Here is a 46,936-nt window from a genome sequence, read left to right as displayed (position 1 = left end):
GACATCAATAGAGACTCCGTTAGTAGCGGCGAGCGAACGCGGACCAGCCGAGCCTGATGAGTGAGAAGAACATGTTGGGAAACATGGCCATAGCGGGTGACAGCCCCGTATTCTAAGCTCTGAGGGACGTATTAAGTAGGGCGGGACACGTGAAATCCTGTTCGAAGATCGGAGGACCACCTCCGAAGGCTAAGTACTCCTTACTGACCGATAGCGAACCAGTACCGTGAGGGAAAGGTGAAAAGCACCCCGGCGAGGGGAGTGAAACAGTACCTGAAACCGAACGCCTACAATCAGTTGGAGGCCCCTTGAGGGCTGACAGCGTACCTTTTGTATAATGGGTCATCGACTTGGTCTCACGAGCAAGCTTAAACCGTTAGGTGTAGGCGCAGCGAAAGCGAGTCTTAATAGGGCGCATGAGTTCGTGGGATCAGACCCGAAACCGAGTGATCTAGGCATGGCCAGGTTGAAGGTGCGGTAACACGCACTGGAGGACCGAACCCACATCCGTTGAAAAGGATCGGGATGAGCTGTGCCTAGGGGTGAAAGGCCAATCAAACTCGGAGATAGCTGGTTCTCTGCGAAATCTATTTAGGTAGAGCGTCATCCGAATACCCCGGGGGGTAGAGCACTGGATGGGTAATGGGGCCCCACAGGCTTACTGATCCTAACCAAACTCCGAATACCCGGGAGTACTGGATGGCAGACACACGGCGGATGCTAACGTCCGTCGTGGAGAGGGAAACAACCCTGACCTCCGGCTAAGGCCCCCAATTCATGGCTAAGTGGGAAAGCAGGTGAGACGTCCAAAACAACCAGGAGGTTGGCTTAGAAGCAGCCATCCTTTAAAGATAGCGTAACAGCTCACTGGTCTAATCAAGATGTCTTGCGGCGAAGATGTAACGGGGCTCAAGCCATGAGCCGAAGCCGAGGATGCACATAGTGCATGGTAGCAGAGCGTAGTGTGACATAGTTCCATGCGTCCTTATCTTCCTCCGGGAAGAATTGGACGCAAGGAGCTTTCGATGAAGCCGGGGCGTGAGCCATCCGGTGGAGAGATCACTAGTGAGAATGATGACATGAGTAGCGACAAAGAGTGTGAGAGACACTCTCGCCGAAAGTCCAAGGGTTCCTGCTTAAAGCTAATCTGAGCAGGGTAAGCCGGCCCCTAAGCCGAGGCCGAAAGGCGTAGGCGATGGGAACCACGTTAATATTCGTGGGCCAGGAGGATGTGACGGATTGTGAAGGTAGTTCATCCTTATCGGATTGAATGGGCTGCTGATCAGTCCCTGGAAATAGCCCTCCATCAGACCGTACCCTAAACCGACACAGGTGGACTGGTAGAGAATACCAAGGCGCTTGAGAGAACGATGTTGAAGGAACTCGGCAAAATACCTCCGTAAGTTCGCGAGAAGGAGGCCCGGGTCCTACGCAAGTGGAATCCGGGGGCACAAACCAGGGGGTGGCGACTGTTTATTAAAAACACAGGGCTCTGCGAAGCCGTAAGGCGACGTATAGGGTCTGACGCCTGCCCGGTGCCTGAAGGTTAAAAGGAGGGGTGAGAGCTCCGAATTGAAGCCCAGGTAAACGGCGGCCGTAACTATAACGGTCCTAAGGTAGCGAAATTCCTTGTCGGGTAAGTTCCGACCTGCACGAATGGCGTAACGACTTCCCCGCTGTCTCCAACATCGACTCAGCGAAATTGAATTGCCTGTCAAGATGCAGGCTTCCCGCGGTTAGACGGAAAGACCCCGTGCACCTTTACTACAGCTTCGCACTGGCATCAGGATTGTGATGTGCAGGATAGGTGGTAGGCATCGAAACCGTGACGCAAGTCGCGGTGGAGCCTCCCTTGAGATACCACCCTTCGCACTCTTGATGTCTAACCGCGGTCCGTTATCCGGATCCGGGACCCTGCGTGGCGGGTAGTTTGACTGGGGCGGTCGCCTCCTAAAGAGTAACGGAGGCGCGCGAAGGTTGGCTCAGAGCGGTCGGAAATCGCTCGTTGAGTGCAATGGCAGAAGCCAGCCTGACTGCGAGACTGACAAGTCGAGCAGAGACGAAAGTCGGCCATAGTGATCCGGTGGTCCCGAGTGGAAGGGCCATCGCTCAACGGATAAAAGGTACGCCGGGGATAACAGGCTGATACTGCCCAAGAGTCCATATCGACGGCAGTGTTTGGCACCTCGATGTCGGCTCATCTCATCCTGGGGCTGGAGCAGGTCCCAAGGGTACGGCTGTTCGCCGTTTAAAGAGGTACGTGAGCTGGGTTTAGAACGTCGTGAGACAGTTCGGTCCCTATCTGCCGTGGGTGTAGGATACTTGAGAGGAGTTGCCCCTAGTACGAGAGGACCGGGGTGAACGAACCACTGGTGGACCTGTTGTTGCGCCAGCAGCAGTGCAGGGTAGCTATGTTCGGACAGGATAACCGCTGAAGGCATCTAAGCGGGAAGCCCCCCTCAAAACAAGGTATCCCTGAGGGCCGTGGAAGACCACCACGCCGATAGGCCGGAGATGTAAGTGCAGCAATGCATTCAGTTGACCGGTACTAATCGCCCGATAGGCTTGATTTGATCCAGTAACAGACAGTGTTACGGAAAACACCAAACAAGCAAACATCCCTTAATACTAACACTTGGACACGTTGATTGTGACCGGCGCCATTGCTTCGCAACAGCGCCGGAGTTGGATTTTTCTCGGTTTGGTGGCAAAAGCGCAAGTGAAACACCCGGTCCCTTCCCGAACCCGGAAGTTAAGCACTGCAGCGCCGATGGTACTTGGGCTCAAGCCCTGGGAGAGTAGGTCACCGCCAAACCTAGTAAAATCCAATATCTCTCAATACGATCTCAAATAAACCCTGACGCGGGATGGAGCAGCCAGGTAGCTCGTCAGGCTCATAACCTGAAGGTCGCAGGTTCAAATCCTGCTCCCGCAACCAACGTTTCCGACCAAGTCTCCGCAAAAAGCGGGGGCTTTCTCGATTCAGGGTTCCCCAAAGCCATCAGACCGGCCAATTCCCCAACAAGTTCAAGCTGATGGCCGCCCGGCGCAGCACCGTCCGGAACCATCCGCACCTCTGAAATCAGAGCCCGCAGCGACGCCGTCGCCTCCCGACGCACTTCCGGTGCATTCAAAGCGCCAGCAAGATCCTCGATCAGCTCCCGGTACCGCGCCGACAGGCTCGGGTGCAGCCGCAGGGCAGGGAGTTCCGGGTTGTCCGCGATGACCGCCTCCAGGCGGGCCTTCTCCCTCTCCAGCTCAGACATCTTGTCCTTCATCGAGGCGGTGTACATGCCGTCCTCGATGGCTGTCAGGATGTTGGCGATCCGGCTCTCCACCTTCTTGAGGGAGCGTTCGGCCTTCTGCCGGTCCTGGCAGGCCCCCACGGCGGCGTCGTTGAACGCCTTGCGGTATTCCTCCGCGAACTGCGCCAGCAGGTCCGGTGCCAGCAGGCGCTGCTTCAGCCCGGAAAGCACCCGCTCTTCCACTTCTGCCCGGCCAATGGTGGCGCGGTTGGTGCAGACCGCAGCGCCCTTGTTGCGGGCACCAGCGCAGCCATAGCGCGTCTTGTTGATCAGCGTGTAGCTGGCGCCGCAGCAGGCGCAGCGCAGGAGGCCTGACAGCAGGTAGGTGGGGCGGCGCGCACGTTCCAGCTTCGGCCGTTCCGTCAGAACACCCGCCGGGTTCATCGCCTGCCGAACTTCCCCCTGACGCGTCTTCACCGCCTGCCAGAGCTGATCATCCAGAATGCGAAGGCCGGGGACATCCTCCGTGATCCAGTCTTCCGGCGGATTGAGGCGGGACAGCCGTTTCCCGCTGTCGGGGTTGGTGCCGTAGGTCAGCCGGTTCCAGACCAGGCGCCCGATGTAGAGCTCATTGTTCAGGATGCCGGTGCCGCGTTTGATGTTCCCGGAAATCGTCGAGGGGTTCCAGGTGCCGGTGCCCTTGCCGCTCTGGGGGGCAGGCACTGCTTCGGCGTTCAGCGCGGCTGCGATTGAGCGAGCGGAAAGACCGTCTGCGTAATCCCCGAAGATCCGTTTGATGACGGCAGCCTCCTCCGGTTCGATCTCCCGGTCGCCGGTGCTGACCGTGCCGTCGGGCAGGATCTCCCGCTTCACCCGGTAGCCGTAGCAAATGCCGCCCGCGGATTTGCCCTTGGCGATGCGCCCCTCCAGCCCGCGCCGTGTCTTCTGGGCCAGGTCCTTGAGGAACATGGCGGACACCAGCCCGCCGACCCCGACCTTCATGTCATCCAGCTCATTCTCCGAAGCCGTGTGAATCTTGACAGCGAAGAAGCTCATGCGCTTCAGCAGGGTTGCGGAATCCGCCATGTCCCGCGAGAGCCGGTTCTGGCTTTCGGCGGCAATAACGTCGATATCGCCGCGTTCGGCTGCCTGGATCAGGCGCTGGTATCCCGGGCGCAGGGCATTGTTGCCGCTGAGCGCGTGATCGGTGAAAACTTCCGTTACCTGCCACCCCTTCTGTTCGCCTATGGCACCGCGCCGATGCTTGGCTGGTTGGTCGACCGCAAGATCGCCCCGCACATCCCCGTCTTCGACAAGTCGGGGCGCAGCGACGGAACCTGGACCCGCGCGGACTTCGAGTGGGATGCCGGGAACAATCAATACATCTGCCCGGAAGGCCACGAACTGAAGCAATTCCGCCGGAACTATTCCGATCCGAACCGAGGGCCGACCAGAAAGGGCGTCGCGAAATACCGGTGCCTAAAGCACACGTGCCAGGCCTGCCCTTCGAAGTCTCGTTGCTGCCCTAACATGGACTTCCGGTCGATCACCCGAGAGGAGCATGAAGACGCGCGGCAAGTCGCTCGCGACATCCACTGCCCGGCAGTGCATGTTTACATGCACGAGAGGGGCGAAGACCGACCAATACATCATCTCAATGAAGCTGCGCAAGAAGGTCGAGATGCTCTTCGCCCACCTCAAGCGTATCCTTGGACTCAGTCGGCTCCGATTACGCGGCCCATGCGGCGCAAACGACGAATTCCTCCTCGCCGCCACCGCCCAAAACCTCCGCAAACTGGCCAAGGTCATTCCCGCACCGCAGCAACCGAAGAAAGCCTGATAAGAAAGGCGCTCACGCTCTTTTCCGGCGCCCATATTCTGCGCCCGCGAACGGGTGTTTTTCCACGGAATCCGGACCTTGCTGCCGTTCGCTGCACCTGCTTGGTTTCCGCTGCGACTGCACGGGTTCCTGGCGGACGGGGGGAAACCGAAAGTTCGCCGCAACAGCAAAACTGATAGCTACGTCTTGCAATACCCGACCTTCAAGGCAGTAAGAACTCGACGCATGTTTGCTTTAGAAGTGAACTGACCGTTTGGGCAAAACAAGCCGGTGTTTCAGGGCAATTTGGCGTTTCCCGGAAGGACTGGCCACCTGTCTGTCACTGTGAGCGGCCCCGCTTGAGTGGTCCAAGTTGAAAGTTAGTGCATGGTTGGCCTTTGGTCTACCGGAACAATGGCCTCTGGAGCCGGTGGGCGGTAGCCCAGAGCACTGTGTGGTCGTCTGGTGTTGTAGTGTTTTCTCCAACTTTCGATGATGATCTGGGCTTCCCGCAGCGAGTAAAAGACCTCACCGTTCAGCAGCTCGTCGCGCATGCGCCCGTTGAAGCTTTCGCAATATCCGTTCTCCCACGGTGACCCGGGTTCGATGAATGCGGTCTTAGCCCCAACTGCTTTGATCCAGCCTCTGACGGCCTCAGCTATGAATTCGGGGCCGTTGTCAGACCTGATGTAAGCAGGCACGCCCCGAAGAATGAACAGGTCGGTCAGAACATCAATGACCTCGGTCGAGTTCAGCTGCCGCCTCACCCGGGTCGCCAAACATTCCCGACTGTGTTCGTCCAGAATATTCAATGTCCTGAACGCTCGNCCATCGTCTGTTCGATGATGCACGAAGTCGTACGACCAGACGTGATTGCGATACTCTGGCCGCAGCCGAACACACGAACCATTGTTGAGCCAGAGCCGCCCTTTCTTGGGCTGTTTCATGGGAACCTTTAGCCCCTCTCGCCGCCATAGACGTTCGACGCGCTTGTCGTTCACCTGCCAGCCTGCGTCTCGCAGCAGAGCGGCAATCCGACGGTAGCCATATCGACCATACTGACGTGTCAGCTCGATCATGTCCTCGACCAGGCGGTCTTCGTCAGCACGCCCAAGTGGCAACCGGCGCTGCGTGGATCGGTGCTGGCCCAGGACGCGGCATACACGGCGTTCGGAAATCTTGATTTGGCTACGCACATGATCGATGCAGGCACGGCGGCGCGAGGGGCTCAGAAGTTTCCCTTTGCGGCCTCTGACAGGATCAGTTTGTCGAGTGTAAGATCTGAAACGGCACGGCGAAGGCGCTCGTTCTCCTTCTGGAGCCGCTTCAGTTCCTTGAGTTGTTCTGTGCCCATTCCGCCGTACTTCTTCTTCCAACGGCAATAGGTTTGTTCCGTCACACTGATCTGCCGAATGGCGTCTATTCGGGGCATGCCTTGCCCCATCAGCACTTCAACCTGCCGTAACTTCACGACAATCTCTTCAGGCTTGGGTCTCTTAATCGCCATCTATGGCCCTCCGCTTTCCTAATCATAGGGGCGGACCACTTCATTGGGGGAGGCTCAGGGTGACGTGGCCCAGCAGGTGCTGGGACAGTCCGCAACGCCAGAAAACCTGGCTGCATTCCGCCGCGAGCTGGGATTGGATCAGCCTGCACATACCCGCTATCTCAGCTGGCTTGGCGGGTTTTTGCAGGGCGATCTGGGAAATTCGCTGATTTCGGGGATCCCGATCAAGGACCTGATCAGCGAGCGGATGTACAACACCTTCTTCCTAGCAGGCTTTGCCGCCTTCATCTCGGTGCCGTTGGCAGTTCTGCTGGGGGTGATTGCTGCGCTTTACCGCGATTCCTTTGTGGACAGGTCGATCAACGTGGCAACACTGACGGCGATTTCGGTGCCGGAGTTCTTTGTCGGCTACATCCTGGTGTGGCTGTTTGCGGTTGAGCTGGGCCTGTTCCCGTCGATTGCCAACCTGTCCGAAGACGCCAGCCTGGGTGACCGAATTTACCGCACTTTCCTGCCGGCGCTGATGCTGACTCTGATCGTGACGGCGCATATGATGCGGATGACGCGGGCCTCGCTGATCAACTTGCTGGCGCTGCCCTTTATCGAAATGGCGCAACTGAAGGGGGCGAGCCAGCGGCGGCTGATCGTCATTCATGCGCTGCCAAACGCGATTGCGCCGATTGTCACGGTGATTGCCATCAACTTGGCATACTGATCGTCGGCGTGGTGATCGTTGAGGTGGTCTTTGTCTATCCGGGCATGGGGCAGCTGCTGGTAGATAGCGTGGCCAAGCGGGACTTCACGATCATGCAGACCGCCTGCCTGCTGTTCGCGGCGACCTATATCCTCTTCAACCTGGCTTCGGATCTGATCTCGATCGCGTCCAACCCGCGCCTGCTGCACAGGAAATAACCATGAACGCGATACTTCATGAGCTGCGCAAGGTGCCTCTGACTGCCAAGTTCGGCTGCGCTGTTGTGCTCTTCTATATCTTCGTGGCGGTGTTCGCGCCGGTGCTGGCACCCTTTGGCGAAAGCGAAGTGGTGGGTTACGAATACGAGTTTTGGTCTGCCGTGAACTGGCTGGGCACCGACAGCCTGGGCCGGGACATGGCGACGCGGATGATCTATGGCGCTCGCAACACCATCGGAATCGCGCTGGTGACCACGATGATCGCCTTTGCCGTGGGCAGTGCCGCGGGCTTCTTTGCGGCGGTGCTGCAGGCCTGGGTCGACCAGGTGCTGTCGCGGGCGGTGGATGTGGTGATCTCGATCCCGACGCTGATCTTCGCGCTGCTGCTGCTGACGATCTTCGGCGCCTCGGTGACCAGCCTCATTGGCGTGATCGCGCTGATCTATGCCACCTTTGTCTACCGGATTGCCCGCGCGGTTGCGATGGGGATTGTGGTGATGGACTACGTCGAGGCGGCGCAGGTCCGGGGCGAAGGCCTGTGGTGGATCATGCGCAAGGAAATCCTGTCCATTGCGGCGCCGCCGCTGGTGGCGGAGTTCGGACTGCGGTTCTGCTTTGTCTTCCTGACGATCTCGGGCCTGTCGTTCCTGGGGCTGGGCATTCAGCCGCCGGCCGCCGACTGGGGCTCGATGGTGCGCGAGAACGCTTCGCTGATTACCTTTGGCGACCTGACACCGCTGATCCCGGCGGCCGCCATTGGACTGCTGACGGTTGCGGTGAACTTCATCGTCGACTGGATGCTGCACAAGGCCAGCGGCCTGAAAACCTGAGGGGCATAAAATGAACGACAAACAAACCCCGCTGCTGACGATGCAGAACCTGCAGATCGAAGGCCTGTCCGAGGACCGCTGGAAGCCGATTGTGAAAGGCGTCGACCTGACCCTAGGCAAGGGTGAGGTGCTGGGGCTGATCGGTGAAAGCGGTGCCGGCAAATCCACTATCGGGCTGGGCGCCATGGGGCATGTGCGCGACGGCTGCCGGTTTTCCGGTGGCACCGTGCATTTCGACGGGATCGAGCTGACCGGCGCCACCCGCGAGACCTGCCGCGACCTGCGCTCGACCAGGATCGCCTATGTGGCGCAATCGGCTGCGGCCAGCTTTAACCCTGCGTTCAAGCTGATCAACCAGCACACCGAGTTTCCGGTGCGGCGCGGGCTGATGCAGCGCGAGGAGGCGCAGAAGGACGCAGTTGATCTCTACCGCCAACTGCAGCTGCCCAACCCCGAGGAAATCGGCTTCCGCTATCCGCACCAGGTGTCCGGCGGGCAGCTGCAGCGGGCGATGACGGCGATGGCGATGGCCTGCCGACCGGACCTGATAATCTTTGACGAGCCGACCACGGCGCTGGATGTGACTACTCAGATTGAGGTTCTGTCGGCCATCCGCAATATCGTGGAGGATTTGGGTACTTCGGCGATCTACATCACCCACGACCTAGCAGTTGTGGCGCAGATGGCGGACCGTATCATGGTGCTGCGCTATGGCGAGGAGATCGAGGCTGCGGATACCGCGACGATGCTGAACGCCCCCAAAGAGGATTACACCAAGTCGCTTTGGGCGGTGCGGTCGTTCAAGGCGGCAGAGAAGGCGCCGGTGGCTGAGGGCCAGATGCCGGTGGTGTCGCTTCGGGATGTGACCGCACAGTATCCCGGCATGGCGCAACCTGTTTTGAACAGCGTGTCGATTGATTTCCATGCCGACCGCACCGTTGCCGTTGTTGGGGAGAGCGGTTCGGGTAAATCGACCACTGCGCGCAGTGTGATGGGGTTGTTGCCGCCTGTGCAGGGAGAGATCCCGCTGAACGGTGCGCCGCTGTCGCTGGATTTCCGCAAACGCAGCAAGCAGGAGCTGCAGGCGGTGCAGATGATCTATCAGATGGCTGATATTGCGCTGAATCCCAAGCAGCAGATCAAGGATATTATCGGCCGCCCGATGACCTATTACCGCAGGCTGAAGGGCAAGCAGCTGACCGAGGAAATCCGCGCCCTGCTTGCCGATATCGAGCTGGAGCCGGATCAGTACATGAACCGGCTGCCGTCCGAGCTATCAGGCGGGCAGAAGCAGCGGATCGGCATTGCCCGGGCGCTGGCGGCCTCGCCCAAGCTGGTGATTTGCGACGAGGTGACCTCGGCACTGGACCAGCTGGTGGCGGAAGGCATTCTGCGGCTGCTGGGCAAACTGCAGAAGGAGCATGATCTGGCCTATATGTTCATCACCCATGACATCTCGACCGTGCGCGCAATCGCAGATGAGGTTGGGGTGATGCAGCAGGGCCGGGTTGTGGAGCAGGGTGCCAAAGAGGCGATCTTCTCGCCGCCGCACGCGCCTTACACCGACCTGCTGCTGTCGTCGGTCCCGGAAATGGACCCGGCCTGGCTGGACCGGGTGCTGGCGGACCGCGCGGCGGCGCGGGGCTGATGCCTCTTGCTTTCCTCAGCCGCAGGACATTGCGGCTGAGGCGCTTATTAAAGATCTTTGAGTGAATGTCCTTCATCAAAGTGTGTAAATAATGGAATTGAGCTAATCTTTTGGTGTTTTTAAGATACCGCCAAGACAAACACCAATGAGGATGCGCAAATGCGGCGAACACGATCTAAACGGGGAGCCAACCCCTCTGCGCCACAGCTGACCCAACCGCCTGCGGGCGGCCGCTTTATGCCGCTGGATGACAGCAAGCTTGCGTATATCACCGACACGGCTTTTGAGATTCTGGACCGGATCGGTGTGTCGCAAGCCCCTGAAGATATTCGCGAACTCGCCTTGGAAAACGGGGCTGTCGCGCGGGCGGACGGGCGGATCACCTTCCCGCGGGCGCTGGTCGAGGACATGATTGCCAAGGCCTGCAAGCGGGTCGAACTGCCGGGTTTCAAACGCGACCGGGGAATCGAAGTCGGAGGCGGCCGGGTGCATATCGGCACCGGTGGTGCGGCTGTGCAGGTGCTGGATGCAGACACCCAGACCTTTCGTGAATCCACGCTGCAGGATCTGTACGGGCTGATGCGCATTGTCGATGCCTGCGACAGCATCCATTACAGCCTGCGCCCGGTTGTGGCCCGCGATCTTGAGGATCCGCTGACGCTGGACATCAACACCGCATTTGCGGCGATGAAGGCGACCTCGAAGCCGATCGGCACCAGCTTCTTTGAGCCGGACAATGTGGCGCCGGTGATCGGAATGTTCGACGAGGCGCTTGGCGGGGAGGGCGCGTTTCGGGCACAGCCGTTCTGCTTTGCCTCGATCTGCCATGTCGTGCCGCCGCTGACCCTGGCTGAGGAAGCCTGCGGCGTGATGCGGGAATGCGTGCGGCTGGGAATGCCTCTGCAGATCTGTTCGGCGGCGCAAGCGGGTGCCACCAGCCCGGCGGCGCTGGCGGGTGCTTTGGCGCAGGGCCTGGCGGAATCGCTGGCCGGCCTAGTGCTGGTCAACATGATGCAGCCGGGCTTCCCCTGCATTCTGGCCTTCCTGCCCTTCATCTCTGACCTGCGCACCGGCGCGATGACCGGCGGCTCGGGCGAGGCGGCGGTGGCCAATGGGGCCGCGGCGCAGCTGCTTTTGAACCTGGGCCTGCCGTCCACCGTTTCGGCGGGTATGACTGACGCCAAGACCGCGGATGCGCAATCGGGCTACGAGAAAGGCTATACCATAGCGCTGGCGGCCCAGGGCGGGGCCGACATGATCAACCTGTCGGTGGGCATGCTGGGCTCGATCATGGCGGCCAGTAAGGAAGCGCTGGTGATCGACAACGACATGTGCGGCGCCATCCTGCGCTCGGTGCGCGGGGTGGAGATGTTCGACAGCGCCATTGACCTCGAAATGATGGAGCAGGTGGTGACCGGCGAGGGCCATTACCTGGGAACCGCGCAGACGCTGGATCTGATGACCAAGGAGTATGTGTACCCCTCCCTCGGAGACCGCCAAAGCGTCAGCGACTGGCTGGAATGCGGTGGCCTCACGGTCTGGGATCGGGCCATTGCCCGGGTTGCCGAAATCGAAGCCATGCCCGCACCGGACCATCTGCCTGCGGCGGCCGAGGCCGCGATCCGCGCTCGCCTTCCCATTCACCTGCCCGAGATTCTGAAAGTATAAGACCATGAAAACTCATGCCAAAGTTGTGATCATCGGCGGCGGCGCCGTTGGCGTCTCGACCCTTTACCACCTGGCCAAGGCGGGCGTGACCGATACGCTCTTGATCGAGAAGAACGAGCTGACCTCGGGCTCGACCTGGCATGCGGCGGGCAATATCCCGACCTATGCCAACAGCTGGGGCGGCATGCGGGCGGGCAACTATGCCTGGCGCCTCTACAAGGACCTGGCGGAGGAGGTGGATTACCCGATCACCTACCGCCACACTGGCGCCTTCTGGCCCGCGCATACGCAAGAGCGGATGGACTTGTTCCAGCACCTGGCGGGGATTTCCAAGGGCCTGGGCTATGACATGGCGATGCTGACGCCCTCCGAAATGGACGACATGCATCCCTATTTCAGCTCAGGCGACAGCATCATCGGCGGCATCTATGACCCCTATGAGGGGGACGTGGACCCCTCGCAGCTGACCCAGGCGCTGGCCAAAGGATCGCGTGATCTGGGAGCGGAAATTGCCCGTTTCACTCAGGTCACCGGCATCAGCCGCCGCCCCTCGGGCGAATGGGAAGTTGTGACCGACAAGGGCAATGTGCTCTGTGACATCGTGATCAACGCCGGCGGCTACTATGGCCGTGTGGTGGGTGAGATGATCGGACAAAAGCTGCCCGTCGTGACGCTGGAGCACCAGTATCTGGTCACCGACAGCCTGCCCGAGCTGGAAGCAAATCCCGAGAACTTCCCGCTCGTCCGCGATCCGGACATCATGTACTATCTGCGCCGCGAGCGGAACGGGTTCTTGCTGGGCTCCTACGGCCACGAAGGCCGCCCGGCCTGGCTGGACGGGATGCCGGACTGCTTTGCCAACCAGCTCTATCCCGACAGCGTCGATGACATTGCCGAGATTCTGGAGGCAGCGTTGGAGCATGTGCCGCTCCTGGGCGAGGCCGGGGTCAGCCGCTTTGTGAACGGGCCGATCCCCTACAGCCCCGATGGCGCGCCGTTGTGCGGCCCGGCGTTCGGCCTGCCGAACTTCTACCATGCCTGCTGCTTCCCGGTGGGGATCACCCATTCGGCGGCGGCGGCAAAGACGCTGACCGAATGGATCACCGAAGGTGAGACCGAATGGGATATGTCGTTCTGGGATCCGCGCCGCTTCGGCGAGGAATGGGCAACCTTTGACTACACGGTGAAACGCTCCAGCGAGCTTTATGAGAACCAATATGCGATCCCCTATCCGCACCGCCTGTGGAAATCGGGGCGTCCGGTGCAGGTGACCCCGCTCTATGACACGCTGAAAGAGAAGGGTGCGGTGTTCGGCCAGGTGGCCGGCTGGGAGCGGGCGTTCTGGTTTGAAACCGATGCGGTCAAGGACGATGGCGAGCTGAGCTTCCATCACGAAGCCTGGCATGATGCGGTGAAAGCCGAATGCGAGGGCGTGCGCGACAATGTGGGCGTGATGGATCACGGCGGCTTTACCCGCTACGAGGTCGAAGGCCCCAAGGCAACCGAGTTCCTGAACCATGTGTTCTGCGGTGCGATGCCCGCGGTGGGGCGGGTCAAGCTCAGTTACATGCTGACGCCCAAGGGCAAGGTCTGGTCCGAGGCCACCATCGTCCGGCTGGCGGAGAACAAATACCTGCTGTGCGGCCCGACCCTGGCGGATCAGCGCGACCACGACTGGATGTCGCAATTCCTGCCGGAAGAGGGCGTAAGCCTCACGCGCGGCTCGGAGTTTGATGCGGCGCTGATGGTGATGGGGTCGAAATCCCGCGCCGTGCTGCAGCCGCTGACTCAGGGCGATCTGTCGAAAGAAGCTGCACCTTGGATGTCCGTGCGCGAGATCACCATCGCCGGTGCAACAGTGATTGCGCTGCGGGTCTCTTATGTGGGCGAGCTGGGCTGGGAGCTGCACATGCGCTCAACCGATCTGGTTGCTGTCTACAGCGCCATCATGGAGCAGGGCGCGGACAAGGGCATAGTGGAGTTCGGCTCTTATGCCCTGAACGCCATGCGTATCGAGAAAGGTTATCACGGCTGGGGTTCGGATTTTGGCATCGAATACACGGCCTTTGATGCGGGCCTTGACCGGTTTGTGAGCAAGAAGAAAGACAGCTTTGTTGGCCGCGATGCCTTCATGGCGCAGGCAGAGCAGGCGAAGGACTACCACTTCACCGCCTTTGTACTGGAAGGCCATGGCGCGGATGCGCTGTCCTCGGACCCGATCTGCCGCGATGGCACGCCGGTGGGCTATGTCAGCTCCGGCGGTACCGGCTTCCGCATCGGCAAGCGCATCGCGCTGGGATATCTGACCGTTGAGGCGCAGTCGGGCGATGTCTTTGACATCGAAGTGCTGGGCCAGCCGGTCAAGGCCACCGTTGCCACGGTGCCGTTCTATGATCCCGAAAACGACCGGCTGCGGGGCTAAGGACATGGCAAAGACTCTTCCTCAGGACGTTCAGGTCGCCATCATCGGCGGCGGTATCGCCGGATGTGCAACGGCCTACCACCTAGCAAAAGCGGGTGGGGCAGTTGCGCTGTTTGAGCGCAAGAAACTGACGAGCGGAACAACCTGGCACGCCGCCGGTCTGGTGTCGGAAACCCAGGGCGTGCCGGTAATGACGGCGCTGGCCAAATACGGCCTCGACCTGATGGAGGCCTTGGAAGACGAAACCGGCCAGAACACTGGCTTCAAGCGCAACGGCTCAATGACTCTGGCGCTGACCGATGCACGGATGGAGGAGTTGCGGCGCAAAGTGGATTACGCCCACGGCTGCGGCATCCGGGCGAAAGAGATCAGCGTGGGCGAGGCGCTGGAGCGCTGGCCGCTGCTCTCCGCCCATGACGCCAGGGGCGCATTCTGGTTCCCGGGAGACGGCTATACCAACCCGATCGACACCACCATGGCGCTGGCCAAAGGCGCGCGGACGAATGGCGCGCAGATCTTTGAGGACACTAAGGTCGAGCGTGTGGTGATCGAGGGCGGCCGTGCCATTGGCGTGGAAACCGCTGAAGGGCTGGTGCGGGCAGAGCATGTGGTCAATGCGACCGGCATGTGGGCGCGCGAGTTCGGACTGTCTCACGGCGTCCAGGTGCCGCTGCACTACACCAACCACTACTATGTGGTGACCGATCCTATCGAAGGCGTCACCGGCGATCTGCCGGTGTTGCGGGTGATGGATGAATACGCCTACTACAAGGAGGACGCAGGCAAGCTGCTGATCGGCTGTTCCGAGCCGAACGCCACGCCCTGGCTGCCGGAGGGCGGCTTGCCGGAGAGCTTTGAGTTCGACGAACTGCCTTGCGACGAGGAGCATCTCTATCCGGTGCTAGAAGCGGCGATGGAGCGGGTTCCGGCGCTGGCGGAGTCGGGCATCCGCAAGTTCTTCAACGGGCCGGAATGCTTTACCCCGGACGCCAAGCACTATCTGGGGCCGATCACCGATGTGAAAGACCTGTGGGTGGCGGCGGGGTTCAACTCGACGGGTATCCAGAACGGGCCGGGCGCGGGCAAGGCGCTGGCGGAATGGATCATGGCCGGGCATATGACCATGGACCTGACCGACGTGGACTCCCGGCGGATTGTGCCGGCGCTGAATGCGCGCAGCTATACGGCAACCAAGGCGGCGGAAACGCTGGGCCATGCCTATGCGATGCACTGGCCCTATCTGCGCAAGACTGAGGCCCGCGGTCTGCGGCGCACGCCTTACTACGGCCACCTGAAGGCGGCCGGCGCCCAGTTCGGCAGTGCCAACGGCTGGGAGCGGCCGCTGTACTATGGCCGCGAGATGACCGACGGGTTTGGGCGCGAGCCGTGGTTTGACGACTGGAAGGCCGAGCATGAGGCTTTGCGCAATGATCTCGGCATGATCGACCTGACCTTTGGCCGGTTCATTGTTGATGGCGCAGCAGCCGCGGCGCAGATGCAGCGCCTGTGCGGTGCCAATATGGCGGTTGAACCGGGCACGCTGGTCTATAACCACATGTTCAACGAACAGGGCGGGATCGAGGCGGATGTCACCGTTGCGCGGCTCTCGGACAGTCGGTTCATGGTGATGGCGTCTGCGGGGGCCGAGCCGCAGACCGAAAGCTGGCTGAAGACCCAGCTGGAGGGCACCGGCGTCAGTGTGGTCAATGTGACCGCCTCCGAGGCAACCCTGGCCGTCATGGGACCGCGCGCGCGGGCGTTCCTGCAAGGTTTGACCGGCGCGGACCTGTCGAATGAGGCTTTCCCGTTCGGCAGTTTCCAGAATCTGCATCTGGGCCATTGTCCGGTGCGGGCGCAGCGGATCACCTATGTGGGCGAGCTGGGCTGGGAGCTGCATGTTCCGGCCGAGTTTGCGCAAGCGGTCTTTGAAGCCGTCATAGCAGCCGAAAATGCCCCGCGGCTTTGCGGCGGCATGGCAGTGGACAGCTGCCGGATCGAGAAGGGCTTCCGCCACTGGGGCCATGACATCGGCCCGCATGACAGCCCAGTTGAAAGCGGTCTGGTCTTTGCTTGCGACCTTGCAACGGAGTTCACAGGCAAGGCGGCGATCAAAGCCAAGCGTGCCGAGGGCACTGCCAGCCGCCTGCTGAGTTTCAAACTGGAGGACCCCGGGGAGCTGATCTTTGGCAAGGAGCCAATTCTGCGCGATGGGGAGATCGTGGGGCGGCTGACTTCGGCGTCCTATGGCTGGACTGTAGGCGGCGCCGTCGGCCTGGGCTATGTGGCCAGGGAAGAGGGAATGACCCTGAAAGATCTGACGGACAGCAGCTATGAGGTGATGGTGAACGGCCGCGCGGTCAAAGCGGTTGCCAGCACCCGCCCGCTTTATGACCCGGCAATGACACGGGTGCGGAACTGACCAGCGCATCGGAAGGGCGGCAAAAGCCGCCCTTTTCAGTTATACAACATGGAACCCTGCATCCGGCAGACTGCACCACTCGGAGAGAAGCTGGGCAACCTGATAGATCGGATCGCCTTCTTCCATATCCTCGGCCCGGATGGCAGCACACCAGGGTACCGAGATGCCGTCCTGTGTCACCCGCGCACCAACGATCCGGCCTTCGTTGAGGGCTGATTGCAAAGCCCAGCTCGACAGGACACTGGTGCCAAGATCGGATGCGACCAGTTCGACGATGGCTTCGGGAAGTTCCACCGTTGCCGCCCATTTCGGGTAACTGTCAGTGGGACGAAACAGGCGGGCAAACTCGCGGTCGGGCTCCGGCACTTTGGTGTAGGTGATGAAGGGTTCTCCGACGATGTCGGTGCCTTCGACATACTCCCGGCCAGAGAGCCGATGGCCAGGGGACATGATATAAAGCAGAGGGTCTTCAAACAGGGGCAGGCTGCGCAGGCCTGCCTGGGCGACCGTGCCTGACATGACCGCGATATCAATGTGGCGGTTTAGCACTCCGTTCAGCGGGTCACTGCTGGCTCCGGCCATGATCTGCAAGTCGATGCCTTCGGTGCGGGATTTCAGGAACTTGATGAACGCGGGCAACCAGCGGTAGTTGCTGTAGGCCTCCACTGACAGCCGCACCACATGCTGGACGTTGGCATTCATGCGGCGCACGTCCTCTTCGGCGCGACTGAGGTCGGAGAGAATGCGTTCCGCTACAACTGCCATGTAGTCCGCGGCGGGAGTTCTTCGGAGTTTCTTATGCATCCGTGTGAACAGTGGCACGTCCAGGCGGCGCTCTGCTTCGCGAAGACGGTGGGACAGAGCAGAAGGGGTGACACCCAGCATCTTGGCCGCATCAGTGATTCTCCCGGTCTGAATAACGGCCTGAATCAGCTGCAGATGGCGCAGGTCGAGGAGTGGTTTCATAGGTTTTAACCTGAATCAATTTCACGAAAGTGAGAAAACTTCGAGATTGAACTTCAGTCAAGATGAATGTGAAATCGCCTCTAAGAATTCCATTGGAGCCAGACATGAACGCCGACGCGAAACGCTCGATCGAGCAGGACAAAGCCCACCACGTGCATCCGCAGTCGAACCTGCGTCAGCATTCCGAGAATGGGCCGACCATGATCACCCACGGCAAGGGTGTGTTTATCTATGACAGCGAAGGGCGCGAGATCATCGATGGTTTCTCGGGCTTGGGCTGCGTAAGCTTGGGCTACCACAACGAGCGCTTGGCCGGCGCCGCCATGCGGCAGATGAACACGCTGCCATTTGCGCCTACCTTCTACAACCGCTCGCATCCCAAGGTGGCGGAGCTGGGTGAGCGGCTAACCGCAATGGCGCCCAATGGGATGACCCGGGCGATGTTTCAGTGCTCGGGCTCGGAAGCGAACGACACCGCGATCAAGCTTTTGTGGTACACCAACACCGCCAAGGGCGAGCCGAACCGCCGCAAGGTGGTTGGCCGGGTGCGCGGCTATCACGGCAATACCATTGCAACCGTGTCGCTGTCCGGCCAGCCGCATATGCACGCCAAATTCGGCCTGCCGCTGCCGGAGTTCAAGCACACCGAACTGCCGAACTACTACCGCTTCCACATCGAAGGCGAAAGTGAGCAGGAATTCTCGGCCCGCATGGCGGCCAAGCTCGAAGAGCTGATCTTGTCGGAAGGCCCGGAAACCATTGCCGCCTTTTTTGCCGAGCCGGCGATCTCGGGAGGAGGTACGCTGATGCCTCCGGAAGGCTACTGGGAGCAAATGCAGGCAGTCCTGCGCAAATACGACATTAAGCTGTTGGCCGACGAGGTGGTCTGCGGCTTCGGGCGTACCGGCAACATGTGGGGATCCGAGACCTGGGGCATGAAGCCCGACATGGTGACCTGCGCCAAGGCGCTGTCGGCGGCCTTCTTCCCGGTCTCAGCCCTGATGTTCAAGGACGATATGTATGCGGACATGATGAAGAACTCCGACGAGGTCGGCGTGTTCGGCCATGGCTATACCTATGCAGGCCATCCGGTCGGTGCGGCAGTGTCGCTCGAGGCGCTGGATATCTACGACGAGATCGACCTGGTCGGCCATGTACGCATGGTGAGCGAGAAGTTCCTGACCAAGTGTCACGCGATGGCGGATCATCCGCTAGTGGCCGAGGTGCGCGGCGTTGGGTTGTTCTGCGGCTTTGAGCTGATGAAGGATGCCAAGGCGCGCGAACCGTTTGATCCGTCCTGGAAAGTCGGCGAGTTGGTGCAGAACTTCGCCCATGATCGCGGGCTGTACCTGCGCGCCATCGGCGACCGGATGAGCTTCATGCCGCCGCTGATCATTAGTGAGGACGAAATCGAGATTGCCACTGAGCGGTTCAAGGGTGCGCTGGACGACGCCTGGACCGTGGTTAAGGCCAAGCTCTGAGACTTTTCTGGTCCGGATCCGCTCTCATCCGGACCCTGCGTCGCTCCGGCTCCCCCCGGAGCGGCGCGCCAGACTTTTCTGAATACCGATCTCGCCAAGGAGAACAGGGATGGCAACTCTTCTAGAACCGAAACTGCCCGGGACTGGGCTGGCCGGAAGCTATATCAACGGGGCCTGGCACTGGCCTGCGAACGGCGGCAAGCTGGTCATCGAGAACCCCTCCCGCCGGACGCAGATCTGCGAGGTCGGGCGCGGCACATCCGCCGAGGTGGATTTGGCCGTCGGCGCAGCTCGGGCCGCTCTGCCTGCGTGGCGCTCCCTGGCTGCGAGCGAGCGGGGCAAGCTGCTCGCGGAACTCGGCCGCCGGCTTGAGGAGAACGCCGAGGAGGTGGCCCGCGTGCTAGCCGCCGAGAGCGGCAACGCGATCAAGACCCAGTCGCGCGGCGAGGCGATGGGGGCTGCGGGCGTGCTGAAGTACTACGGCGGTGTGGCCGTGGAGCAGAAGGGCGAGACCCTGCCGCTGGGCCCAGGCATCCTGAGCTACTCGACCCGCGAACCGCATGGCGTCGTAGGCTCGATCATCCCCTGGAACTCGCCGCTGCAGCTGGGCGCGGTGAAGATCTCGATGGCGCTGGCGACCGGCAATTGCCTGGTGCTGAAACCGGCCGAGGATGCGCCGCTGGCGATCCTGAAGCTGGCCGAGCTGGCCGACGGGCTGTTCCCCCGGGGCGTGTTCAACGTTGTCACCGGCCTGGGCGAGGAGGCAGGGGCGGCGCTGGTGGCGCATCCCGGGGTCGACAAGGTCTCGTTCACCGGCTCGTCCGAGGTCGGCAAGCTGATCGGCAAGGTGACGGCGGAGCGCGTCGCCAACCTGACGCTGGAGCTGGGCGGCAAATCCCCCACCATCGTCTTCCCTGACGCCATCGCCGGAGGCCGGCTGGACAGCTGTGCCCAGCAGGTGGCCAATGCCATGCGTTTTGCCCGCCAGGGCCAGAGCTGCACGGCCGGCTCGCGCCTGTTCGTGCATAAGGACATCTGGGATGAGCTGATGCCGAAGGTGGCGGAGAAATCCGCAGCCCTGAAAGTAGGCGATGCGCTGGACCCGGATGCGGACATGGGCGCGGTGGTCAATGCAGAGCGCTATGGTGAGATCCGCGGCTTTGTGGCTGAAGCCGAGGCGCAGGGCGCTGAGTTCCTGATCGGGGAGACCCCGGCCGAGGATCCGGCGGGCTTCTGCCCCAACCCGACCATCATCACCGGTGTCGATAATACCTGGCGCATCGCGCGGGAAGAAGTCTTCGGCCCTGTCATGGTTGCAATCCCCTTTGAGACCGAAGAAGAAGTCATCGCGATGGCCAATGACACCCATTACGGGCTGGCGGCCTTCCTGTTTACCCATGACGTCAGCCGGATCACCCGCCTGACCCGCGCCATCGATGCGGGTTGGGTCCAGGTGAACCAGGGCGGCGGCCAGATCCCGGGCATGTCCTACGGCGGCACCAAGCAATCGGGCATGGGCAGCGAATACGCAATCGAGGGCGCGCTGGAGGCTTATACCTACCGCAAATGCGTCACCATCAATATCGAGGCGGAGGCATGAGCACCGACCGTTTCGGCAATGCCATCGACCCGGGCGTGGGCTATGCCCGGGGGGGGCTGCTGCAGGGCTCGGCGGATGAGGTGCGGCGGCTGGTCCAGGCGGGCCGGGTCGCGGCGGGCTTCGTTGAACGCGAGGGGATCGAAAAGATCGCCATCTGCACCGGCAATCTGCGGTTCTATCCGGCCTCACCCGAGGACCTGAGCGTCAATTGCGAGGAATGGGTCGGACCGGGCCTCTTTGGTGAGGAACTGCGCCAGGCTGCCATTGCCCATATGGGCGGCGACGGTGATGAGGCGGCGGCGGTGGTCAACCGAACCAGCGCCGGCATCGTGGCCACAGTGCTGGCACATGCTCAGGACCGTCCTGTGCTGTCGCTGGTTCCGGCAGGCGACCGTTCACACGCATCTGTAACCCGCGGGGCCAAACTGGCCGGGGTGCCGGTTGTCGAGGCCTTTGATCTTCCGGAGGTGAAACGCCTGCTAGCAGCGCATCTGCCGCAGCTGATGGTGATCACTACCGTGACCTCGGAGCTGGCGGTGCTGGAGGATGAACTGACCGCCGCCGCAGTCCGCATGGCCAAACGCGCAGGCTGCACCGTGCTACTGGATGAGGCCTATGGCACGCGGTTCCGCCCCGTTCTGCATGGTGGCGCTGCCTCGCTCTCGTTCGGCGCCGATCTGGCTATTACCAATGCCGACAAGGCAGGCCTCTCCGGTCCCCGCGCCGGGATCCTCTGCGGCGATCCGGCGGCGCTGGTGCCGGTGCAGGCCAAGGCCAGCGAGCTGGGCATGGAGGCGCGGGCGCCGGTAGCTGTTGGCGCCATGCGCAGTCTGCAGGGCTTCACCCCCGATCTGCTGATCCAGGAGGCCCAGGACGGCCAGGACCTGGCGGCGGCGCTGGAGGCGGCGCTTGACTCGGAGCGGGTGAGCCGCTCGGCGCTGGGACCGAAGATCGGCGAAGAGGATGCGATGGAGACCCTGCTGGAAATGGCGGGCAAAACCGCCGCCGCGCGGGTCCCGGCTGAGGTCACTGCCGCTGTCGGCATGCTGATGCTGCGCAACAAGGGCATCGTCACGGTCAACACCCATGGCCAGCCCGGTGGCCGCGTATCGATCCGCCTCAAGCCCACTTCCGGTGCGATCGCCCGTGCAGGCGGCGCGGCGGCGGTGGCGGAATGCCTGTTGTCTGCCCTTAAAGAGGTCGCGGCGCATCTGGACGATGCGGCGTGGTTTGAAAACCTGCTGTTCGGAGAGGCTTGATATGGCAAACCAAGACCTGATCACCCGGCTCGACAACCGCCTGGACCAGCTGGTGAACATCGACATGGGCGAGCGCGGCGTCGAGCATCTGTTTGAGGTCGCCCGCGAACTGCAGGGCGGCTCGCTGGTGGGCGCCGCGGCGGATGCGCTGATGGCGGTGCCCGAAGGCGGCACCGTGGTGCTGACCACTGGCTCGGTGTCGCGCGCCTGGATCACGCCTGACCTGGGCGAAAACGACGGCCCCTCCGGAGCGGCAGCGATAGCCCGGGCCCTGGTGCTGGCGCGCAATGCCACCTGCGTGATGCTGTGCGAGGAGACGCTGCTGCCTGCGATCCGCAACACCTGCCAGGCGGCGGGACTGTTTCCGGTGACGCTGGAGCAGGCGGGGGTTGCGCGCGCGGACAAGAGCCTTGCCACCATCGTGATGCTGCCTTATGCCACCGAAAACGAAGCCGGGCAGGCGCAGGCCGTGCAGCTGCTGGACGAGCTGAAACCCGACCTCTTGTTCTCGACCGAGCGGGTCGGGCGCAATGAACACGGCGTCTACCACTCGATGAAGGGCATCGACTACGGCATGGGCCGGGCGCGGGTGGACTTCCTGTTCGACGAGGCTTTGGCCCGCGGCATCCCCGTGGTCGCGGTCGGCGACGGCGGCAATGAGATCGGCATGGGCAAGGTGGTGGACCATGTGAAGGCGCATGTGCCTTACGGCGATACCTGCCAATGCGGCTGCGGCGGCGGCATCGGCGCCGTCACCACCTGCGACGTGCTGGTCACCGCCGCCTGCTCCAACTGGGGCTGCACTGCCATTGCCGCGGCCATGGCCGCCCGCGCAGGCAACGCCAAGCTGCTGCACACCCCCGAACGCGAGGCGCTGCTTCTGGACACCATGGTGGCCAGCGGCCTCATCAACTCCACGCACGGGATCGTCGACGACAGCGTCGACGGCTTCCCCCGGCAAAGCCATCTTGCGGTGGCCGAGCTGTGCCGTACCATCGTGAGCCGCGCGCTCTGATCTCTGACAGGACCCAAGACCATGATCCAGGACAACCCCGCCCTTATCGATGCCATCCGCAGCCGCTTTGCTCATGTGGACAGCTGCCCGTTCCAGGGCGAGCGCATCTTCTTTGAAAACGCAGGCGGCGCGCTGACGCTGAAATCGGTGGCGGAGACCTCGGCCTTCTACGCCGCCATCCCCGACAACCCGGGCCGCATCAATCCGGCGGGCCAATCCACCCAGACCACAATCAACAAGGCCAAAGCAGACCTGGCCGAGTTCATGAACGCCGCGTCCGGCAAGTTCTTTGCCGGCGAAAGCGGCACCGAACTGCTGTTCCGGATGATCCGCACCGCCTGTGTGAACGCCCCCAAAGGCACCAAGGTGATCGGCTCCTCGATCGAGCACCCGGCCACCCGCAGCGCCGCCCGCCGCTGGGCGGAGATTGCCGGGCTGGAGTATGTGAACGTTGCCCACAACAACGAGACCGGCCTGGTCACGGCGGAAGATTACACCGCGCTGATGACCCCGGATGTGGCGGTGGCCACCATCCTGCACGCCTCGCCGGTCACTGGCATGGGCATGGATGCGGCGGCGATCTCGAAGGCGATCCGCGCGGAGGCGCCGGACTGCCTGATCATCGTTGACGGCATCCAGCACGCCGCCCACGGCCAGCTGGATCTGGCGGCTTACGATGTCGACGGCTATGCGGTCTCGCCCTACAAGGTGTTCTCGCGCCACGGCTACGGCATTGCCTGGATCTCGGACAAACTGAGTGCCTTGCCGCATGACATGCTGATCGGCGCGCCCGCCACCGGCTGGGAGTTCGGCACCCGCGATACCGGTTCCTACGCGACTCTTTCGGACGTGGTGGACTATTTCGAATGGCTCGGCGGCGAGGTCTCTTCCGAGACCACCCGCCGCGGCAGGATCGAAGCGGCAGGCCGCGCCATCCATGCCTATGAGACTCATCTGACCAATGCTGCCATCAACGGCACCGGCAACCTGCCCGGCCTGCGCAACATGGCGCATGTCACAATCCTGGCCGGTGCAGACAACCGGGCGCGCGAAGGGCTGGTTTCCATCGTGGTGGACGGCATCGCCTCGGAAGAAGTGGTCGAGATCCTAAACGTCCAAGGCATCCGCACCCACACCCGCAAGGCCGATCACTACTCCGGCAACGTGCTGGATCCGCTGAGGCTGCCGGACTGCATCCGCATCTCCTTCTGCCACTACAACACCGAGGCCGAAATCGCCAAGATGCTGGCCGCAGTGAAAGAACTCGGCAAAGACGGCTGATCCGGGCCGGGAAAACAAACCGCCTGTTTCTGGGTGCCGCCCGGGAGCAGGCGGCAAACCGCAGGAAACCAGCGGCTCACAGGCCGCTCCGATGCACAGGCAGGGCTGAACCGCCCGGCCTGAAACCGTTTGCGCGGCCAGGTTCCGGCACGCCGGAGACGCCCGGCTGCAGACTGTCTGCTTGGCGGCCGCTTCCGCCCGGGCCCGGCGCCGCGCACTGACCCAGGGGGAAACTGGCAATGAACATGCAAAAGACGTCCTGGACCGGAAAACAGGCGCGGACAGCCATGCCAGCGGCCCTTCAGCCGTCCAACAGCCGGAGCCTGAATGTCGGCTTGGTGGTCGGGCCTGGTTTCTCGCAGATCAGCCTAGCCGCGGTCTGCGATATTTTCTCGGCCGTGAACCAGGTGGAGCGGGCGGACCGTATCCGCCTGCACCGGGTGTCGATCACCGGTGCGCCGGTTCCGGCCGCAGGCGGTCTGTTGTTCACATCCGACACGGGTCTTTCTTGCCTGCAGGAGCGGTTGGCGAAGCCGCGTGGGCTGGATGCAGATGTTCATCTGCTGCGGCGAGGCGAAAAACGGCGCGTTTGAAAAGCAGCTTCTGAGCCTGTTCCGCAGCTGCCGCCGGAACAATGTCCGCCTGTTCTCTATCGGCGAGGAAATGAGCCTGCTGGTGAAGGCCGGGATTGCTGGGCGGGCGACACCGCATTGGAGCAGGCTGGCATATTTGCGGGAAAAGTATCCGGACGCGGAGCTGAGCGAGACCCTCTATCATCTGGACGGCCAGATCAGCACCTGTTCGGGCCATGCGGCGACGCTCGACTTCACCGTGACATTCCTCGTTAACACCGTCGGCGCGGACGTGGCCGGCGCGGTGTGCCGCCAGCTGCTGATCGGGTTTCCCCGCGATTCCAGCCAGAGCCAAGTCAAAGTGGATTATCACCGGATCCGGAACGCGCCGCCGCACCTGAAACTGGCGATTGATGCCATGTACGGCAATATCGAGGAACCGCTGGCCCTGCAGGAGATTGCCCGGGCAGCCGGCGTGTCCTTGCGCCAGATCGAGCGGTTGTTTGCCGCGCACCTTTCGGTGTCGCCGGGCCGTTACTACCGGAGAATCCGTTTGGAAGTTGCCAAGCAGATGATCGAGCAGACCGATCTGACGCTATTTGAAATATCAGCGGCTACCGGGTTCGGCAGCGCAAACAACCTGACCAAGGTTTTCAAGGCACAGTTCGGGAAGCTGCCGCGGGAATTCCGCAAGCTGGCGAAGCGCAGCTGAAAGCCCGCTTTCAGCCGCCTTGTGTTTTCGCACCAGTGGCAGGTTGGCGATATTCTTTTGTGGGACCAAACAGCAACGCTCCATCGCGAGATGCCCTGGTCCTATGAGCAGCCACGAACCCTTGTGAGTGTTTGCTGTTCGATGACCGGGAGCGACGGCCTTGAAGCAGCACGCAGGGCGGTTAGCCAGGTGGGCTGAAACGAACAGGGCTTCGAATGGCATAATCCGGACCCAGCGGGACAGGACCGCTCGTTCTCATCTTGCGGCGAACGCCACCGATGCGGGCCGCGGCGCATCGGTGGCGTTCGTGTGCAACCCGGCCCGCGTTGAATAACCTGACAAGGAGGAAGCTGCGGGAGGCTGGGCGGCGTCTATGGGGAAAGTATGCTGCGGGTGATTGCGAGAGCTGGTTCTGAGCGCCAGCCAGGCAGGAAGCGCCGGTTTAGAAAGGTTGTCCAGCGGGGTGTGATCATGCGTTCCGTGTGCCGGCGGAGCCGTTGACCGGGTGATTGCGGGCCAGCCACAGGACCGGGCGTACCGGGGGCGTTCCGGAGCACGAATTGGAACCGGGGCAGTCTTCGCGGCGTGGACGGGCGTTTCGTCATGCGGCCTGCTCCCTGGGTGGCGCGCGGCTCATCGGTTTTTGCCCGCGCCGGAAGATTTCGACGATGCGCATCGGGCCGCCGCAGCAAGGGCACGGCTCGCGCAGGGTGAGCGGTACGGTCTCAGCAGTCTCCTGCGTTTCCTGTTCGGCCGGGGTCTTCACAAGCAAGCCGCGGATGCGGGCGATGGTGGCCTTGCGGGTGGCGCCGGCCAGCAGGCCGTAGTGGCGAATGCGGTGAAAGCCGCCCATTGCCCGGCAGGCGATTTGGCCGCGCCAAATCTGCCGAAAGGGGGCAGGACGTGCAGCAGGAACCGGCGGATGAATTCGCCGGTCTTGAGCCGCATCACCTTCATCCTCCCTCTCGTGACATTGCTGCGCAATGCACTGCCGGGCAGTGGTGCGCCGCGCTTGATCCGGTAACCCTTCCATCGGAACGCCACAGTATCGGCATCGGCGCTGACAAGGCGATGGTTCGAGATCGCCACGCGGTGGGTGTACCGGCTGAGATAGGCGAGGACAGCCTCAGGCCCGCCGAAGGGCGGTTTGGCGTAGACGACCCATTCGGTCTTGCGGAGCGGGGCGAGGCAGGCGGCGAAGGCTGCGGGGTCGGCCAGTCCTTCCAGATCACCGAAGAACTGAAGCTGCCCGGCCTTGTGCAGCGCCGACAGCCCTTCCAGGAAAAGGCGCCGGAACAGCCGGGCCAGGACGCGCACGGGCAGAAGGAAGCCAGGGCGGCAGGCGATCCAGCGTGTAGCGTCAGGTGACAGGCCGCCGTCCCGTTGCCCGGCAGGCGATTGCGCAGCAATCTGCCGGGAGGGGGCACGATCATGTGGACATGCGGGTGGTGGGTCAGCGCCGAACCCCAGGTATGAAGTACAGAGGTCATGCCCACACGGGCGCCAAGATGCCGGGGATCGGCGGCGATAGTCGCCACGGTCTCGGCTGACGCTCGGAACAACAGGCCGTAGACCGCCTTCTTGTTCCAGTAGGCGATCCGTGCGATCTCCGTCGGCAGGGTGAAGACCACGTGGAAATACTCCACCGGCAGCAGGTCATCGGCCCGCGCCGCCATCCAGTCCCGCGCCGCGGGCCCCTGGCACTTCGGGCAGTGCCGGTTCTTGCAGGAATTGTACGCGACGTGCCGGTGGCCGCACTTGGCGCAGGCGGCCACATGCCCGCCGAGCGCCTCGGTCCGGCAGGCTTCGATCGCCGACATCACCCTGAGCTGGGTGAGGCTGACATGCCCGGCATTGGCCCGCCGCCATGCGGGACCATGGGCGCGAAAGATGTCAGCGATTTCAAGCCTCGGGCGGGGCACCGCCCCGGTCCGCTAATCCCGGCTTCGATCCTGCAGCTTGGCCAGCGTCTCGTAGGGGCTCGCCGTGTCACGGATCAGCTTCGTGGCGACATGGTTACAGAGTATCCGAAGTGGCAAGCCCTGTTCAGAGAGCATCAGCCTCCAGCGCTGATTGTATGGGGCAAGAACGATCACATCTTTCCGGCGGACGGTGCCCATCCCTACAAGGCTGATCTAAACGACGTGGAATTCCATCTGCTGGACACAGGCCACTTTGCGCTTGAGGAATATGGCGATGTGATTGCTGCAGAGATGCAGGATTTCCTCGGCCGTATCACCAAATGACCACAGCCAGCTCCGGCGGGACACTCCGCCGGGGCCAAATGGATACTTTCAGCATGTTTGAGAATGTTCTCTGGTTGATAGCAGGCCTGCAGACTGCGGGCATAGCTGCCCGTGCTGCGCCTGGCCTGCGCCCGCATGTTGCCGCGCCTGCTGCATCCGCGCCGGAGAAGGCGCAGATGCAGAGCCTTGCTGTTAGCACACCCGCCGTTCAGCTGGCTGCAATAAACTCAGACACCAGTCCGGATACTAGCTCCGGCGCGTCTTCCGGGCTGTAGTGGCCGGTTTCGGGCAAGGTCTTGACCTGGCCGCCGGGGAACGCTTGCCGGAACAGGGGCAGAAACTGCTCTGCCTGCAGCGTCCTGTCGGCTTCGCCCCAGATAGCGATAGCAGGTTTCTTTGCCAGTTCGGACTTTACGGTGCCGCTCGCCTCTTCGAACGCATGTTTGCCGGTGGCAAAGCCTTTGGCCCAGCCGATTGCACCCGCAGCAAATTCAGGTGCGGGAAATGGTGCCCGGTAAGCATTCAGCCAAGTATCGGTGATCAGCTCATTGCGGACAAACCCATTCAGTTTGAGAGTCGACAGGATGTTGTAGCTGAGCTGGCCGAGCACCGCTTCCAGGGTGCCTTTTTCCTCTGCCTGCATGATCCACTGAAACCAGGGAGCAGCACCGGCATTGGCAATCAAGCGATCCAAAAGATCAGGCTGCCCCAGGGGCGTCGGGCCGTTGACCGATACGATCCGTTTGATCCGGTCCGGGTGCCGGATGGCTACGCCCATGCCAACCGGCCCGCCGAAATCATGCATGACAAGGGTCACATCCCTGAGATCCTGCTCCAAAACAAAGCGTTCCGCATTGTCTATATGGTCCTGCAGCCAATAGCTGCGGTCTTGCGGGGTGGCGCTTTTGCCAAATCCCATATGGTCAAGGGCAATCACACGGGCATCACGGGACCATTCAGCAATCTGAGCACGGTAAAGGTAGCTCCAGGTCGGTTCGCCATGCAGCAGCAGTAGCGTCTCCGGGCCGCTGCCCTCATCGATATAGTGCATCGGATTCCCGGCGGCGGAACTGTAACGGGCTTGAAACGGCCAGGTTCCCGCAAAGGTTTCTTCGGCAGCGACCGCGATCAGGTGCGGACCATGGCCTGGCGCGGATTGCTGCGATGCCGGTTCACTGGTCTGAAGGTCAACGGTCATTGGGCTTCTCCATATATGTGTGTGAGTCACATATATAAATGATCTCTTCCAATTCAAGTGTGTGAGTCACATATTCCCCGTATGACGGATGAATCACGGCGGACTGCGAATTTACTGGGGGCGGCGGTGCTCTGTCTGCACGATGAGCTGAAGACGGTTCTGGCGAGGCAGTTCCACCGCTCCGGAGAAGGACCGGCGGCGCTTTGCGCGCTCGGCCACCAGCCGGGTTTGTCGAATGACGCACTGAGCCGGCTTTTGGATCTCACCCATACGGGCACGGTGCGCCTGATCGACAGGCTGGCCGAGGACGGCCTTGTCAGACGCCAGGCGGCGGAGCACGACAAGCGCAGCATTGCGCTTTATCTCACGGAAGCCGGCCAAGCCGCACGGGAGAACATACTGCGCGAGCGGCTGGCCGCACTGGAGGCAGTGACCGGCAGCCTGTCCGGTGACGAGCAAAAGGACCTGGCCCGGCTGCTTGAAAAACTGCTGCAAGCTGATGCCGGTGACGACACGCACAAGCTGCGGACCTGCCGGCTTTGCGACAGCCGCGTCTGCACAAACTGCCCGATACTGGTGTCTGTAAGCGGGGCGAACTGAAGCGCCTGGCAATAGTGCCGAGCCTTTTCGCGCGAGCGTCGAGGGGGGATTGCCCTCGTAAATCCAGCGTGGCGGCCCAAATTGCCGTATCAGATAGCTGCCGGGGGAGAAACCGGTTTGGTCTTACTTAATCCACTAGACTGTGCCGAAAGCCTGTAGCGGGCTGCGGTCAGGGTTCTAGCCTGCTTTGTAGCCCCGGACGTAAGCCCAAGTGGCATCTGCTATGCGGCTTCTGAGCGCCTGGCGGCTGCTGTCCAGAATTGCAGGTTTGCCGATCAGCAAACTTGCAAAACCATGCACCATTGCCCACAAAGGCGTTCCGAATTCATGCGGGTCCAGATGGCCGAGGCCTTGTGCCTTCATTATACCCGTCAGTTCTTCAATGAAGGTGTTGTATGTCGCGTTGCTGGCCACGCGCGCGACATCAGTGGTATCCTGGTTGCGGGCCGCCGCCCACATGAGGTGAAACAGTTCGGGATTGTCCGAGCCGAACTCAGCATAGGCGCAGCCACCAGCAATCAGGCTTTCAATTGAGTGCTTCGGATGTTTGCCAAAGGCAGTAATCTTGGCCTTTGACAATCTCCGGAAGCCTTCGGCGGCGACATTTGCCAGCAACTCATCCCGGTCCTTGAAGTGCCGGTAGGGCGCGCCGCTCGAAACTTGGGCGGCGCGGGCGGCATCGGCGACGCTAACGTCCTCAACCCGCCTGTCCCGGATCATTTCAATGGTCACATCGATCAAGGCGGCCTTGAGATCGCCGTGATGGAATTTCTTCTTGGATTGTGGCCCTGTCATCGGGTTCCCTTGCACGGTTGCGGCGGCTTTCAATTTCTACCCCATCGGCGTCTTGAAAGTAAGAGTTTCTTACACCAAGTAGGTGTTACCCATGTAAGTAAGGGATACTTATTTTTATCAGGAGCACCCCATGAATATGACATCGCTGAAACAGCATTTTCGTGGCTGGCCAGCAGCCGCTGTCGTTGCTCTGACGGTTTTCGCTGGCAGCGCGGTGGCGGTTCAGACATTGCACGCAAGTGCAGGCAAGGCTGAGCGCGGCAGTACTGGGGACCCCGCACTTGCGTTAACTGGGCGGCTGACGGTCGACGATGGATATGTCATCCGGGAAAGCTTTGCAGGACGGGTCGAGCCCGCCCGCCAAACTCTCGCTGCGGCGGAACGCGCCGGGCTGATCGAAGAGATGCTGGTGGAAGAGGGCAGCCAAGTGGCTCAGGGCCAGATGCTGGCCCGGCTGGATGCAAAGCCGCTGCAAATCGAACGCACGCGGCTGGCTGCGGAGCGGGCGGGGCTGGATGCCGAAATAGAGCTGGCTCGGCGCACCGCGGCACGACGTGCGAAACTGGCCGGTGAGGGCTGGACGAGCAGTCAGATCAATGATGAGGCGCAGTTTTCGCTAGCGGCTCTAAAGGCTCGCAGAAATGCGCTGGATGCCGCTAATGCGCAGGTGGAGCTGGATATCGAGAAATCTGTGGTGACAGCTCCTTACGCCGGGCGGATTGCCGCGCGGCTGGCGGATGAAGGCGCGGTCATTAATGCAGGCACAGCAATTGTTCAGTTGCAAGAAACCAGCCGGCCTCAAGCCCGCATTGGTGTTCCTCCTGACCGGGCCGCAGCGCTTCGGGTATCGCAAGTACTTAAGCTGGAATATCTGGGTCAGGAACTCCAGGGCCGGGTCGTTGCCGTTTCCAGAGATATGGACCCCGCCACGCGAACTGTTGCAGTTCTGGTTGACTTGCCAGCGGACACGCAGTTGGCAATGGGGCAGGTGGTGCGGCTGCAAATGGAACGGCAGGTTCCGGGCCGCGGTGCTTGGGTTGGCCTAACAGCGCTGAGTGATGCAGGCAACGGTCTCTGGTCGGTTCTGACTGTGGTGGAAAAAGACGGGGCGCAGACCATCAGCCGGGAGGCAGCCGAAGTTCTGCATGTTGAAAACGGTCGTGCATTTGTCCGCGGCACATTTTCCAGTGGCGCTCTGTATGTCCGGTCCGGAGCCCATAAATTCAGCAATGGCCAGGCCATCACTACTGCAGGCGGGCGCTGACCATGGAGACGTATCTGTACCGCCGCCCCCGTATTCTGGTCCTGGCGCTTCTGGTCATCGCTTCGCTAGGGGTAATTGCCTTTCAATCCATCGGTCGGCAGGAAGATCCAACGATCACCAATCTTTTTGCAACGGTGATAACGCCTTATCCCGGAGCCGATCCAGCGCGGGTTGAAGCTCTGGTTACAGAGAAAATCGAAGCGGAACTGCGCGAAATCCCGGAAATCGATGTGATTTCTTCGGTGTCGCGGACAGGAATTTCAACTGTGCAGATCGAGCTGTCCGACTTCACTCCGGATGCTCGGATCGAACAGGTCTGGTCGGAAGTGCGCGATGCGCTGGCCGACGCCGGGCGAGAACTGCCCCGCGGCGTGCCGGAACCGGAATTCGACAACGACCGGGTTGGTGCCTTTACGATGCTGGCCTCTATCATGGCTGCTGGCAGCAGAGAGGCAGCACCGGGTATCCTTGGCAGGTATGCAGAGGACCTTCAGGAGCGCCTGCGCCAAGTTCCCAATACCAAGCTGGTGGCCCTGTACGGCGAAGCAGAAGAGGAGATTCGCGTCGAGGTTGAGGCGAATGCGCTGGCATCTCTGGGGCTGACGCCTGGCGCGGTGGCGAGCCGTATCGCGCAGGCCGACGCCAAAGTGCCGGCCGGGCTGGTCCGTGGCAGTGCCTCTGACTATCTGGTTGAGCTGGCGGGGGAGATTGACGGTCTGGCTCGGATCCGGAACATCCCGCTGCGGGCCGGTGCAGCCGGGCAAGCGGTCCGGGTTGGCGACGTTGCTGCCGTGCTGCGGACCGAAAGGACGCCAGCTGCGGCGCTGGCTTATGTCAACGGCCGGCGAGCGGTGCTGGTTGGCGCCAAGATCGAGGATGACCGGCAGGTAGATGTTTGGGCCGGCGCAGCCCGAGCGGAAATCGAGGAGATGAAGGCTGACCTTCCTGGCGGCTTGCATCTTGAGCTGCTGTTCGATCAAAGCAGATATACCGCACAGCGTCTGACCGAAGTCGCGGTGAATATGGCCGTGGGTGTGGCTCTCGTGATTGCGGTCCTGTTCGTGTCGATGGGCTGGCGCTCGGCTCTGATTGTCGGTGCCATGCTGCCGCTGACCAGCCTGATGTCTCTGACAGTTCTTGAGAAGCTGGGCATGACCATCCATCAAATGTCAGTTACCGGGCTGATTGTAGCGCTGGGTCTCCTGGTCGATGCAGCCATCGTGACCACAGATGAGGTCCGTCGGCGGCTCCAGGCGGGGGTTCCGGCGCAAGCCGCCGTCGGCGGCGCCGTGCGGCGGCTGGCGCTGCCGCTTTTGGCCTCGACCGTCACCACGGTTCTGGCCTTTGTCCCGATGATGGTGCTGCCTGGGCCGCCCGGCGACTTTGTTGGTGCAATCGCAGTCTCGGTTATCGTCATGCTGGTCTGCTCGCTGCTGCTGGCTCTGACAGTCACTCCCGCCATCGCGGGACTGGCGCTGAGAGACGAGCGCGAAGGCCAGGCATGGTGGCAATCAGGGATCCGGAGCAAAGCAGCCGGCCGCCTGTTTGATGCGAGCCTGGCCGCGGCGCTGAGATGGCCGCGGCTGGCAATGGTGTGTGCTGCGGCGCCGGCCATTGTGGCGTTCCTGTCCTTTCCAACACTTCGTCCGCAATTCTTTCCCGAAGTGGATCGCGACCAGTTCTACGTGCAGGTGGAATTGGCTGACGGCAGCGCAATCGAACAAACACGGGACGCGGCGATTGCTGCCGGTAAGGTTCTGAACCAGGTCGAAGGTATTACCCAGGTTCAGTGGGTAGTGGGGCGCAGTGCCCCTGCCTTCTACTACAACATGCTGAACAACAGGGACAATGACGCGACCTTTGCGGAGGCGCTGGTGACAACAGATTCACCTGAGGCGACGGCCCGGATTATTCCGGAGTTGCAAAGAGCGCTGGATACCTCCTTGCCGCAAGCGCGGGTACTGGTACGCGGTCTGAAGCAAGGGCCCCCTGTTGATGCTCCGCTTGAGCTGCGGCTTGTCGGACCGGACCTGGAAGTGCTCCGCGCCCTGGGCGAGGACGCCCGTGTGCGGATGGCCGGTGTGGACAGTGTGATTCACAGCCGAACAGTGCTGGCCGGCGGAGCCGCAAAGCTGCTGTTCGACCTTGATGAGGACAAGGTGCGGCTTGCAGGGTTGAACCTGAACGATGTGGCTGCGCAATTGCAGGGTTTTTCAGAAGGTGCCTTGGGCGGGTCTCTGATAGAAAGTGCCGAGGAACTGCCGGTGCGTGTGCGTTTGTCCGGCCCGGAGCGGGCTGCGGCTGACAAGCTCGCGGCGCTGCAGATTGTGCCTCCCGGGTCCCAGGCGCTGGCATCTGCTAATCCGGGCATTCCGCTGCTGGCGCTCGGCGGGCTGCGGCTGGAACCCTCTGACAGCCCGATTGCCCGGCGCAACGGCGAGCGCGTGAACACGGTGCAGGGGTTCCTGGCTCATGGCGTGCTTCCGGATGTGGCCCTTTCCGAGTTTCAGGAGGTCTTGGACAAGGATCCAATCGAACTGCCACCTGGCTACCGTATTGAGTGGGGCGGTGAAGGGGACGCACGGGCGGAAACAATCCGCAATCTCATGTCGGTCATGGGGCTGGTGGTCGTGGCGACGGTTGCTACGATTGTTCTGACCTTCAATTCATGGCGACTGAGCGGTGTGGTCCTTGTGGTGGCAGGTCTGTCGATGGGGCTGAGCCTGCTGCCGCTGGAGGTTTTTTCTTATGCTTTCGGCATCCAGGCGCTGATCGGGGTGATCGGGGCAATCGGAGTGTCGATCAACGCAGCGATCATCATCGTGACTGCCCTGCAGGAAGACCGGGCAGCTTCGCGTGGAGACCGGGACGCGATCCGTGGTGTGGTGATGCGCTCCAGCCGCCATATCATCTCAACAACGATCACGACTTTCGGGGGGTTCCTGCCGCTTATCTTGGCCGGGGGCGGGTTCTGGCCGCCGTTCGCTGTTTCGATTGCCGGGGGTGTGCTGCTGTCTTCGATCGTCTCGCTGTACTTTGTGCCGCCCGCTTTCAGCCTGCTTGCAGGACGGAAGCCGCGCGCCGGAGTTGTGCCGGTGCCGGCGGCGGGCTCGCCGGTGGCGGCCGAGTAATCGATCCGGCTTGAACCGCATCCGCTGCCTGCAGCGGCGGGCAGCGCTGGGGCTGGAGCAATGGATGCCAAGCCCAGGAATTGGTATAAGGCTTTGCGACGCCTTAAGTTGGAGATTGTGCGATTTCAGAGTGGAGCGAAGCAGATGCAAAGCTGATACGCGATCAGCTCAAGCGGATTCTCGAAGCCCCGGAGTTTGCGCAAGGGCCACGGCAGAAAAGGTTTCTAAGCTATATCGTCGAGGCCGTGCTTGATGGGCGCGATGCAGAACTTTCTCAGTTTTCTCTTGGCGTAGATGTCTTTGACCGCGATGCCTCCTTCGATCCGGCAATCGACGCGATTGTCCGGGTGGAAGCTGGGCGGCTCCGGTCAAAGTTAACCGAATACTACACCGGGCGCGGCCTGAGAGACGCCGTACTGATCGACTTGCCGAAAGGCGGCTACGCGCCGCGTTTGCGGGTTCTGAGGCGGGAACCGGAAAGCGCGCCGCAGCCGCGGATCCGGCTTACGATTTGGGCTTGGGCTGCGCTCATGCTGCTATGCGCCTTGGCTGGCATGGTTTTGTTGGTTGTCCAATGGAGGGCAGATGAGCCTGCCCGCCGGCTGGCCCGGGGACCGCAGCCCTCCATCGCCGTCCTGCCGTTCGACAATATGGGCGCAAGGCCTGAGCAGGCGTATTTCAGCGACGGCATCACCGAGGACATCATAACCGATCTTTCGATCATTCCTGGGCTGACAGTGATCGCACGGTACTCCACGTACGCCTACAAGGACCGGCCCGTTACTATCCGCGACGTGGCACGCGATCTTAACGTATCACATGTCCTGGAGGGCAGTGTGCGCAAGGAGGGCAGTATGTTGCGGATCACGGCCCAGTTGGTTGACGCGGCCTCTGGAGCCCATGTCTGGGCAAGTCGGTATGACAGGAGCACCGGCGATGTGTTCGCGGTGCAGACCGATGTCGCCCGAAAGGTGGCAGCTGCGCTTGAGATTGCCTTGACGCGGCAGGCGGAAGCCCAGCTGGCCCGTCGCGGCACATCTAGCATCATCGCTCAGGATGCCTATCTGCAAGGCCGGGAGAGCTTCTACCAGTTTACCCAAGCTGGAGTGAACCGAGCGGTGGAGCTCTTTGGCGCATCCATCCAAGCGGATCCTGAATTTGCTGACGCTTATTCCTGGAAGTCACGCGCCCTTGTCTATGCTTTTATTGCGGGATTTGTAACGTCAAAGTCTGAGACAATCGGCAACGCCATTGAACTTGCACGTAAATCGACCCGCCTAGATAGCTCGTTGCCGATGGGGCATGCAAATCTGGCTTGGGCGCTGCGCTGGGACGGGCAATACGAAGCTGCGGCGGAGGCAATCGGTCAGGCTGTGGCGCTCAACCCGAACTTCGCTGAAGCATATGTTTGGCAGTCGCTGATCTTATCTGCACTGGGCAGAGGCGATGAGGCATTGGCGGCAATTGAAAGAAGCATGGCTCTCGACCCGCATTATGGCGTGACTTCAATCTTTGCCTATGGGCGGGCGCAGCTGGCGCTTGGCAGGCCGATGGCAGCTTTGGGGGCATTTGATCGCGGTATCCGGCGCAATCCGGTGTTTCTTCCCAACTATGTTTTCAAGGTCCATGTGCTGGAGCTGTCGGATGATAAGGCGGCGGAAACAGCGCGCCAGGCAATGGAGGGAATTAACCCTGGTTACGCCGCGAGCGCGGCCTATCGGTATTACTTGGAAGAACTGCTGCAATAGTCTCTGGCGCCTGTAGGTTCCTGCGCCAGAGACTTTTATTGGCCGGGTCAGCCTGTCTGTGCTGTGCTGCCTGGCTGCGCGGTTGGTGCGCCTCGGATCAACCGGGCGAAAATCATCACGTGAGTGACCAAAAGAACCGGCACGATGAACGTCGGGATAAACCAGGTTACGCCAAGCTGCGGTATTGCTTCAGCCTGCCGCAGCGCATTGACCAGATCAATTAAGCCGATGAGATTGAAGATCCAGGCAAAGCCGATGGCGACTGAAGCCCCTGAGCGAAGCAGGAGGAAAGCGAGCAGGGCAAACACCGCACTGGCAAGGTCGCCATAAGCCGCAGCTGCGGCGAAGTCGCTTGGTAAAGCGTCGCCAACGAGACCTGGCACCTGAAAGCTCATTCCGATGTGGCGGATAGTGTGCGGCAGAACAAGAATGGCCAGGGCAGCGTGGTGTGAAAATCCCGACAGCCACGGGGCGATGTAAACCCGTGCGATTACTGAGACAACAACAATACTGAAGATCAGCTGAAGTCCAAAGATGGCTTCCAGTGGCATGGTGTTTCCTTTCCTTGAGGGGCTGCTCCTATTCCGGGCAGCAGATGCCCGCAGGCACCGGATGGCTCAGGTGCAGCGTGGACCATTGCGAACAGGGATATTGTTGGGGCTAAGGTGGACGGTTTGTAGTTTAAGGGAGTTAGTAACGGGTAATGCGGCTTGGTTTCCCGCCACTGGGCGAGCTGCCGGTGCCAAGTACCTGAGAGGGCAGACTGAACTCCATACTGCATGCGATATCACTCAGATGCGGCATAACCATCTGAAAACGTGGTGGTAAATTTTAAATCTTGATGATTTTGAGCAAGAATGCGGCCTGCCGTTAACGGTTAGTAACTTCGGTTTCAGGCGCCTCAGCCCCCATTCTTCTATCTGAGCGGAACCCCTGTTCACCAGTCGCCGTTCGCACCGTTTGGAGCGGCGCAGAGCCGACCCGCCGAAGCGTCTTGGGTTCCGCTTCGGGGGGCAAATATTTTGCATCCAGGAGGCTGCACCATGGCAAAGCAGAAACGGATACTCACCCAATACGGGCCCTGGGCGGTCGTCACAGGCGCTTCATCCGGTATCGGCAAGGCAATAGCCGCCTATCTGGCGGCCGAAGGCTTTGACCTGATCCTGGTTGCGCGGCGCGGAGGTCACTTGAGCGCCTTGGCGGAACAGTTGTTGGCGCAGCACAAGACCGATGTACGTATCGTCGTCGCCGATCTGGCAACTCATGCCGGAGTACAATCGGTGCAAGATGCGGCAGCCGATCTAGAAGTAGGTCTTTTGATAAATAACGCAGGCCGGGAGGATTCGGGTCCGTTCCTTAGCAGCAGTATTGATGCTGCGCTTATGACGCTGGATCTTAATGCGCGCGCCCCGCTTCTGCTCTCCCACCATTTCGCGCAAGACATGGCGAAGAGGTCGCGTGGCGGCATCGTGTTCCTTTCCTCGATTGTTGCCTTCCAGGGCGTACCCCTGATCGCCAATTACGCAGCAACAAAGGCCTACGATTTGATCCTGAGCGAAAGCTTGGCAGCAGAGCTGGAGCCGGCGGGTATCGATGTGCTCGCGATTGCGCCGGGATTCACCGACACCGAGTTGTCGCCGGATTTTGAATTTTCGGGAACAAAGTTTAAGCCAATGGCCCCGGAAGCGGTTGCTGCGGCGATCGAAGCGATCGGGCGCCATCGCCTGGCTGTTCCAGGGAAGGGAAATTCTCTGCTTTACCACCTGAGTAAACGTCTGATGAGCCGCAAGGCAGCCACTCGGGCCTTTGGCAACGTGTTTCGGACCGTGCTGAGAAACAAACTCCGTCACCCTTCGGAAGAAGACGCGGCATAACAGGACAGAAACGATGATGAGAGAGTTCTTCAAACACGCCGCAGGCACGCTGACTGCCGGGGTTGCGGCCACTGCGCTTTTGCTGCCTGCCACGTCGGCTGCGTCGGCTGCGTCGGCTGCGTCGGCTGCGTCGGAAGCCCTGGTGCCCAGCCGTCCAGTATCCGCGGAATTTCCCTATGAAAAAAGGCTGCTGAAGTTCTGGGCGAACGTATCGCATACATAGATGAGGGCAGCGGGCCGGTAGTGTTGTTATTGCACGGCAATCCGACTTCGTCTTACCTTTGGCGCAACATCATCCCTTATGCCGCCAAGAACCACCGTGTTGTTGCGCCGGACCTCATCGGAATGGGGGACAGCTCAAAGCCGGACATCAACTATACTTTTGCAGATCACGTGCGCTACGTGGACGGTTTCATCGAGGCTATGGGGCTGCGTGATATCACCTTAGTTGTCCACCGTTGGGGCTCGGTTCTAGGCAGGAGATACGTCCGGCGGAACCCGGAGAAAGTAAGGGCAATTGCCTTTATGGAGGTTCTGGTCCCGCCTGGTGTGCCTGTTGCGAGCTATGATGCAATGGGTCCTCTCACTGGCGGGCTTTTCCGGGCTCTCAGAACACCAGGGCTGGGTGAGTCGATGGTTCTTCAGCACAACTTCTTTGTTGAAACCGTGCTTGGCCGAATGGGCTCGGGGCGGACCTTGAGTGAAGCGGAAATGCTGCACTGCAGAGCGCCGTTTGCCGCCGTAAAGGACCGCCTTCCGACACTGGCCTGGCCACGCCAGATCCCGATTGCGGGAGAGCCTGCCGATGTCGCAGCGGAAATTGAGGCCAATGGAGGCTGGCTCTATTCATCGGATATTCCCAAGCTTTACTTTCATGCGCAGCCGGGAGCGCTGATGCCGCCACCTGTCGCTAAGTATGTGATCTCGAATGCATTGAACCTCACCCATGTCGACCTTGGCTCTGGGTCGCATTTTTTGCAAGAATCCAGTCCGCATGAAATCGGAGCAGCATTGGAAAAATGGCTGCTGGCGTTGGAGTAATAAGGTTAACTGGAGGCGCCGGGTCAGTGGCCCGGCACTTTCCATGATCCCTTTGGTACTATAAATACGACTTTACAATGCCTATTTCAAGATACATGAATGCTGCATGCATGTATGGAGTAGTGCCATGAAGGATTCGCCGCACAAGCAGCCCTGGATGTTCGAGGTGACAGCCGAAGAAGTCGCTCAGCTTGTCAGTTGTTTCTATGCCCGAGTCCGTGCGGATGCGGTGCTGGGGCCGGTGTTCAATCCGGCCATCAGCGACTGGTCTGCGCATGAGGAAAAGATTGCAGCCTTCTGGCGCGGGGCGATCCTGCGGGAACCGGGCTATGACGGCAATCCGATGCAAATCCACCTGGCCAATCCGGAGATCAGGCCAGAGCACTTCCCGGTCTGGCTGGCCTTGTTCCGCGAAACCGCGGAGCGGGAGCTGGGGCCGGAAACTGCCCGCGCCTTCGCCGCTTTGGCAGACCGGATCGGCAAGGGGCTGTCCTACGGGCTGGAGAATTTCCGGCGCGAAGCGGACGCGCCGCCGGTGCTCTCGTGACCCGGATGTCAGGGGCAGGGGGCAAAATGTGCTATGCTCACGGTACAGGCCGCAGGTGCGGGGGATAGCAGACATGCCGGATCCACTTTATTCCAAGGCCCGGGTCATCGCAGAGCCGCCTGCCCGTGTTGTGCGGCGCTGGCTGGCGGCAGGCTGGGCCGACCTGCGCCGCAATCTCGGATATTCACTGTGTTACGGCTGCGCGCTGGTGCTTTTGGGCTGGCTGGCAGTCTGGCTGCTGGCCGCCACAGGCACCGGCTGGATGCTGCTGCCGCTGCTGGCGGGCGGGGTGCTGGTAGGGCCGGTTGCCACGGTCGGCTTGTACACGGTGGCCCGCGGGCGGAGCGAGGTCGCCTCGAAAGGCCAGATTGCGCTGGTGGGCGCCATCCTGATGGTCTTTGCCCTGACTTGGATCCGGGCGGCGACAGTGCTGTTCGCCATCGTCTATGGCCTCAGACCCTTTGCCGGCTTCATTGAGACACTGGTGCTGATGATCAGCACGCCGGCGGGCTGGATGCTGCTGATTTCCGGGTCCTTGACCGGCGGGCTGTTTGCGGCGCTGGGGTTTGCGGTCTCGGCCTTCTCTTTGCCGATGCTGGTGGAGCGCCGGATCGATGGCTTCTCCGCCATGGGGCTGAGCTTCAACGCTGCCACCCATAACTTCCGGCTGTCGGTCTGGTGGGGGGCGGCGATCACCCTGCTGACCGGGCTGGGAGTGCTGACCGGCCTACTGGGGCTGGCGATAATCTTTCCGCTGCTGGGCTACGCGACCTGGCACGCTTACGCAGATTTGTTTCATGGAGAAGCAAGATGAATGAGGCCCTTCCTGAAGGCTCGGTGCATTACGCTACCTCGCGTTTCAACGAGCATACCCTGCCGGAAAAGCTGCGCACGCATCACAGCACCAAGTCGGGGGTCTGGGGGCGGCTGGCGGTTCAAAGCGGGCAGTTACTGTTTCGCCGTGAAGGCAAGGCGGACCTGTTGATAAAGGCTGGCGAGGCTGCCGTTTTTGCGCCGCAGGAGGTGCATTCGGTGGATGCGCCTGGCCAGGTGGAATTCGAAGTCCGCTTCTTCCGGCAGGAGGCCCCCGATGCTGCGTAGAATTCCCCTGGAAGATACCGCCATCCTGAGTGTTCTGGGCCTGGTGCTGCTGGCCGGGCTGGCCATCCTGGGCTGGGGCGTGCCCGTGGCCTATGTGCTGCATGGCTGGCTGATTGCGCTGACGGCGGGGTGGGGCATCATGTGGATGCTGAACCGCATCAGCGAGGGGCCGGCCGGGGTTCCCATGGCCTATAATGACAAGGTGATCCGCTTTGGCGTGATTGCGGCGCTGATCTGGGGCATCATCGGTTTTGCGGTCGGCGACATTCTGGCCTGGCAGCTGGCCATTCCGTCGCTCAATGGCGATATGTCCTGGTCCAACTTCGGACGGCTGCGGCCGGTGCATACCTCCGGCGTGATCTTCGGCTTTGGCGGCAACGCGCTGATTGCCACCTCGTTCTACGTGGTGCAGCGGACCTCGCGGGCGCGGCTGGCCAGCGAGACGCTGCCCTGGCTGGTGTTCTGGGGCTACAACCTGTTCCTGGTGGTGGCGGCATCCGGCTATCCGCTGGGCATCACCCAGTCCAAGGAATACGCCGAGCCGGAATGGTATGCGGACCTCTTGCTGCTGGTGGTCTGGGTCGGCTATCTGACCCTCTACCTCAGGACCCTGGCCCGGCGGGCGGAGCCGCATATCTATGTGGCCAACTGGTATTACCTCGGCTTCATCGTGGTGATTGCGATGCTGCACACGGTGAACAACCTCTCGGTGCCGGTGTCGATCGCCTACCCCAAGAGCTATTCGCTGTTTGCAGGCACTCAGGACGCGATGACGCAATGGTGGTACGGCCACAACGCGGTGGGTTTCCTGCTGACCGCCGGCTTCCTCGGTATGCTCTATTATTTCCTGCCCAAGGCGGTGAACCGGCCAGTTTATTCCTACCGGATGTCCATCGTGGGCTTCTGGGGGATCACTTTCCTCTACCTCTGGGCCGGCTCGCACCACCTGCATTACACGGCGCTGCCCGATTGGGTGCAGTACCTGGGCATGACCATGTCGATCATCCTGCTGGTGCCCAGCTGGGCCTCGGTCTTCAACGGCATCCTGACCATCAACGGCGCCTGGGACAAGGTGCGCACCGACCCGGCGGTGCGGTTCATGATGGTGGCAATCCTGTTCTACGGGCTGTCCACGTTTGAAGGCTCCTTCATGGCGATCCGCCCGGTCAACTCACTCAGCCACTATACCGACTGGACCGTGGGCCATGTGCACGCCGGCGCCCTGGGCTGGGTCGCCTTCATCACCTTTGGCGCGATGTACAAGATGGTGCCCTGGGTCTGGAAGCGCGACGGCGTCTATTCCCTGAAGCTTGAGGCCTGGCACTTCTGGCTCGCCCTGTCCGGCACGCTGATCTATGTCGGCGCGATGTGGAACAGCGGCATCACTCAATCGCTGATGTGGCAGACCTATGATGCCGATGGCGCCTTCCTCTATTCCTTCCTCGATAGCGTGATTGAAATGCACCCCTATTATGCCGCCCGCGCGGTGGGCGGGCTGCTCTATCTGATAGGCGCCTGCATCGGCGCCTACAACATCTACATGACGGTGAGCGGGCCGCGCAAAACTCAAGTTCAGCAAACCGGGCCGCTGTCCCGGCAGCCTGCGGAGTAACGCCCATGAGCACCAAGCATCAAAAGCTCGAACGCCACTCCCTGGGGTTTGCCATGGCAATCCTGGCGGTGGCCTCGATCGGCGGTATTGTAGAGATCGCGCCGCTGTTCACCATCGAGAACACTGTCGAGGAAGTTGAAGGGATGCGCCCCTATACACCGCTGGAGCTGGCCGGCCGCGACATTTATGTGAGGGAGGGGTGTTATGCTTGCCATAGCCAGATGATCCGTACCCTGCGCTCTGATGTGGAACGCTACGGCCACTACAGCCTCGCGGCAGAGAGTATGTATGATCACCCGTTCCAATGGGGGTCAAAGCGTACCGGTCCGGATCTGGCGCGGATCGGTGGCAAGTATTCGGATGCCTGGCATGTGGCCCATCTGGAAGCGCCGCGAGAGCTGGTCGAAGGCTCCGTGATGCCGGGCTATGCCTTCCTGTCGCAGACCCGGCTGTCGACCGGCCATCTGCCTGCGTCGCTGAAGGCGCTGAGCCGGGCCGGGGTGCCTTATACGGACGCGCAGATCGAAACCGCCGAAAAGGATGCGGCCCGGCAGGCGGATTTCGAGCAGAACTACGAAGGCGAGCTGCAGGAGAGCTATGGCGAAAACGTGCAGGTGCGCGACTTTGACGGCCAGCCCGGGCGTCTCACCGAAATGGACGCGCTGGTCGCCTATCTGCAGATGCTGGGCACCCTGGCCGACCTCGACTCGCTGAACCCGGAGGAGAGCTACCGATGACACATGATGCAGTTCTGGTTTTCTCCAAGACCTGGGGCGCGATCTACCTTCTGACCGTATTCCTGGCGGCGGTGGTCTGGGTCTACTGGCCCGCGCGGCGCCGGATGTATGACGATGCGGCCCAGTCTCCGCTGGACGGGCGGGAGGACCAGCCATGGCGGTGAGGGAAAAGGATCCGGTCTCCGGCACCGAGCTGACCGGCCACGAATGGGACGGTATCAAGGAGATGGACACGCCGGTGCCATGGGCCTCCCGCTGGGCGCTGTGGATCAGCATCGCGGTGTCGGTGCTGTTCTGGCTGCTCTACCCGTCGTTTCCTGCCGTCACCGGCTATGCCAAGGGGCTTCTCGGATATTCCTCGCGGGCAGAGGTGACCGCAGCGGTGGCGCAGGCAGAGGCGAGGCGCGAGCAGGCCTTTGCGCCTTTTGCGTCGGAAGACATCGAAGCACTGGCCGCCGACCCGTCGCTGGAGGCGCGGTACAGCAGCGCCATTTCCAAGCTTTACGCCGACAATTGCGCGGCCTGCCACACGGAGGATCTGCAGGGGCAGACGGGCTTTCCAAATCTGGCGGACGCACATTGGCTCTGGTCCAGCACCCCGGAGGAGATCGAATACACCATCCGCTATGGCATCAATGCCCTGCATGACGACACGCGGATTGCCCAGATGCTGGCCTTCGGGGGTGATGGGATGATCGAAAAGCCGCAGGTCGGCCAGGTAACGGAATTTGTGCTGTCGCTGTCGGGGCTTGATCACAATGCCGAAGCGGCTGAAGCGGGCAGTGTGGTCTTCGAAGAAAACTGCGCCGCTTGCCACGGTGACGACGGCCGTGGCGGTTATGAAAACGGTGCGCCGGATCTGGGCGATGGCCAATGGATCTATGGCAGCAGCCGCGAGGACATCCGCCGCAGCGTCTATTACGGCAGGCAGGGCGTCATGCCGGCCTGGGAGGGCCGCCTGAGCGATGCTCAGATCCGCATGCTGACGCTGTATCTGCTGTGGAATGCCGAAGATGCCCCAAGCTGAGGAAAACCCGCGTTTCCGCAGGGCCATGTATCTGCTGATACTGGCGCTGCTGGCAGGCTATCTGGGCTTCAAGGCCTGGCATCTGTCAGTGGCGTTTGAGGCCTGGGACGGGCAGGAGCTGGAGGGGGTGGTGTCCGGCGCTGCCAAGTAGGGCGGCCGGCTCTGCTGCCACGCCGTTGGAGAATATAATGCGCATATGTGTTGCGCATTATGCCGGTTTTGCAGTCTCTCTGTCTGCTTCCAGCGCGCGGATCAATTTTTTCATGCCGCGGTTTCCGTTCAGAACATCCTGCAAGGTCTTGCCGTCGAGCGCAGCAAAGAAGGCCTCCTGTGCCTCGTTCAGAACCGGCAGCAGCCCGCAGGCCGGGGTCATCACGCAGCAGCCGCCATCTTCCTTCATACACTCCACCAAGGGGGTGCCGCTTTCTGACTTTCGTAGTAGCGCGCCAATCGAGATTGCCTCTGGCGGAAGTGCCAAACGCATGCCGCCGTTACGGCCACGGACCGATTCCACATACGCCTCATGGGTCAGCCATTGAGAAATCTTGGCCAGGTGATTGAAGGGCAGTTTCTGCATCCCCGCAATCTCGCGGGTGGACATCAATCCTTCCTCATGCGTGGCGAGGTGGATCAGGATGCGCAGGGCGTAATCGGAAAACTTGGTGATCTGCATACGCGTTCATCCCACAATTAATATGCATTGAAAAGACGTATTTTGTTGACATGTATCGCCGCTCTCAATAATGGGCATCTCAAATACCTATTAAAGAGTGCGACACATGCAGCCAGTTGTTCTTTTAATCTCGCTGATCCTGATGGCGGCGCTGTCGGCGGTCTGTGTTCTGGCGGTGCGGGCGTCGCGTGGCCCGGCACCGGGGCCTGGCGCCAACGCAAAACGCACCGGGCTGATCTGGGCGATGACGATCCTGGGCGTGATTGTCTCCGTTGCCTCGCTGCGGGAGTGGCCGCACGCGCTGGCCGCCACCGGCGATGCGCTGGAGGTGAATGTCAGCGGCGGCCAGTGGTGGTGGGACATCGACACCACCGAAATCCCGGCAGGCAAGCCGGTCACTTTCAACGTGACAACCGAGGACGTGACCCACGGTATGGGCATCTATGACGATGATCTTACGCTGCTGACCCAGATCCAGGCGATCCCCGGCTACACCACGCAGATCACCTACACGTTCGAAGAGCCCGGCAGCTACCAGATCCTGTGCATGGAGTTCTGCGGGCTGGCGCATCACGACATGGTCAATGAATTCGAAGTTGTAGCGGTGGAGGAATAAATGAGCACTGCATCTGAACCTGTTGCGTCTGGGTGTGCCGCAGCTGAACCCCAGGCCGGAGCGGTCAAGCTGACGATGATCCTGGCCGGCGCGGTGTTTGTGCTGATGATGGTCTTCGGTCTCATCATGCGGGCGGCCCAGGGGCAGTGGATCGAGCTGGACCCGGCCCTGTTCTACCAGATCCTGACCGCGCATGGCGCTGGCATGGTTGGCACTGCGGCGCTCTCGGGCGCGGCTATTCTGTGGTACTTCAGCGGCCGCCATGTGGTGCTGACTGCCGGTATTTTCTGGGCGTTCCTGGGCCTGTTTCTGCTGGGTGTCGTGCTGATCCTGGGCGCGATATTCATCGGTGGCTTTGGGGGTGCGTGGACCTTCCTGTTCCCGCTGCCAGCCCTGTCCGGCGGCGCGTGGGAAGCTGGTGCAGCCGCAGCCTTCATGCTGGGCTATGTGTCGATCGGCGTTGGTTTCCTGCTGTACTATCTGGAGCTTGGCCGCCAAACCCATGAACGCTACGGCAGCCTGGCACGGGCGCTTGGCTGGAACCTGATCCTGGGGCGCGAGGATAACAACCCGCCGCCGCCGACAATCGTTGCAGCGGCAGCGGTCACCATCTTCAACTCTATCGGCATCATTCTGGGTGCCGCCGTTCTGGTGGCCAGCCTGGTGCATCTGCTGGTGCCGGGCTTTGAGGTCGACGCGCTCTTGGCCAAGAACCTGATCTATTTCTTCGGCCACGTATTCATCAACGCATCGATCTACATGGCGGTGACGGCGGTTTATGAAATCCTGCCGGAGTACACCGGGCGCCCGTGGAAATCGAACCGGTTGTTTGCGATTGCCTGGAACGCGGTGCTGGTCTTTGTGATGGCGGTCTACTGGCACCACCTGCTGCAGGACGTGGTCATGCCGCCCTGGATGCTGGTGGTGGGGCAGCTGGTCTCCTACTTCAGCGGCATTCCCCTGATTGCTGTCACCGCCTTTTCCACCTTCCTCTATGTGCGCGGGTCCAAGATGACCTGGGACCTGGCATCGTCGCTGCTGGTTCTGTCGGTGGCTGGTTGGTCGGTGGGGTCGATCCCGGCCTCGATCGACGGGATGATCAGCGTCAACAAGGTGATGCACAACACCATGTGGGTGCCGGGGCATTTCCACACCTACCTGCTGCTGGGCGAGGTGGCGATGGCCTTTGGTTTCATGGCCTGGCTGGTGCGCGGCAAGACGATCTCGGAGATGGGCGGGCTGGACCGAGCCGCCTTTGCCGCCTACCTGGCTGGCGCTGCGGGCTTCGTGACGGTGTTCCTGTTCTCCGGCGCCGCCTCAATCCCGCGCCGCTGGGCGGTGCATTACGAGGAATGGCTGACCCATGACCG

At 61.5% G+C, this 46,936-nt stretch carries 36 protein-coding genes, 1 tRNA gene, 2 rRNA genes and 4 pseudogenes (2 of these 43 cut by a window edge); 35 read left to right on the top strand and 8 right to left on the bottom strand.

Annotated elements, in window-relative coordinates; translation table 11 throughout:
• The 3 genes from AQUI_RS0105205 to AQUI_RS0105195 all read left to right on the top strand — a co-directional run.
• Window positions 1–2,573 (top strand): 23S ribosomal RNA (locus AQUI_RS0105205); it begins 258 nt to the left of the window's first position.
• Between the two features lie 127 nt (window positions 2,574–2,700).
• Window positions 2,701–2,815: ribosomal RNA gene (gene rrf / locus AQUI_RS0105200) — 5S ribosomal RNA — on the top strand.
• A gap of 46 nt (window positions 2,816–2,861) precedes the next feature.
• Window positions 2,862–2,938, top strand: a tRNA-Met gene (locus tag AQUI_RS0105195).
• Here AQUI_RS0105195 and AQUI_RS29745 read toward each other — a convergent pair.
• Window positions 2,895–4,544: a recombinase family protein gene (locus AQUI_RS29745; RefSeq protein WP_084294525.1), complete on the bottom strand. Its 1,650-nt coding sequence runs from the start codon at window positions 4,542–4,544 to the stop codon at window positions 2,895–2,897. The two genes, AQUI_RS0105195 and AQUI_RS29745, sit on opposite strands and share 44 nt — an antisense overlap.
• Between AQUI_RS29745 and AQUI_RS27255 the strand changes: the two are divergent.
• Window positions 4,488–5,085: pseudogene (locus AQUI_RS27255) on the top strand (transposase); the annotation flags it as partial. The gene AQUI_RS29745 and the pseudogene AQUI_RS27255 sit on opposite strands and share 57 nt — an antisense overlap.
• 359 nt (window positions 5,086–5,444) lie before the next feature.
• Here AQUI_RS27255 and AQUI_RS0105175 read toward each other — a convergent pair.
• Window positions 5,445–6,571 (bottom strand): IS3 family transposase gene (locus AQUI_RS0105175; RefSeq protein ID WP_156916779.1). Its coding sequence is split into 2 segments (ribosomal slippage): window positions 5,445–6,307 and window positions 6,307–6,571, totalling 1,128 coding nucleotides; the frame shifts between segments, so codons are not numbered across the junction.
• Between the two features lie 43 nt (window positions 6,572–6,614).
• Here AQUI_RS0105175 and AQUI_RS27250 point away from each other — a divergent pair.
• The 6 genes and pseudogenes from AQUI_RS27250 (at window position 6,615) to AQUI_RS0105140 (ending at window position 16,470) form a co-directional block, all read left to right on the top strand.
• A pseudogene (locus AQUI_RS27250) lies at window positions 6,615–7,483 on the top strand (ABC transporter permease).
• A 2-nt stretch (window positions 7,484–7,485) separates the two neighbouring features.
• Window positions 7,486–8,313 (top strand): ABC transporter permease, encoded by an 828-nt coding sequence (locus AQUI_RS0105160; RefSeq protein ID WP_027256557.1) that lies wholly within the window; start codon window positions 7,486–7,488, stop codon window positions 8,311–8,313.
• Window positions 8,314–8,323: 10 nt separating this feature from the next.
• Window positions 8,324–9,961 (top strand): ABC transporter ATP-binding protein, encoded by a 1,638-nt coding sequence (locus AQUI_RS0105155; RefSeq protein ID WP_027256556.1) that lies wholly within the window; start codon window positions 8,324–8,326, stop codon window positions 9,959–9,961.
• Between the two features lie 159 nt (window positions 9,962–10,120).
• The gene (locus tag AQUI_RS27245; protein ID WP_084294296.1) at window positions 10,121–11,629 is read left to right on the top strand and encodes a trimethylamine methyltransferase family protein; all 1,509 of its coding nucleotides are present in this window, start codon (window positions 10,121–10,123) and stop codon (window positions 11,627–11,629) included.
• 4 nt (window positions 11,630–11,633) lie between these two features.
• Complete coding sequence (locus AQUI_RS0105145) at window positions 11,634–14,051, top strand: GcvT family protein (protein WP_027256555.1); 2,418 nt, start codon at window positions 11,634–11,636, stop codon at window positions 14,049–14,051.
• Between the two features lie 4 nt (window positions 14,052–14,055).
• Window positions 14,056–16,470 (top strand): GcvT family protein, encoded by a 2,415-nt coding sequence (locus AQUI_RS0105140; RefSeq protein WP_027256554.1) that lies wholly within the window; start codon window positions 14,056–14,058, stop codon window positions 16,468–16,470.
• Between the two features lie 39 nt (window positions 16,471–16,509).
• On the opposite strand, the gene AQUI_RS0105135 is transcribed toward AQUI_RS0105140, so the two are convergent.
• Window positions 16,510–17,436, bottom strand: coding sequence for a LysR family transcriptional regulator (locus AQUI_RS0105135; protein WP_084294294.1), 927 nt, complete (start codon window positions 17,434–17,436; stop codon window positions 16,510–16,512).
• 104 nt (window positions 17,437–17,540) lie between these two features.
• Here AQUI_RS0105135 and AQUI_RS0105125 point away from each other — a divergent pair, with 104 nt between their 5' ends.
• The 8 genes from AQUI_RS0105125 to AQUI_RS32425 all read left to right on the top strand — a co-directional run bounded on the left by AQUI_RS0105125 (window position 17,541) and on the right by AQUI_RS32425 (window position 25,554).
• On the top strand, window positions 17,541–18,917 hold the full coding sequence (locus AQUI_RS0105125) for an aminotransferase (RefSeq protein WP_027256551.1): 1,377 nt from the start codon (window positions 17,541–17,543) through the stop codon (window positions 18,915–18,917).
• 109 nt (window positions 18,918–19,026) lie between these two features.
• On the top strand, window positions 19,027–20,517 hold the full coding sequence (locus AQUI_RS0105120) for an aldehyde dehydrogenase family protein (RefSeq protein ID WP_027256550.1): 1,491 nt from the start codon (window positions 19,027–19,029) through the stop codon (window positions 20,515–20,517).
• Complete coding sequence (locus AQUI_RS27240; protein WP_035919808.1) at window positions 20,514–21,776, top strand: PLP-dependent aminotransferase family protein; 1,263 nt, start codon at window positions 20,514–20,516, stop codon at window positions 21,774–21,776. The genes AQUI_RS0105120 and AQUI_RS27240 overlap by 4 nt, the downstream gene beginning before the upstream one ends.
• A 1-nt stretch (window position 21,777) precedes the next feature.
• Window positions 21,778–22,791: a glutamate cyclase domain-containing protein gene (locus AQUI_RS0105110; protein ID WP_027256549.1), complete on the top strand. Its 1,014-nt coding sequence runs from the start codon at window positions 21,778–21,780 to the stop codon at window positions 22,789–22,791.
• A 21-nt stretch (window positions 22,792–22,812) separates the two neighbouring features.
• Complete coding sequence (locus tag AQUI_RS0105105) at window positions 22,813–24,072, top strand: aminotransferase class V-fold PLP-dependent enzyme (RefSeq protein ID WP_027256548.1); 1,260 nt, start codon at window positions 22,813–22,815, stop codon at window positions 24,070–24,072.
• Window positions 24,073–24,311: 239 nt separating this feature from the next.
• A complete protein-coding gene (locus AQUI_RS0105095; protein ID WP_156916778.1) occupies window positions 24,312–24,665 on the top strand; it encodes a helix-turn-helix domain-containing protein in 354 nt (117 codons plus the stop codon).
• Window positions 24,619–25,356: a GlxA family transcriptional regulator gene (locus AQUI_RS0105090; protein ID WP_084294292.1), complete on the top strand. Its 738-nt coding sequence runs from the start codon at window positions 24,619–24,621 to the stop codon at window positions 25,354–25,356. Before AQUI_RS0105095 ends, AQUI_RS0105090 begins: the two co-directional genes overlap by 47 nt.
• Before the next feature lie 21 nt (window positions 25,357–25,377).
• A complete protein-coding gene (locus tag AQUI_RS32425; RefSeq protein WP_084294290.1) occupies window positions 25,378–25,554 on the top strand; it encodes a TauD/TfdA family dioxygenase in 177 nt (58 codons plus the stop codon).
• A 403-nt stretch (window positions 25,555–25,957) separates the two neighbouring features.
• Here AQUI_RS32425 and AQUI_RS27235 read toward each other — a convergent pair.
• Window positions 25,958–27,278: pseudogene (locus AQUI_RS27235) on the bottom strand (IS91 family transposase).
• On the opposite strand from AQUI_RS27235, the gene AQUI_RS31815 reads away from it, so the two are divergent.
• Window positions 27,234–27,602 (top strand): alpha/beta fold hydrolase, encoded by a 369-nt coding sequence (locus tag AQUI_RS31815; RefSeq protein WP_245596862.1) that lies wholly within the window; start codon window positions 27,234–27,236, stop codon window positions 27,600–27,602. The pseudogene AQUI_RS27235 and the gene AQUI_RS31815 overlap by 45 nt on opposite strands.
• A gap of 208 nt (window positions 27,603–27,810) precedes the next feature.
• Here the strand turns inward: AQUI_RS31815 and AQUI_RS0105070 are convergent, their stop codons facing one another.
• Entirely contained in the window at window positions 27,811–28,800 is a 990-nt protein-coding gene (locus AQUI_RS0105070; RefSeq protein WP_084294288.1) for an alpha/beta fold hydrolase, read from the bottom strand.
• Between the two features lie 126 nt (window positions 28,801–28,926).
• Here AQUI_RS0105070 and AQUI_RS0105065 point away from each other — a divergent pair, with 126 nt between their 5' ends.
• On the top strand, window positions 28,927–29,400 hold the full coding sequence (locus tag AQUI_RS0105065) for a MarR family winged helix-turn-helix transcriptional regulator (protein ID WP_211235995.1): 474 nt from the start codon (window positions 28,927–28,929) through the stop codon (window positions 29,398–29,400).
• Window positions 29,401–29,577: 177 nt separating this feature from the next.
• On the opposite strand, the gene AQUI_RS0105060 is transcribed toward AQUI_RS0105065, so the two are convergent.
• Entirely contained in the window at window positions 29,578–30,195 is a 618-nt protein-coding gene (locus AQUI_RS0105060) for a TetR/AcrR family transcriptional regulator (protein ID WP_027256539.1), read from the bottom strand.
• Window positions 30,196–30,325: 130 nt separating this feature from the next.
• On the opposite strand from AQUI_RS0105060, the gene AQUI_RS0105055 reads away from it, so the two are divergent.
• The 3 genes from AQUI_RS0105055 to AQUI_RS27225 all read left to right on the top strand — a co-directional run bounded on the left by AQUI_RS0105055 (window position 30,326) and on the right by AQUI_RS27225 (window position 36,338).
• A complete protein-coding gene (locus AQUI_RS0105055; RefSeq protein WP_027256538.1) occupies window positions 30,326–31,459 on the top strand; it encodes an efflux RND transporter periplasmic adaptor subunit in 1,134 nt (377 codons plus the stop codon).
• Between the two features lie 2 nt (window positions 31,460–31,461).
• Entirely contained in the window at window positions 31,462–34,590 is a 3,129-nt protein-coding gene (locus AQUI_RS0105050) for an efflux RND transporter permease subunit (protein ID WP_027256537.1), read from the top strand.
• 554 nt (window positions 34,591–35,144) lie between these two features.
• Window positions 35,145–36,338, top strand: coding sequence for a tetratricopeptide repeat protein (locus AQUI_RS27225; RefSeq protein ID WP_342665617.1), 1,194 nt, complete (start codon window positions 35,145–35,147; stop codon window positions 36,336–36,338).
• Between the two features lie 47 nt (window positions 36,339–36,385).
• Here the strand turns inward: AQUI_RS27225 and AQUI_RS0105040 are convergent, their stop codons facing one another.
• On the bottom strand, window positions 36,386–36,889 hold the full coding sequence (locus tag AQUI_RS0105040; protein ID WP_027256536.1) for a hypothetical protein: 504 nt from the start codon (window positions 36,887–36,889) through the stop codon (window positions 36,386–36,388).
• Between the two features lie 492 nt (window positions 36,890–37,381).
• Here AQUI_RS0105040 and AQUI_RS27220 point away from each other — a divergent pair, with 492 nt between their 5' ends.
• The 10 genes and pseudogenes from AQUI_RS27220 (at window position 37,382) to AQUI_RS30610 (ending at window position 44,428) form a co-directional block, all read left to right on the top strand.
• A complete protein-coding gene (locus AQUI_RS27220) occupies window positions 37,382–38,212 on the top strand; it encodes an SDR family NAD(P)-dependent oxidoreductase (protein WP_051371823.1) in 831 nt (276 codons plus the stop codon).
• Between the two features lie 195 nt (window positions 38,213–38,407).
• A pseudogene (locus AQUI_RS27215) lies at window positions 38,408–39,253 on the top strand (haloalkane dehalogenase); the annotation flags it as partial.
• 127 nt (window positions 39,254–39,380) lie between these two features.
• Window positions 39,381–39,800, top strand: coding sequence for a group III truncated hemoglobin (locus tag AQUI_RS0105020; protein WP_027256534.1), 420 nt, complete (start codon window positions 39,381–39,383; stop codon window positions 39,798–39,800).
• A gap of 73 nt (window positions 39,801–39,873) precedes the next feature.
• Window positions 39,874–40,614 carry a DUF2189 domain-containing protein gene (locus AQUI_RS0105015; RefSeq protein WP_027256533.1) on the top strand — a complete coding sequence of 247 codons (741 nt, stop codon included), beginning with the start codon at window positions 39,874–39,876 and terminating at the stop codon, window positions 40,612–40,614.
• On the top strand, window positions 40,611–40,901 hold the full coding sequence (locus AQUI_RS0105010) for a TehB-like domain-containing protein (RefSeq protein WP_027256532.1): 291 nt from the start codon (window positions 40,611–40,613) through the stop codon (window positions 40,899–40,901). Before AQUI_RS0105015 ends, AQUI_RS0105010 begins: the two co-directional genes overlap by 4 nt.
• Window positions 40,891–42,513, top strand: a complete 1,623-nt coding sequence (gene ccoN / locus AQUI_RS0105005) for a cytochrome-c oxidase, cbb3-type subunit I (RefSeq protein ID WP_027256531.1) — start codon at window positions 40,891–40,893, stop codon at window positions 42,511–42,513. The genes AQUI_RS0105010 and ccoN overlap by 11 nt, the downstream gene beginning before the upstream one ends.
• Before the next feature lie 5 nt (window positions 42,514–42,518).
• A complete protein-coding gene (ccoO, locus tag AQUI_RS0105000) occupies window positions 42,519–43,250 on the top strand; it encodes a cytochrome-c oxidase, cbb3-type subunit II (RefSeq protein ID WP_027256530.1) in 732 nt (243 codons plus the stop codon).
• The gene (locus tag AQUI_RS0104995) at window positions 43,247–43,414 is read left to right on the top strand and encodes a cbb3-type cytochrome c oxidase subunit 3 (protein WP_027256529.1); all 168 of its coding nucleotides are present in this window, start codon (window positions 43,247–43,249) and stop codon (window positions 43,412–43,414) included. The genes ccoO and AQUI_RS0104995 overlap by 4 nt, the downstream gene beginning before the upstream one ends.
• On the top strand, window positions 43,405–44,277 hold the full coding sequence (gene ccoP / locus AQUI_RS0104990) for a cytochrome-c oxidase, cbb3-type subunit III (protein ID WP_027256528.1): 873 nt from the start codon (window positions 43,405–43,407) through the stop codon (window positions 44,275–44,277). Before AQUI_RS0104995 ends, ccoP begins: the two co-directional genes overlap by 10 nt.
• Window positions 44,264–44,428, top strand: a complete 165-nt coding sequence (locus tag AQUI_RS30610; RefSeq protein ID WP_156916775.1) for a hypothetical protein — start codon at window positions 44,264–44,266, stop codon at window positions 44,426–44,428. The genes ccoP and AQUI_RS30610 overlap by 14 nt, the downstream gene beginning before the upstream one ends.
• A gap of 57 nt (window positions 44,429–44,485) precedes the next feature.
• Here the strand turns inward: AQUI_RS30610 and AQUI_RS0104980 are convergent, their stop codons facing one another.
• Window positions 44,486–44,950, bottom strand: a complete 465-nt coding sequence (locus AQUI_RS0104980) for an RrF2 family transcriptional regulator (RefSeq protein WP_027256527.1) — start codon at window positions 44,948–44,950, stop codon at window positions 44,486–44,488.
• Window positions 44,951–45,056: 106 nt separating this feature from the next.
• Here AQUI_RS0104980 and AQUI_RS0104975 point away from each other — a divergent pair, with 106 nt between their 5' ends.
• Window positions 45,057–45,566: a cupredoxin domain-containing protein gene (locus tag AQUI_RS0104975; RefSeq protein ID WP_027256526.1), complete on the top strand. Its 510-nt coding sequence runs from the start codon at window positions 45,057–45,059 to the stop codon at window positions 45,564–45,566.
• On the top strand, window positions 45,567–46,936 hold the 5' portion of the coding sequence (locus tag AQUI_RS0104970; protein WP_027256525.1) for a cbb3-type cytochrome c oxidase subunit I. The gene runs 91 nt beyond the window's last position; only the first 1,370 of its 1,461 coding nucleotides appear in the window; it begins with the start codon at window positions 45,567–45,569; its stop codon lies beyond the right edge, outside the window.

The organism is Leisingera aquimarina DSM 24565, assembly GCF_000473165.1.
Taxonomy (GTDB): domain Bacteria; phylum Pseudomonadota; class Alphaproteobacteria; order Rhodobacterales; family Rhodobacteraceae; genus Leisingera; species Leisingera aquimarina.
Note: the sequence above shows the minus strand (reverse complement) of the source record. Positions and strands in the feature narration are given on the sequence as shown.

Excerpts from the sequence above, each read along its gene's own strand:
- AQUI_RS0105155 (WP_027256556.1), top strand. The coding sequence starts at position 8,324 with ATGAACGACAAACAAACCCCGCTGCTGACGATGCAGAACCTGCAGATC.
- AQUI_RS0105040 (WP_027256536.1), bottom strand. The coding sequence starts at position 36,889 with ATGCCACTGGAAGCCATCTTTGGACTTCAGCTGATCTTCAGTATTGTT.
- AQUI_RS0105120 (WP_027256550.1), top strand. The coding sequence starts at position 19,027 with ATGGCAACTCTTCTAGAACCGAAACTGCCCGGGACTGGGCTGGCCGGA.
- AQUI_RS0105135 (WP_084294294.1), bottom strand. The coding sequence starts at position 17,436 with ATGAAACCACTCCTCGACCTGCGCCATCTGCAGCTGATTCAGGCCGTT.
- AQUI_RS30610 (WP_156916775.1), top strand. The coding sequence starts at position 44,264 with ATGCCCCAAGCTGAGGAAAACCCGCGTTTCCGCAGGGCCATGTATCTG.
- AQUI_RS27220 (WP_051371823.1), top strand. The coding sequence starts at position 37,382 with ATGGCAAAGCAGAAACGGATACTCACCCAATACGGGCCCTGGGCGGTC.
- AQUI_RS0105160 (WP_027256557.1), top strand. The coding sequence starts at position 7,486 with ATGAACGCGATACTTCATGAGCTGCGCAAGGTGCCTCTGACTGCCAAG.
- AQUI_RS0105055 (WP_027256538.1), top strand. The coding sequence starts at position 30,326 with ATGAATATGACATCGCTGAAACAGCATTTTCGTGGCTGGCCAGCAGCC.
- AQUI_RS0105070 (WP_084294288.1), bottom strand. The coding sequence starts at position 28,800 with ATGACCGTTGACCTTCAGACCAGTGAACCGGCATCGCAGCAATCCGCG.
- AQUI_RS0104995 (WP_027256529.1), top strand. The coding sequence starts at position 43,247 with ATGACACATGATGCAGTTCTGGTTTTCTCCAAGACCTGGGGCGCGATC.
- AQUI_RS0105015 (WP_027256533.1), top strand. The coding sequence starts at position 39,874 with ATGCCGGATCCACTTTATTCCAAGGCCCGGGTCATCGCAGAGCCGCCT.
- AQUI_RS27245 (WP_084294296.1), top strand. The coding sequence starts at position 10,121 with ATGCGGCGAACACGATCTAAACGGGGAGCCAACCCCTCTGCGCCACAG.
- AQUI_RS0105095 (WP_156916778.1), top strand. The coding sequence starts at position 24,312 with ATGAACATGCAAAAGACGTCCTGGACCGGAAAACAGGCGCGGACAGCC.
- AQUI_RS0104980 (WP_027256527.1), bottom strand. The coding sequence starts at position 44,950 with ATGCAGATCACCAAGTTTTCCGATTACGCCCTGCGCATCCTGATCCAC.
- ccoO (WP_027256530.1), top strand. The coding sequence starts at position 42,519 with ATGAGCACCAAGCATCAAAAGCTCGAACGCCACTCCCTGGGGTTTGCC.
- AQUI_RS0105145 (WP_027256555.1), top strand. The coding sequence starts at position 11,634 with ATGAAAACTCATGCCAAAGTTGTGATCATCGGCGGCGGCGCCGTTGGC.
- AQUI_RS0105020 (WP_027256534.1), top strand. The coding sequence starts at position 39,381 with ATGAAGGATTCGCCGCACAAGCAGCCCTGGATGTTCGAGGTGACAGCC.
- AQUI_RS0105060 (WP_027256539.1), bottom strand. The coding sequence starts at position 30,195 with ATGACAGGGCCACAATCCAAGAAGAAATTCCATCACGGCGATCTCAAG.
- AQUI_RS0104975 (WP_027256526.1), top strand. The coding sequence starts at position 45,057 with ATGCAGCCAGTTGTTCTTTTAATCTCGCTGATCCTGATGGCGGCGCTG.
- AQUI_RS0105105 (WP_027256548.1), top strand. The coding sequence starts at position 22,813 with ATGATCCAGGACAACCCCGCCCTTATCGATGCCATCCGCAGCCGCTTT.
- AQUI_RS27240 (WP_035919808.1), top strand. The coding sequence starts at position 20,514 with ATGAGCACCGACCGTTTCGGCAATGCCATCGACCCGGGCGTGGGCTAT.
- AQUI_RS27225 (WP_342665617.1), top strand. The coding sequence starts at position 35,145 with ATGGTTTTGTTGGTTGTCCAATGGAGGGCAGATGAGCCTGCCCGCCGG.
- AQUI_RS0105140 (WP_027256554.1), top strand. The coding sequence starts at position 14,056 with ATGGCAAAGACTCTTCCTCAGGACGTTCAGGTCGCCATCATCGGCGGC.
- AQUI_RS0105090 (WP_084294292.1), top strand. The coding sequence starts at position 24,619 with ATGCAGATGTTCATCTGCTGCGGCGAGGCGAAAAACGGCGCGTTTGAA.
- AQUI_RS0105125 (WP_027256551.1), top strand. The coding sequence starts at position 17,541 with ATGAACGCCGACGCGAAACGCTCGATCGAGCAGGACAAAGCCCACCAC.
- AQUI_RS0105010 (WP_027256532.1), top strand. The coding sequence starts at position 40,611 with ATGAATGAGGCCCTTCCTGAAGGCTCGGTGCATTACGCTACCTCGCGT.
- AQUI_RS31815 (WP_245596862.1), top strand. The coding sequence starts at position 27,234 with ATGGGCGCGAAAGATGTCAGCGATTTCAAGCCTCGGGCGGGGCACCGC.
- AQUI_RS0105110 (WP_027256549.1), top strand. The coding sequence starts at position 21,778 with ATGGCAAACCAAGACCTGATCACCCGGCTCGACAACCGCCTGGACCAG.
- ccoP (WP_027256528.1), top strand. The coding sequence starts at position 43,405 with ATGGCGGTGAGGGAAAAGGATCCGGTCTCCGGCACCGAGCTGACCGGC.
- AQUI_RS0105050 (WP_027256537.1), top strand. The coding sequence starts at position 31,462 with ATGGAGACGTATCTGTACCGCCGCCCCCGTATTCTGGTCCTGGCGCTT.
- ccoN (WP_027256531.1), top strand. The coding sequence starts at position 40,891 with ATGCTGCGTAGAATTCCCCTGGAAGATACCGCCATCCTGAGTGTTCTG.